The organism is Desulfovibrio inopinatus DSM 10711, assembly GCF_000429305.1.
Taxonomy (GTDB): domain Bacteria; phylum Desulfobacterota; class Desulfovibrionia; order Desulfovibrionales; family Desulfovibrionaceae; genus Alteridesulfovibrio; species Alteridesulfovibrio inopinatus.
In genome coordinates this window covers 57,672-115,342 of sequence record NZ_AUBP01000017.1, presented here as the reverse complement: position 1 = coordinate 115,342, position 57,671 = coordinate 57,672, and the positions used below count along the sequence as shown (strand labels likewise).

The following is a 57,671-nucleotide window of genomic DNA, read 5'->3' as shown; positions in this document are numbered from 1 at the left end:
CTTCTGGCATTCCCTCATGAACCGAACGCTGACCTTGCTATCCAACATGTTTACCGATCTCGATCTGACCGACATGGAAACATGTTACAAGGTTTTTCGAACCGACATCATCCAGTCCATCACCATCGAAGAAAATCGCTTCGGATTCGAGCCGGAGATTGTGGCCAAAGTAGCGCAGCAACGGCTTCGTATATACGAAATGGCTATTTCCTATTCCGGCCGCACCTATGCCGAAGGGAAAAAAATTAATTGGAAAGATGGACTGCGCGCCTTGTATTGCATTTTCCATTACAGCGCACACTGCGCCCCCGTGATACTGCAATTTTTAATCTACTTATTCATCGGTGGGATATCGGCCATCTTCAACATCTTATTTTTTCTTGGTCTCGTCGGTTCCATCGGTGTGGGAACATCAGCGGGGATTGCCTATATTCTCGCCGCAGTCGTAAATTACTGGCTCTGTGTCAAACTGCTCTTCCGCAAAGGCGTGCGATGGAGCACCTGGGGCGAATTCGGCATGTATGCGTTGGTTGTTGCAGGAAGTGGTTTCGTCGATGTGGCAAGCACGACGACACTCGCCTCCATGGGAGTGAGTGTTGCTGTTGCCAAAGCCATTGCATGTGTCATTGCGTTGGTCGCCAATTTCCTCGGCCGAAAATATCTCGTGTTCTTCGAGCCACCCCCACCTCCATGGACCCCGTCATAAGGCGTGATATTGGCTCTCGCCTGACGGTGCAGAGCCTCAACGCATCCCTGCCATAACCTCAGCTCTCCTGATCTCGCTTATGACTATGTCACTTCTCGTTGTTCTCGAAGTCTTATCTGCCGTTCTAGGGACAACCATGTTCATTCGCCACATGGGAATTTCGTCCTCTGATGCATTCTCACGCGCAGTTATCCTTGTTCTTGGAGGGCTGAGCGGACTGATTTCACTCCTCCTCATGGCCGGCCAACCGCAACTCTTGTGGTTGGCCGACGCCGGGTGCATCGGTTTGTTTGTTTCTGCTCTCGCATGTCGTGGCGATCAAGCCGTAGGCGTATGGCATGATATACGTGAAGTTTATACTCTTCATCCGTGGTATATTCTCTGGCCGTGTGTTCTGTTACTGACACTGCTCTTTCTTGAAGCCATACTCCTTGCCCCGTCGAATAATGACGGCTTGGCGTATAATATCACTCGTGCCTGGCTTATGCTTGATGAAGGACGATTGTATTTGCACTCCGGCAACGGCATTCGACAACAAGTCTTCCCTCCGGCATTCGATGTCCTGTTTACTTTGCTTCTGCGATCGGGCGGCGATTACGGCACCGGCGTGTTCTCGTTCTTGAGCTATCTTGCCATATTGTGTGGCACCTACAACCTGGCAAACCGACTTTTTCACTCACCACGAATCGGTTTAGCCACAGCTCTTGCCGGCGCATCGTTCACGGAAGTTCTTCTGCAGGCGACAACCGTAAAAAATGATATTCCCACGGCTGCCGCGGCCATAACGCTCCTTGCCGCACTCTACAACATCATCAATGTACGAAACGCGACACCACAACGCACGCAAGGATTTCGCTTCCATGTCATCTATGTCGTGTTCGCTGTCATTTTCGGTGTTGTTGTCAAAACATATTTTTTAGGTATGGCTGCCGCGCTTTTCGCCTGCATCGGCGTGGGCCTCCTGCTCTCGAAGCGTTTATTCTCAATAGGAGGAATGATTTTTCATAGCCTTCGCCGTCCTGGACTCAGCGGTATTATCGGGCTTATTCTGTGTCTTGGCTTGCTTATTCCTTCCATTTTCATGATGACCCAGAATAGTCGTCTTCATGGTGGTCTTTTCGGGCCGACTTCGTTTACAAATTGGCATAAAAATGCTGATGGCGTCACCGGAGCGGCCATCAATGCCGGTCGCTACACCCTTCAACTCCTTGATGCTCCAAATCGTCTCACGCGATACACCGCAGCCTGGTATGACAACCAACTTGGAGAAGCGAAATCACTCGGCACAAACATGAATTTCGCCGATCTGGTGAAGACACCCTTGTTTCCTCAAGAAGATCTCAGCGCATTTTCCATGCTCGGTTTTTTACTCGTCGTTGCATCGCTTCTCGTCACCCTTATCAAAGGAAGGGGCTTCGTTCGTCAAACCGCAGTTGCAGCAATCCTCAGTTTCGGTGCCATCTGTTATGCTCTAGCGTGGATGCCTTGGAATCTCCGTTTTTTTTCCGCAACATTCATTTTGACACTTCCAGCGTGCGGTTTTTTCATCTCCCGAATGAAACGCCCTTGGAGCGTCACGGTGCTTATGCTGTATTTCGTTGGTCATATGTGGTTCGTCGGGCTGACTAACGCCGAAAAACTCATCCTCAATATTCTCGATTTCCCTCATTCCGTGGGTTGGGCCGAAGCCAACGACCTTCTACGCCGCACCTGGGACCACCCCTATCATTATGCTCGATACGGCCTCTCCCTGGAAGACAGAGAAACATTACTTCATCTCACCGCCCCAGGCGATCGGGTATTGATCCTCTATCATGAGACGTCCCTTGTCCTTCCGTTACTCCTCGCCTTGCATGATAGAGATATTACACTCACCCGACCAGGCCGCCCACTCATAACGGACTCGGGAACACTCGACACCGCCGATTGCGACACATTCTTTCAACTCAGCAATAGCGCCAACATAACGGTGGAAGATATTCGCCTCCATTCCAAGTGCACTATGGATAGACGATATTATGCCAGATCATCCCATCCGGATGGGATGCTCATTTTTACTCAATCCAACCTGAATCATCCTTCCCCGAGAACGGCCGATCTTTTCAATCAAACTCCCGAATTCGTTCTTGCGTCAACAGGAGTGGAATCCATTCCGCACGACCACCATCTTTGGATGTATGGGAACACGTCAACACTTACCATCGCTCCACCACACCATTTCCCAGCATGGCTTGAATATGAGCTGATGACGATGATTAAGCAACAACATGTACAAATTTTCCTTGATGACAAGCTCATGCTCAATTCAACGAAGTTGTATCCATTAGAGCCACTTCAAGGCCGAATTGCGTTGCCGGAGACAACGCAGCCACTCGTTGTGCGCTTTGTTTTTGATAAAACCAACACCGGGGCAAACACCTTTGCGCCGGAGGATCCACGGCCGCTTACGGCATTGCTTGAACAATTTCATATTGTACATTGAGTGTCTGCCGACGATACCATCCAACGTGCAGAAGGCAAAACGGGCCTCAACGACTCGCGTTGAGGCCCGTTTCATCATATTGAAAATCGATGGCCTTCTTTGTACCGGAATATAGACCGCTATACGAAGTCCGATTCATACGGCGTAATGTACTTTTCTTTTATCTCATCCAATTGGTCGACTTTGATCGAAACAAATTTGACGCCAACACCTGGTAAAACATTGTCACGTCCCCACTCTTGGCGCCACCGAATATTACATAAAATCGGCAACTTATTTTCGATTTCCATAATTTTAATGTGAATAAAATCGACATCATCGAAATTATCCATAGAATAGATAAAACATCCGCCGATTGACACGTCGAGAATATTGACGTGCTTGACCTGCGCCATAACCGGATCGTTTTCGGCGGAGAGTAACGCATTGAACTTAACAGGCACACGCACCATGGACCGGTAGCCCGTGGTATGACATTCACGATCCAACGTATCAAGGCTATCGATAAAAACAACATGCCCAGTCCCACGCTCAACCTTCGAACGGACAATAGGGACGCTGTCTGCATACGAAAAAAGCATATCTCGGCTCATTCGATCAGCTTGCATGACACGTTGCACATCAAGAATAAGCCCATTGCACAAAACTCCGCTCCCCAACGCTTCGAGCAATTCCGGTAAATCACCCGCAAAATGAGGCTCCAGCCCTACTTCTGCAAGCCGCTCAGTGTAGACGTCTGGACTTTGTGTCAAAACCAAAACTGTCGATGATTCCTGCTGGGTGACGAGATCCATCCGGTAAAACTCCTTTGCGCCGCGTAATAACAATAGCATGCGACGACATTACAACTCATGTGAGGAAGAAAGCGGAGCTTTCTCCACCAGAGCCGGTAACCACGTGAATGTTCAAATATTCAAAAAGATCACGTCATCAATTTGGCTTCAACGAATACTGCAGTCCTGCAAATTTCGTCAAGACGAGGTGTTCTTTTTCCTCCCCAAAACCGATTCGCGAAAATGTTCAAAAGTCAGTGGTTGATCGAGTATCGCGTTGACTTTGGCCAATGTCGGGTCGGCAACGCCTTGTTTCCACAATCCAAAAAGCAGAAGCGGATCACCAAGGAGAGCGTTTTTCACTGCCGGCTTCGCATTACTGACCAAACGCATGAATTTACGAAATATGGGATTCTTCTTTTCTTGAAAGACGATTCGCAAAAGTCCCGGTTTTTGAATAAGCAGGGCTTTCATATTAACATCCTGCAAGATGAGGTCGCCCAAAATAGACGCAAAATCTGTATCGAACATAATTTTCTTCACAAATGCGGGCCGCTCTTCCTGATAGCGCATGGTCAAATTTGCCAACGTCGGGGCCAGTGACACACACCGTAATATTTCATGGCGGAGACCGGGATTGATGCGTAACACCGTATGAATCGTTTTAATCAGTTTCAAATTCTTTTTAATCTGCAATTCGAGTCGTAAACGAATATATTGTTTGGTCTTGGAAATTTCATAGCTTCGGTTATTATATTCTTTAACAAGCCCTTCATTGCGTAAACTGTAGGCAAGTGCATTGAGACGATGTTCAAGCTTCTCGGCCATGCGCTTTGCAATCAGAGCTCGAAAAAAGTCAGAAAATGAATCAGCTGAAAATTGTGTCGCCAACACAATGTCATGAAAATCAGTACCGCATTTAAAAATTGTATTTGCGCTTTTTCGCCATTGGGTCGTCACATAAATTTCAAATCCATTGATAACCCCTCTCGTGAACCAGATCAGTTGGTCACGATAAATTGCAAATTGAATTTCATGATGACTTATCTGCGCTTTCAAGGCCTTTCGTTTCGACCCCCAAATGGCGCGCTTCAATTTCTTTTTAGCAAATCCGATACTATCGAGTTCTTTTTCGGCGTTGCGACATAATTCCATGACCGAAGGATCATTTCGTGGGGTGTCCTGTGTTCCTGCAACGGAGATAAACTCTTTCAGGAAAGGATACGCGCCCTTCTTTGCCGTAGCGTTTTCAATAATCGAGCTATTTCTTCGCACAAACGACACCAGCGAATTATCCAGACCTCGCCGACGTGCCAGAGGATTCTCTTCCTCCTCTTGTTCCGCGACCGGATCAACATACGTGGAATCTGCATTAAATAATTTAAAGAGGTCCACAAACTCGAGTTTGAACTTATAATTGAACGGAACCGACGGCAGTTCATTCACAGAGACGGAATCATCAACTTTGACAAACGTCTGAAAATTCTCAACCTCGTCAAGGCAGGAAAAAAAAAGGGGACGAATAACATCGTCCTCGACGTATTTTCTCAGTACTGTATTGATATGCTTATTAAGGAATTGGCTGAGGCTCGGCCACAGATACTCACCAGGAGTATCCTGCGTTACGAGCGCCTTGGACATAGCAAGTTTGTCGACACGTGCGAGAATATCAGATCCGAATACATCGAAGACCGTTTTGCGCAACGCTTGCAATATAAGTGTTTGTACGCATTTTATACCGCGCAAATACGTCAACAGCTTCGGTTGCGCCCCTGGTGCAAAATCCGGAACTTCTTCGCCATTGTCGATCAACTGCTGAATAGTACATGCATAAATAGAAGCCTGCTCATCAGCCAAAGCGACATCAAGAATACCATCATTGAACACATCGCTCTTGGAAATTCCAATGCGGTTACGCATGCGTTCATAAAAGGTGCGCATGCCCCGTGCCGCTAAATCCGGGGTGAACTCGACATTGGTCGAGGATCTCTGCATATGAAATACCGTTGTTGCAAGCTGCGATGAAAGAAAAAAGCCGGCACAGGAAGGGAAGCCGTAAGTCCCTAGAATACTTTTTTCATACTTTTCACTTCAATTCAAGATGCCCTGAAGAAGCAATCTTATGTCATATGAACCACAGGTCTGCTCATTTCATCCATGCCAGCAGCACACAAAGATAGTATTGCGACACCACGATCGTTATGGCGACAACAGCAGCATCCACCGACCCGGCAAGACAGTCCGCATCGGTGGATGCAAACACATGCTATGCAAGATTGGCATTCACAAAATCCCAATTCACAAGATGGTCAAGAAAGGCCGAGATGTAGTCACCTCGTCGATTCTGATAATCAAGGTAATAAGCATGTTCCCATACGTCCATCGTCAACAATGGCTTGGCACCAGCGACCATAGGGTTCATGGCGTTGGGTGTTTTCACCACACGTAATTCTTCCCCTTCCAAAACAAGCCAGGCCCAGCCACTTCCGAATTGAGTAGCACCGGCTTCGGCAAACGCCTTTTTGAACGAATCGTAGTTTCCAAACGAAGCTTTGATCATTTTGGCAACATCGCCCGTTGCCGGACCACCACCACCCGGCTTCATTCCCTGCCAATAGAAGACATGATTCCAGGCTTGCGCTGCGTTGTTAAACAAATTTTGCGCGGCAGCATCCTTGGCAGCGTCTTTGAAAACCTCTTCAAGCGAACTGCCGGCTTTAGGCGAATTCGCCAACATCGCATTGGTTTTCTTAAAGTATGCCATCGTGTGCTTCCCGTAATGAAAGCTGACAGTCCTCGCTGAAATGTAGGGTTCTAAAGCATTTTCCGCATACGGAAGAGCCGGCGCCGTAAAGGCATCGGCCGCCAGAACCGAGCGCGGCAACCCAGCAGCAAACGCCGTTAACGCCACCCCGGCTGTTGCCGCCATGCCCATAAATTGTCGCCGACTTACTCCCAATGATTCTTCACTATGATTCATTATCAACTCCTTGCTTGTCCAATGTATAAAATCTTTCATTTATCATTCGTTATAAATCACTAGAGGTCTGTCAAGCCTAATTCGGTTTCCTCTTTTTCTCGTCTCCCTCAAAAACTCAACAACTAGAGACGTCCAATCACCTCTTGACAACCAATCAACACGAACTTTATTCATACATAATGAACTCAAACAGAATAATCGACGAAATAGACAACGAAATACTGAATATTCTTCAGGAGGATGCCAGGACCAGCAACGCCGAAATCGCGCGTCGAATCGGCATGGCCCCCTCTGCGACCTTGGAACGGATACGCAAACTTGAAAAGCGCGAGCTTATTCAAGGGTATACAACTCGGCTAAATGCCAAAAACCTCGGGTTGACGCTGACCGCCTTTACATTGATTCATGTCAATGAACCCGTCGGGCAAGTCGACACTGGCAAAGAACTGGCAAAATTCCCCGAAGTGATGGAGGTACACTATACAGCCGGAGCCGCAACATATCTCATCAAAGTCCGTGTGGCTGACACACAGGCATTGGCAGATTTGCTTCAATCAATTGGCCGTATTGAAAATGTGCGCGACACCAATTCAACGATTGTTTTACGGACTATCAAAGAAACCTCGGATCTGTCCCTAAGCAGTGTACCGGGATTCATCGATCCGTCCTAATACCCCAAATTGGACAACGAGGCACACTCACAGCCCCCAGAGACGGACAAGGAAGGAGACATTGAATGAACAACAGCACGCTTGAAACCGCTATCAAGACACGTGGCCGGCAATTTTTCGACAGCATACGGGGGGAAGCTCCGTCTGTGTTCAACAAGGGATTCTGGACTGGCAAAGTCATGGACTGGGCCATGCAAAACGAAGATTTCAAAGTGCAACTCTTTCGCTTCGTCGATGTGCTCCCCTATCTCAATACAAGTGAATCCCTGAGTCGTCATATTGAAGAATACTTTTCAGGCAACGACTCAGGGGATATTCCCGCGGTCCTCAAATGGGGTGCTGAAAAATCCGGTCTGCTCGGCTCGTTAGCCACGAAAGTCATGGGAAAAGCAATCCGTTCCAACCTCGAAGGCATGGCACGCTCTTTCATCATCGGCCAAAACACCAAGGAAGCAATCAAATCACTGGCCAAAATCCGTAAACAAGGCTTTGCCTTTACAGTCGACTTACTTGGAGAAGCGACGGTCGGTGAAAATGAAGCCGACGCGTTCCGCGACAGCTACCTTGAACTCCTTGATGCGCTCGTTGCGGAACAGAAGAAATGGCCCCCCCTCGACAGCTCTGGCAATCTCGATTGGAACACGGCTCCTAAACTCAATGTTTCGGTCAAACCGTCAGCTCTCTTTTCTCAGGCCAAACCCGTTGATGTCGAAGGCTCCGTAGAGGGGATTCTTGCCCGGTTGCGCCCCATTTACGCAAAAATCATCGCTATGGGTGGAGCCATGTGCATCGACATGGAAGCCCTCAAGTACAAAGAAATAACCATCGAATTATTCAAACGATTACGCCTTGACCCGGAATTTCGCGACTATCCCTACCTCTCCATCGTCCTTCAGGCTTATCTGCGCGACACGGAAAACGATCTGAACGATCTCATCACCTGGGCCCGAGACCATGATGTCACCTTTGGATTACGACTCGTTAAAGGTGCTTACTGGGATTTCGAAACGGTCCAAGCCTTACAAAATGGCTGGCCCATTCCCGTATGGACACGCAAGCCCGAATCCGACATCGCCTACGAGCGGTTGGCACGCATCATTTTCGAAAACAACGATCTCATCTACTTTCAGTGTGCCTCCCATAACGTGCGGACCATCAGTACAGTCATGGAAATCGCCAACGAGCTGCATGTCTCCGACAGCCGATATGAATTCCAAGTTCTTTTCGGCATGGCCGAGCCAGTCCGAAAAGGCTTGCTCAACGTTGCCGGTCGAGTCCGACTCTATTGCCCATACGGAGATTTGCTCCCCGGTATGGCATACCTTGTTCGCCGACTGCTCGAAAATACGGCCAATGAATCCTTTCTGCGGCTATCGTTCGCCGACAATACCGAGACCGATCGCCTCCTGGAAAATCCTCAGATCACTCTTGATCGTGAACTTGCTGCTGAAAAACAGACATCCCCAGCACGTGCGGGAGTCACTCCGTTCAAAAATCACAACCTCATTGACTTCACCATTCCGGAAGTACGATCCGCTTTTACCCAAGCCATTGCTGAACGCCGTGTCTCCATGGGGGGGACGGTGCCGTTATTCATCGACGGTAAGGATGTCACTACGCACGATACGCTCACATCCACCAATCCGGCCCATCTTGCCGAATGTATCGGCAACGTTTGTCAGGCCGGGACTGCTGAAATTGATCGCGCTCTCGAAGCAGCGCAACGCGCCTTTCCGGCATGGCGTGATCTCTCGGCTGAAGACAGAGCAAATTATATATTCAAGACCGCCGACCTCGCTCGAAAACGCATCTACAACCTAAGCGCGACACAAATCTTGGAAGTCGGTAAACAGTGGGATCAAGCCTATCACGACGTTGGAGAAGCCATTGATTTTCTGGAATACTACGGACGGGAAATGATCCGACTCGGACAACCGGTGCGTCTCGGTAACGCTCCGGGAGAGAACAACCAGCTTTTCTACGAGGCAAAAGGTCCGGCTGCCATCATTGCACCGTGGAACTTTCCGCTAGCCATTGCATGTGGCATGGCATCGGCAGCCATAGTGACCGGCAATCCTGTTCTTTTCAAACCTGCCGGCACTGCCTCAGTCGTCGGGCGTGACTTGGCCGACCTGTTCCGTGACGCCGGCCTACCTCCTGGTGTGTTCAACTTTGTACCGGGCCGCGGCTCGGTCATTGGCGATTACCTTGTCGAGCATCCCGATATTCATATTATCGCCTTCACGGGATCGGTGGAAGTCGGCACACGAATTCTCGAACGGGCCAACATCCCCAAACCCGACCAAACCCACGTTAAAAGCGTCATTACGGAAATGGGCGGAAAAAATGCCATTATCCTTGACGATGATGCTGACCTTGATGAAGCGGTACTTCATATTCTGTACTCGGCATTTGCTTATCAGGGGCAAAAATGTTCGGCCTGTTCCCGTGTCATTGCCGTGGAGTCCATTCATGATCGTTTCCTTGAACGCCTCGTCGATGCCACCACATCCATGAAAATCGGTCCTGCCGAAGACCCTGCTTATGCTATGGGGCCGGTCGCCGATGCCAAGCAACAGGAACTCATCAAGAAATATATTGAAATCGCTCGACAGGAAGGTCGTATTATTGTGGAACGTACGGTCCCGGAAAATGGGTGCTATGTTCCGTTGACCGTTGTGGCAGACATCAAGCCGGAACATCGCATAGCTCAGGAAGAGATCTTCGGGCCGGTGTTGGCCATCATGAAAGCACGCGACTTCGACGATGCGTTGGCCATTGCCAATGGAACACGTTTTGCGCTGACTGGCGGTATATTCTCACGCAGCCCAAAACACATTGAAAAGGCCAAGCGAGAATTCCACGTGGGGAACCTGTATATCAATCGCAATAATACCGGCGCCATGGTTGAACGTCAGGCGTTCGGCGGATTCAAAATGTCGGGCACCGGGCCGAAAACCGGTGGTCCCAACTATCTTCATGCTTTTTTGCATGAACGCGTTGTCACGGAAAACACCGTACGGCGCGGATTTGCGCCGATTGCAGAAGACGACGAATGGATTGAATAACGTCGCCAAATCATCTTTTTGTAAGGAATATTGCCGACAGATAAAATCGCAACGCAAAACGTCACGAAATTCACGTGACGTTTTGCGTCTTTTCCACGGCATGTCCAAGCATACCAGCTGTCCACGCTGCAGCTCGAGCGTGTAACTCTGCCCCCTGTTCCACAGGCAGACCATTCTTAACAAGAAATGCCTTAGCCTGGTCAAAATCATCATTTTCCAATGCAACGACATGATCGATCCATTCCCGCGCCTTGCACTGCTCACCACACAGTGCGGCTTGTATATCTTCATCTAAAGCAAGGGTCTGCACAATGCTTTCCATAGGTTGATTGAGCAATGCATCAAGCAATGAAAATAAACCAAGTAAAAACGCAGTATCTTCGTTTTGTGCAGAACCTTTCATGGCAAGAGCCAATGTTTCAAGGTAACGCCCACGAAGAACTGAACGAAAAGCAAGATCTGACGAACGAGGCCCAACACTGATTTCCGAGAGCAACACCACCATAAGCCAGTGGCGCAACAAATCCATCCCCAAAAGGGGCAAGGCCTGACCGATGGTCGCAACCTTCTTGTACAAACCAAATGCCGCAGAATTGATCAATCGTAAAAGACGAAGCGACAAGGCAGGATCACGACTGATAATTTCAGCCATGGTCTTGAATTCAAAATCACGTTTGTTGAGTTCATACATCACCCGAAGTCGGGTTGTCTGTGTCGTCGTCAGTTTGCGGCCTTCGATGATTTGCGGACGGGAAAAAAAATACCCCTGAAAATAATCATATCCCAATGCATAGACGAGATCATAAGCGGTTTGATCTTCCACCTTTTCCGCCAACAACCGGCACCCATACATCTTGAGACGTTGAGACAGCCGAATGAGATCACGTGTTGCCATCCCAAGGATTTCAACTTTGATGATATCGGCTAACTCCAGAAAGGGTTCAAATCCTGCTGTCCCGATATAATCGTCCAATGCAAGCGTATAGCCTGCGGATTTCAGCTCAGACAACGCGGAGAGAACATCGGGAGTCGGGTCGACATTCTCAAGAATTTCAACAACACACACAGAATGCGGAAGCGCCAAAGGATCTTTTCGAATCAAAAGCCCTTTGGGGAAATTAATAAACGCAAGAGCACCGGATTCCATACCATTGATCGCCATGGTGAATCCATCCGCAATAACCTGCGCTGTCGCCTGGTCGGGATCTTTAATGTGAGCCGTGTTTGACTGAGCATGTCGAAACAACAATTCATAGGCAAATATGCCGCCACAGCGATCATAGATGGGCTGTTTGGCGACATAAATGGGTTCATAGTCACGTCTTTCACTTTGCAATTCGTTTTTCATGGACTTCCTGAGCAGAACACACTCTAAGATTTGTGTCCGAAAGCATTACAGCCGGAGCCAACTTTTAAGATCGAGAACAAAATCATCAATAATCTGAGCCATTTTATCCGGAAGAAACATAAACGCAATACCAACAGAAAGCCGTTCTCCGCTCAAATTCACCTCACGGCATTGCCCTGCGACAGTGAGTTCTTCGTCATGCCCTGGAAGAGTGAAAATCAGAAACACTTCGTTATCTTTGTTCAGCGTTGGCAATTCCACTCCAGGTTCTGACCGCACAATAATACGGCAACCTCCTCGAGAGAGATTGACGATAACGCCTTTGTAATCATTTCCCTGGAAAAATATTTCCACACGCACCACGCTCTCAATGCGATCATAGCGACGCATGTTGAGCGCATCGAATTGCTCTGGATAGCGAAGAATCAATAAACGCACTGGCGCCTTCAGATTTTTGATAACAGTCGTTCTAAAGGCGCAAAGGTGATGATTACGGCACATGGACCGTACCAAAACAGGTGCGTTATCTTCCAGAGCAAATTTATCAGAAAGTGACTTCGGGTAATGAAACAAAATGTAGTGGCATTGCTTCGCTCCGACAACTTCCACATGCAACTTCCCGCTTCCACCGCTCAAATCTTCAATAATCGCCCGCGCGCCAGGAGAAAACGTCAATGAGGATGCCTCATAACGATCAACCTCTCGCGCGGGTTCAATATTATCCTGTGGATGCGTATCAGAAGTCATAACTCTGCCTGTGTTGATGTCTCAAATGGCATTTCCCATTCTTTTTAATAGACACGAAACTCAAAGAATTTCAAGCAGAAAAACAATTACTCCCGCACACCGAAGTCATAGCATCTTACGCAAGAGACAAAATATGGTCTATTATCGCAATGGAATCTAAATACGGTGCCGACTGTGCCACTACAAGAGGCGCTTGAACAACATTGACTCCAAGGCGTTCAATATGACTTGTTTTGAATGGCTCCGAGTAGTGTGACAGATCTTCATCAAGAAGAACAAAATTCAATAGTTTATCGGCAGGGATATCCGGATCACCTGCGCTCTCGCGAAGCGTTCCGAGTATTTTCTCCACACAGTCCGGTACGCTCAACCCCAAGCTTTCCGGGTCATTGCCTGTATTCGGGATATAGACCTTAGGACAGTCATTTTTGGCGATGGAAGATCCCACTCCTATAGGCATAAGGTTGGCTAAGATACTCGAATACAGGCTTCCCATGGGGTAACAAATAATATCGGCCTTTGCGATAATGTCCTTGATTTTACGCCGAATTTCCACGGAGACAGGCTCGATATTGGTCTGGCTCTTCGATATCCACATCCGTTTAACCGGCGAGCTAATGACCCCAAGCTCCTTTCCGGTAAGCAGATGTTGGCCGGCCAAAACGGTACCATCTTCAAGCTCCGACATGAGCGTCAAATCCTTATTCACAATGGGCCGAACGACACCACGAGCCTCAACAAGTCGAGAAAAAAGAAACAGCACCGGATCAATTTGTCGATTGTAGTTGAGATACCCTCCCGTAAGAATGAGGTTACCGATGCTCGCCCCTGCTAAATTAAAATGGGCAGGCATGGCCTCTCGAAAAAAACGAAGATGTGTTCGAATAATCTTCCTCATAGGGTCGGGAATGACATTAACCAGTGAGTCACGCCCTTGCTGCATTTTGTGCAAGCGTTCCGCGTTTTCTTCCTGGCTTGCATCCTTGGGCAAACGAAAGGCAAACAAATCGTAGATTTCCGGATTGCCTTGAATGGTTCGGTCAGCAAGAGCCATAATGCGATTGCGAAGATCCCCTACGGCCGGCATATGGAAAGCTTTCCGAAGCACTGCGGAACTGCCCCCCGAGTCAAATGGAGTGATAAGATGATAAGATTTATGCGTATAATGAATGATTTCACGACTTAAATCCTTGAGCGCGGTTCCTCCAGTGAAAAACAGAACGTGGAGTCCAAGTTCAGGCGCTTTTCTATAACGGGCCAAAGCATATTTGTTAGGAAGAGTCACGGTGCGCGTAATGGCGATTTTCTGCATGCCAAGCTCCAAGAGTATTTTTTTGCGCAGTGTATGTAAAACCGGTTCAGTTTGCACAACATTTTGGTGACAACCACCTGGGAGCCCACAACAAAAACATTCCCAAAACGAATGTGATCACTGAGCACACGGCGTCTCACAGCACATCATGGGATTAAACGCCTCATCTGACAGCGTCAAACATTCCGACCAACTCCACTGGAATCGGAGAAAAAATGTCCAAAACATAGGCTTAACCGACCATTTTTCACAATGTTTGGCCGAAAAGCAGGCGTTTCTCCTACGGAATGCATTATTGGTTTTTCGATTTGCGCCGCTCCAATTGAACAGGGATGATACTTTGGAAGACTGTTATCCAATAGTTCTTGGCGCTGACGACCTCAATAGCGATGATATTCCCGACTTTCTGTATCTGATCCAATGCATAAACACCGACACAGACAACTCGTCCAAACGACTCCCGCCCCGGCTCCCGCTTCCAATTCTTTGACTTCGAAGATGACTGGCCGCGTCCAGAGTTGCACACAAGACCAACTCAAATGGTTCTGCATGATACAGACGAAAAATGGCCGAATATGCACCATCACCAGCCCTGCAGGTGCTGGTGCCGATGATCTGCATAGCGTCGCCGGACGTGTTTCAAACAGTGAACGTAGAGGGCTGGAAAGACAAAGATGTGATTGCTGACGCAGAACTTGACGTGAACGGAAACATCATTTTTGTAAACGGTATCGGGCTGACCAACTCAAGCGGCCGGCCCTGCTCAATCTTCCAAATGAATTGGCAAGCCCCGCATATTGTTCTTCACTTCAAAAGATATTTCATCAAAATGCGGGGCTCGCATGGCAGGCCGACTTGGGCGATAAAATCCCCATGGTTCCGAAGGACCGAACATACCTTCATCCAAAGTTCCATTTCCATTCACATCTTGAAAACTTTGGAGTGCGTAAATTCCTGGTGGAATCTCTTTGAATTCCACATCAATCACTGACGGCCCCGACTTTGTCGGAACACATATGTGAGCATAGCGTGGCGGAAGGCCGTTGCGGTATTCTTCCTGTGTCACAAGGGCCACTCGGATATCGCCTGTTTCCGGGTAAGTCACTGTCGCATGAAGCGTACAGCCATTCGCATGAACCATCCCCGGAAACAGCCCGAAAACAACCAGCAATATGCCCAATACGGACCTCATCGTTGCTTTTCCTTCTGATCGTAGTTCGCAAGCACTTTACGGCTTGCCTTTGTCATTTCGCTAATGATCCTTTTGTCAAACTCTTTCCGAAATTGAGGAATTTTCTTCGCTGTCATCATCATCAAATTAAGACCGCGATCTCTCCAGTCATCATGCGGGAAATCATACATGTGATGCTGCTTGTAATATCGATGATCGGCTTCAAAGACATACCGCAATCGTCCCCACACCACATCCCGAAGAACTTTCCATCCCCCCACACCCAAAAAGGTTCTCGCCAGAACCGGGGGATTTTCATGATACCAGGCGAGTTTAACCGCGATGTTTTGAATATGTTGATCGACTTGGGCCGGATTTTCATCCGAAATCATATCCACCAATATGGCATGTTGATTTTCAAAATACGCTTCAAACATCTCTCGCAATTCCGGCATGTGCTCCAATGGTCCGGAAATAAGCATGGCCATCAGCTTCCCTTCAAGCGATGGGGTATGTCCAAGGAAAAACGTTCGATCCAAAAACTGTTTCCATAATGACGAGAGCCAACGGTCCATAATCGTCCCAGCAAAAACAAGAACATCGGCCTCCTCCATCAGGCGCCGATAAAAAGCGGGAAATCCGTCCTTTGCTTCCAGAACACAGTGGTTTTCAGCCCCACACTGTATACAACCGAGACATCCAGTCTTGGGGCCTTCTTCTCGGATATTCACCACGGAAACATCAGCTTCGACCGTTTGAACAAAACGCTGCACCATACGATCAAGATTGGTCGAGCTTCCATCGGTCAGCACAACGATTTTCGCCTGCGCAATACGAACCGGGGTGCAAGAAGGACCGGGAGTGTATTCGGAGGTAACACAATCAAGGGGAAGAAATCGTCTGGGTGAGACCATGGTTTGCGTCAAGCACAGATTCAAATAGCGGCAAAACTCATCAACACGAGCGAGGCCTGTCGGCTTAACCATGTCCTCCATTTCCGCGGACAAACCAGCCAGAAATTGCATCCCCATATCTTCACTGACAGCCCGCAGATATGCATGGGCGATGTGATCATAAAAATGCACTGACGTTGTCAGAATTGCAGCAAATTTCCCTTCAAGCGCTGCCGGTCGGCGCTCCTGAAGCAATTCGATGAATCGTTTGAGCTGAGAAGGAACAAGCAGGTAGTACACCGGGGTACACCAGACAATACAATCAGCCCGAGTAACAACCTTCATTGCCAAATCGAATTGATGAGGGTCTTTTTCCCATGCACGAATTTTCTGCCCCACATGCAGCGCGCTGTATTCGTGATCGGGAAGAATTTGCATCAACCGACGTGCGTATTGAAAACTCAGGCCACGTTCGCCTTTGGGGCTACCGTTTATGATGAGGATATTCATAGGCCATCCGGAGAGAACCTCCAGGGTGAAAGTGAACGTTATGTCTCGCTACCAATCACATTCAAACTGGTCAAGATTGTATTTTCTTTGGTATAGTGTTGCTTCATCTCCTTTCCATTGGGTTTCGTCTCCATATCGCCTTATGACGCATGATATTTCCGTTGAAGTCAGCCATTCGATACAACAATTATAATCCTATATCAAAATACAAAATTTTATTTTTCAAGCTTGATTTTCGCAATTCATCCTCATAGAAATACATCAATTCATATCAATCCATGCCTTTGATGGGACGCACAATCGCGTCCCTCCCCTTTCCGAATTGGATTGTACTACGATCATATATGAATAGTTGAAACTAACTCATTTTCACTCCGCGCTTTCCATTGACCCTGAACTGATCCGGGAGGACACATGGCCAATACCGCGACGACTCCATGCCAAGGAAAAACAGATACGCCTTGTTATGATCAAACAGTGTATCCTACCGATACAGTCGAAAACGGACGTCGACTTCTGTTTGCTACATACAAAGGAGACAATCGCACCTGGAACGGCACGGTGTATTCCACGCGAACCATTGCAGGCTGCCTGCGCGCGGCGCAACCCGGCGATATCATCCAATTGTTGCCTGGAACCTATTGGACACCAGTTTTGGAAGTGGATGGACCGGATGTGGTCGAGCCATTCGATGTGGAAGGCTTATGCGGAGAACCGGAAAAGCCCATTACCATTCGAGGATTAGGAAGCAGAACACAGCTTGTCGGCGCAGCTATGTCTATTCCTCCGGAAATGGAATTGCCGAATGATGACACGTACGCATTCTTTCGTCTGGTCGACTGCGCTTGGATCGAATTTGAAGATTTTCATGTCCGCGGCTGTTGGCCGTCATTTCTCTATCTGAAAAACAGTCGGTACATTACGGTACGCAATCTTGAAGCGCAGGACAGCCAATATTTCATCTTCGGACGCGGGTACGACACACACCATATCCTCATTGAAGATACCACCTGGAATCAAGATCCCACCGGTTCTTTATGGACCGATATCGAATGGGCCGATGACAAAGTCGGTTGCTATTATTTTTACAATGGCGGCATTCTCGGTTCAGACAGAATTTCAGGAAGTGTCGTTCTGCGCGGCAACCGCATTCTCAATTCATTCAACGCGTTTCGTCTCAAAGGTTCAAAGTCAAAGGAAGAAGAAGACATTTTCAGTCAAAACCTCAACCTTGAAGTCTACAATAATATTTTCGAAAATACCCGTGACAACCCGGTTGAGCCGGAAAAATGCGCTGTGAACTGGCACATTCGGCACAATATCATCAAAAACGCCCATGCCTGGTTCTCGTTCGATAATGTCGCCGGTGGATATTGGTACATCTATGGCAACCGGGGATATTACACCAGCGAGCCCGGCCAACCACGCGACCCGAACCGCGGGGGAAAAGTCTTTAAATTCAAATATAACAACAAAATGCCGTATCCGAGTCGCCCCAATTACGTGTTTAACAACAGTTTCATGCTGCGATCGTTTCTCATCAAAGCCGGCGCCACCAAACTCTTCAATCATGCCGGCAACATTGTGCTGTTTTGCATTCCCAACGGTGATCCCATTTGCAATCCTGACGCTACTTTCATTGCGGCGGATTTTCTCAAATACGGATGGGACGATACCGTGCAGTTTGACTTTGACCTGACGAACAAACCGTTTCCGGAACGATTTACCACGGAAAATCAGGAAGCCAATGGTGAAGTCGATCCCGACTTCCATTTCGTCGATGCCAATCAAGGGAATTTCATGCCGGCAAGCAATCCGGGAACGGGACGCCATATTGTCTTCAATCCTGCCCCCAATAATGGCGATAAACAATGGACGTGGCCCGGATGGAGCGTCTGGAAATGCCCGCAAAATCAAGGCGAAGATGGTCCTGCCCGTGGAGCGATACAACCGCATGGCGGCCTTATTCAAGGCCCACCGTTTGCGTTCTATCCCCCGCAAAAAGTTCTGACCGCAAGCTATGTTGAAATGCCGCGTATCGTTGTCGTGGACCGAAGCCAAAAAGAGCAGATTACTCTTGCATTTTCCTGGCCCTTGGCGACTAAGGCGGAAGACGATCCCATTCTCATCACAGTCTATCCGCCCGAATATCCCGGGACAACCATGACAGTAACGGCAACCCAAAATGGACAATTTCTCGATATTCCCATTCCCAAAGACAACCCGATCGGAGTCAGCCCCATTGATGCCTGCCTTGTCCTGCCACAAGGGCTTGTTGGGACGAATAACCAACCGCTGACCATGTGGTCTTGTCCGGACGCATCGATTTCTCTGGCCCCCGTCGTTATTGACGTTTAGCCGGCGCCTGCCTACCCGCTACGGGCCGAACCGCATATGCGGTTCGGCCCGTTTCATTTGACCTGCGTCGAAAAAGCGCACACGATCCCCTTATGTATTTCATTCCGTGAGGGAGAATGAGAGGAGTCCCCTATGCGTTCGAAACGTATCGCCATCAATCTTGTCTTCTGGTCCATGCTGTCCGTTTTTGCCATCGGCGCGTGTCCCGCCTTTGCTGCCGAACCGGCAGCATTGCTCGGGCAAGCTCAGGCGCAAGCGCTTGTGGGAAAAACGGACAAAGCCTATGCGCTCACCGAAGACGCTGCGCATCTTTTGTGGAACAGGATGGGATTATCCATAACAACGACATTGGTCGCCGAACCGGCACATGGATTCGGCATGTATACCCCGCGTTCCAACCCGGTATTTACCAAGAAACAAAAAGCCATTGTCTACGTGGTTCCCCGTGGATACCAGGTGCAACATCAATCCGGAAAATATGTTTTTGGTCTCGCGCTCGATGCGGCCATTCTCGACAAATCCGGGAAGCCGGTTTGGGAGAAGAAAGATATTACGTCGCGGACAGTCGCTAGTCGGGCTTTCAACCGTGAATTTTACCTCTGTCCAAGCTTGGATGTTTCCAAACTCCCGGCCGGAGGTTATACGCTACAATTCACCATCCGAGATCTCCTTACAAAGTCGTCGGTGACATCCACACTCCCTATTATCCGCAAAGATTCCTAAAAAAAGCCGCCGATCTTGCAAACCGGCGGCTTTTTACATCACTTTCTTTTCACATTATCCAAACAGGCCGAGTAGTCCTGAAGAATTCCCTGCGTTCAATGCGCTGGCCTGTGAAGCACTCGAAGCGCCGAGTCCATAATAATCTCCGGAGAGCCCGGAATAGTACTTCTGTAAGCCGCTCAAACCGGATGCTGCCGTACTGGTCAGCCCGAGTGCAGCATTCATGGGATTGGTCGATGATGTTGTCGCGGCCATCGGCGAATAGCTGGGAACAGAAACACCCGATCCTCCTCGCATCATCCCCAAACCCGCGGTCAATCGTTGCCAATTCTCATTGGTGGCTCGTTCACGCTCCGCTTGCATGGCACCCGTCCGCGCTGCCGCTTCACTTGCTGCTTGATCACGGTCAATTCCAGCGGAAAGGTTGGCAAACCGAGCCGGATCAAGTCCCAATCCTTTCAGTTTTTGATCCTGCGTTTTCTTGGTTTGCGCAAAAGTCTGTCGAACCTGCCCGGAGGCCGCATCAGCAGCGCGTTTTTCATCCGGTTCTTCCTGTCGAAGCGCCTCCTCGGCAACGGCGTGTTCCAATTGATCGGCCCGCCCCAGACTCGACATAGCCATCTGAACCTGCTGTTCCTTCAGCGGAGCATACAACGCCATTTCACCAAGCGTATTCTCCACCAATGCTTTTTTCAGTGGTTGATACAGCTCAAGATCGCTCTGCGCTGCGTCAATCTGAGCATCTTCCAACGGAACATACTTGTCTTCATAACGTTGCCACGCCTTTTGAGCCATATCAAACGCCGTATCCGCCAATTCTTCTTGTTTGGCGGCCTGATCTGCACTGAGAAGATTGTACATATTAGATAAATTCATAAATCCGAAGGCATTGTTCAACAGTGCATCACTGTCCCCATCCGATCCTCCAAAGAGGTTCGACAAGATGCTATTTATACCTGATGCACCGCCAAGAGCACTCGTCAATATCTCCCAAAACATCGCCAACCTCCTGTTATCCTTGTTCCGCTTCTTCCTGCGTCAACAGCCCCCAACGCACCAAGTCCCGAATCCTTACATAGCGGTCCAATCCGTCTCCGCGCATGCCGCCAGCAACTTCAACCGCTTCCTTGAGAGGGCGCAAAACCACCGCAACCCGCTCATCAACACCAAACGGTACTTCTGGCACGACCGGCCCACGTGTTGCCATATGGGGTCTCCTTGTTGTGTTACAACGTGTGCGGGGAGAAACCCGTTGTACTCAAAAGGGTTTTCCTCCCCGCGTATTCTCCCCTGATCACAAAGGGAGAGGCACCTCTACCCTAAGCTATCCCACAATCGAGCAACGCGTTTGAGCCACCCCAAAAGAAACGGACGAAATTTTTTCGATGTAGCCAATTTTGCGTATCGATTGAGACGACGTATGAGGTATTCCAAACACAAATTTTGCGTATAGGTTGCCCCTTGCTGACAAAACGCATTCACGACAGCCTGTGTCTTTGGACCAAGGACACCATCAACCACCAATGTAGGGCCCATAGTTGTTTCGTTGAGTGTCTTTTGCAGCAACACAGTGGCGCGACGCTTCCCCATATTGACGGCCGTATCAAAAATGACCGCGCCCAATTCTGGAGGAAACTGGGAGAGATGCAAGGGATTCCAAAATGATTGTCTATAAATCTCAGCAGCTTGGTCAATCGTCAGGTTCTTGATATCCACATCAGGAAAACTCCGTTTGCTAATGCCATATTTTGTTTCTCCTCCCGGATCACGAGGATCGTTAACATATCCCCCCTCTACCGACAGGATAAATGAAAGAACCGTATCGAACCCATCGGAGTGTTGAAATTGAGTCATTTATGCATCGCCTCCCATAGCGTTTTGAGTCCCAAACTGATCACGGCAGCAATGGCCGTGCTGGTCATCCACCACAATCGACCAAGATGTTGATCAAGCCGGGACTCCAGCAAGGCAATACGCGCTTCACGTCGCTCACACCGGACAAATCCCGGCCCATCCGCGGCCGAGTGCAGTGCTTGTTCCATGGACTCAAGCTTGGCCCGAGACTCCACAAGAATTTGAAGCATTTCTCGATCACGTTCATCGGCGCGTTCCAATGCGGACCACAGTGCGCTCATTCCGCGCTCATCCATTGTTCGCTCCTCAGACATTGCAATCAAATCACGTCGTCAGCTCCACAACGGTAGATGCCAGTTCCACGCTCCGGATACGCACATTGCCTGCCAGCTCGACAGCCCATTCACGGCCAGCATATCCACCAGGAAGACGAAAAACACAGGAGTGTTCAAGAGTACGAACATACCGAGACTGCCCATCGACAAAGAGCGTAAACGTCAAACTCTCGTCGGAACTTTCAACTTCCGTTTCGTAATCAATACGAGCAGCGCCAAATGTCACCCGAGCAGAAAAAAGAAAGGTCTTGGATCGCCACGTATACTGCAGACGCTCTGACGATCCTTCAAAGAGATGGATGGTTGTCGTTGCACCATCTTCACTCGGCCGGGCGTAATACAATCGATCAGAAACCGCGTCCGTAAACACAGCACTCGCCGTGTCGTCATATGCCGTCAGGACGGGATCGGCATTGCGCATATCGAGAATCAGTCCAGAGGGAAGGGTTGAATTCACCAAATGAAATCCGACAAAATCATCTGCAGCCACACGAAACCGGTTCAAAGGACGCGCATTGATCCGTCCCAGACTGTGGAAGGTGTCCCCGGTCTGTCGCTGCGCCGCACGGATGGACTTTGGCGTTCGTTCAAAGAATACAATATAGCGCCCATCATGCACTGCCGCACGCATGCTCTGAGGAGTCAAAGCTTGCCAATCGTCACGCGTAAACAAGGATTCCGTGACCAGACTCCCCCCGGATGGACCGGCAAGATACAATCCATCGGGCGTGGGAAAGACAACTCCGACACCGGCCCCGACCAAACCATTTTTCGAAACGCAGGCTTGTCTCTCCGGCAAGTGCGAAACCGACATGGATGCCGGATGACTCCCCGTAATGAGATATGGCCGATCCTTCGTCGCCGCAACGAGCGTCGAACCAATCACACCAAGTCCGACAACGGGTGCATCAAGCGTAATGGTATATTCCGGAGGCCAGGCATGGGGATATAACGGTTCGCTCAACCAGACGTGATACCCATCAAATCCGGCATAAGTTTTATTTCCCAGCACCGTCAGACCACGCAATCCTTCAGGCGGAGGATAAAACGTGTCGGTGGATAATTCTGTACCGAGAACGCGGCCATCCATGGTGTCGCCCCATGAAGCCACACCCACTGCAATCTCCCCGGCAAGAAGCCATACGGACGTCCCGGATGATGCGGCCACCGCTCGATACACCCGACGTGCTGTGATATTACGATCAGCAGGAACCTCCGAAAATCCCGATACGGTCACGAGGCTCCCTGAACGCACATCAAGAACATCCGAAGCCGGTGACGGTGGTCCTTCTTCTCCTCGTGCCGTGACATGCGTCACGACATACGAAATGGCAAATGTATCACCATCCCCACCGGAGACTTTGACCCGCGGTGCGCGCTCCGGAGCCGGTACACCAAGCTTGAAGGAACGTTCTGTCCAGTCCCCATCAAGAGCATACATGCTGGCATCTGTTATTCGTGGGGCATCCAACCCGGTAAAATATAACGTGTGTGACATGTCATCGGCTCGGGTTCCCGTCACCACATCGACATCTCGGTCCCACCAAAGCCATCGCACACCACCTGCCAAATACATTGTCTTCGCTCGACCAGGCAGAGTGGCGACCTCTCCAGGTTCACGCCACGCCATAAGGTCGCCACTCTCTAACCGACAGTTCACCGCCTGGCTCGCCTGCTCGTTCTGCAAAAGCCGCGACGCCGTTCGCGGGACCTCGCCTCGAAAGGAGTGAATTGCCAGTTTCGTCATGTATGCCTCCGACGGATCAATAACCCACTACGACTGCACGATATTACGGTATACGATCAAGCGTTACCTCATGTCTCGATCACGCCGAATCCCTTCCATATTCCGGGATTCCCGGCTTCGGTACAAATCCAACCGGCATAACCTTCTGCTGCAGGTGCTGAATTCCACACAACAGTTCCATGTCCCCAATACCCCATTGTCGGGACTGCATCGGACGACATCGTGATCGGAGGAGTGCGAAAGGTTTGACCATACACGACATTGGAAAGCCCCCGGAGACGGTTGGCTTGGCCATCATCATCGGAAAGCGTCACCGAACCATGTCCGATGAGGCACACACGATCGGGATTGATATCGGCATAGAAGGTGAATTTACGATCTTCATAGAGATGCACATTCACCGGAGAAGACGAGAGAGACGCAATTTGCTTAACGATCTCAAGGAGATTATCATTACACATATTGGGATTTCCAATGCCTTTGACGTGAATATCGTCAAACTGACAGGCATTGGCAGAATTCCAATAGGGATCATACACCGGCATTTCCATGCAGCCATTGATGGTGGCGTTACCCGTGAATTCATTTTCCGTGTCCGCGGCACCGAGAAACTCGATAATATACTTGGGCCACGCCGGGTTCGGTTGATCGTCGGGGCCGCCTTTCAAAAAGGTATTGCCCTGGATATGATTGTGTGAAGACGTTTCCTGAATAACGATGTGGCTTCGTTTCCCGGCTTCGGAACCATCGCGGCCGTTACGCCAGAAGAGATTCGCGGCAATATGGTTGTCACTCGAATAGTGCAACATAATCGCCGTTTCTTCATGCGCATCAAACAGGTTTCCCGTAATGACGTTGGATCGACCTTGGTAATTGAGAATCGCTTTTTTATTCCACTCGAATCGATTCGCAGAAAAGGTATTGAACCCCGATCCTGATGTCGCTTCAAAACATGTACCATTTGATGTGAACGTATTGCCGACAAAAACAAAATCGACCAAAACGCCCCGAAACATGGTACCGCATGATGCAAATTTGCAGTTGAAGAACCCGTTTGCACCAAATGCCTGCGAAGCCGTGGCATCGTAAAGAATGTGGTTGAAATTTTCGAATTTACAGTCTTCAAATGAGCAGAAATTGGGTCTGCCCTCCATGAATACATCAGTCTCGCGTTGCACCTGCCCATTACGAAAGACAAGCTTCTTGAAAGAAATATGGTGCGCGTGATTGAACAGTGTCCCGGTTTGCCCGTCGAGATATTGAATGATTGAGGCCGATCCGGCATACGACGGCCGATATTGCTCGTGGTCTTTTTCCCAATCGATAAAACTTGAATTATGCATCTCGCCTTCAAGCTGTTGGAAATCACGCAAATCGAGAGGGGCTGAAATGCCATATATGCCAATGGGGAAAAAAACTTTGGGAAACTTCAATGCGTTTTGGAGCGCCCTCGTATCGTCGGTATCGCCGTCACCCACGGCCCCGAACCATTGCGGCAAAACCGCGCCACCTGCCATATTCCCGGTAATCGTCCCACTTCCACTAAAAATGGGCCGCCGCGGCCCCACAATCCCTCCGTCAATCGTCACCGTCACCCCATTGCCTGGAGCGAGGAGAGCTCCGCAGCCAACATACAATCGCACACCGGACGGGACCGTCATATCGGTCGTCACCGTAAAGGTTTGTCCCCCAGGCAAGACCACATCGGCCTCTCCATCGCCAATCAAACCCAGTGTCCAGGCTAGTGATCCCTCGGTGTCGGCATCACCATGATCAGCAATATCTGCATCAGACGAAACATAATAGACCGCTTTAATGCGATTCGCGACGTCACCATCCAAAGCTCCTGACTGAAGAAATGCCGACAGATTCTCCGCAGTCAGGCGCAATTCCACAACATCGCCGGCAGCAAAACTTCGAGGAAGCGTGTCCTCTCTCCCACGCTCGACCGTCAGGGCATCACCAACCCGATCGGTCACCTTGATGATTTCGATAGCTCCATCCGACCCCACCAACGTTGCATGAAAAAATTCATTTTTTCCTATCTCCAACACAGGAAACATTTCGCCTTCACCGGCCAAAACCGTCACCACCGTATCATCGGCCGAAATATCTAAGGCCAATTCCGAACCAGCATTGTTTGCAAAAACCGCCGGCATACGCACTCCTTTTGAAATCTTGTCTCCCTCTGGCCCGCTCTTTCCGTTATCGGCTAGACAAACGCGCAAGGTTTGGCGCGAAGAGAAACACGGCTATAATCCTTCAGATGTTTCCCTTTGGCGCGCATCACACCAGCCCGGTATTGTCGACTATGGTATGTCGACAAGTCGGGATTAAACCATGTCGTTCCGGGGATTTCGAAGAGTCGAGCTAACGCTCCTCGCGTGATACTCTCGCTCCAATCGAGATAGACGGAGTCGGGCAATCCAGGACTCAACCGATTCGGTTTCAACGCGACCTGAACGCGCAGTGCATCGGGAATATTTTGGACGGGTTGAGGGATAAGCCGAACGGCACCGGATCGGGTCAATACAAAGCGTGTCGGCCGCAACGTCCGAATTTTTCTCCACCCCGGCTCGGTGTCATCAAGCATTTCTAACGTCGTGGCACGTAAAGGATTGTTTTCCAGAAGAACACGCAACACCATGGCTATATCCGATCCAAACGGCGGAACAGGGGTGTATGTATTTTGCCATGCTCGAATCGAAATCGGACCAAGATCGTCTTGCCACATGAGGCTTGTCTCCAAAAAATCCCGTGCAGACGCCTGAATCGCTCTTATAATCATCGGTTCGGGACAGTCCGGTACATGGGGCATGACGTCTGGAAGAAAATAATCATAAGGTACGGTCATGATGCCTCCGAAGGCAGTTTGGGCGATACGGCCGCATCAACCTGGGATTTGATATTTAAAGACGCATAAAACCGCTCAAGATGAACGGCGGCTTTGGCTTCGGCCACCGTTGACTCCTGCTCCGAGGCGTAGGCCCGATACAACACGAATTCGAGCAAAGGCACGGCATAAATATCGGCGAGTGCCAGCGTTGCCGTTGTAGCAGAGCACTCTGGAGGAGTGCGGCTGTATGCCACTTCCACATACACGCTTCCTTCGAAAGGAATGGCCGGGTACACAAAGAAATGTCTTGGCGTTCGATCGTCAAACGCAAAATGGCGCACCGACATTGGACCGGGGACGACATGCCAATACCGGTCAAAACTATCGAGCATACCGCGTTTCACGCTACTGATGGGTGTCCCCGGTATTTGACCGGATTCGCCCATGTTCCGAATCACGTCGAGCAGACGCAAACCAATTTCGGGAATTGTCTGACGTGATCCCGGAACAAGGGCGATGGTTTCGATCACCGAAGCACTGTCCGGACGCATCAACGCTATCTGCCGTTGCCCGTCACTGACAAACTCCAGCCAGTCGGCATCCGTCCAACGAACGCGCTCGGTATCCGACACCATGCGTCCGGCCCGGACAAGAATATCTTCGGCAATCATACGTCCCCCTACCCGATCACATTAATGGAAAAACGTTTGACCACATTCCCTCCACTTCGTCCGTCCATGGCCGGGCCTTCGGACGATTCCAGAACCTGATATACTTCAGCAGGAACTTCGACTTCATGGTCTCGTTTGATCAGATAGGCCCGGCCGTTGACCGACACGAAAACGTCATCCATTCCTCCAGGCCCATCCTGCGTGTTCACAATGAGACGCACTCGATCTTTGGAAACAATTTTCTCTTTCATGCTTATTATTCCTCGTCTTTCGTTGAACAATTCTCGAATGTGTGTTTGAGGACGGACAAGGCTTCCACAAGAGCCTGCGCCAACACCTCAATCTTCTGACGCGTTGTTCGATCAATCAGCACCATGCCCGGAGGAAACGCTTCTTCTCCTCCCAGCTCGATGCTCTCCTTCCCTTCTGTCTTCATCATGCATTCTCCTGTTTGCATTCGCGCGTATGCAATGTTTGAAAGAAGGCCTAAGGCAAGGGAAGCGGGAGGAACGTTCTTCAATACACGCTCTCCCGTCCCCTCATGCCGAAACTATCACTCGATAACGTTACGCCGTTGCAGCCACCTCGGCGCGACACATCCAGGCATCGTTCAGAATGACGGCGGTTTGCATGGCTTTCCATCCGACATGGCCACGCTGGGCCAACGGATCGGAATCCGACGGTTTCGGATTAACAACGAGCGGAGTGATTGCAGCGGTATCCTTGAGAGCAACAACGCCATAAGCATCGCGACCAAGGAACAACACAGGATAGACATCGGCCTTGGTTCCACTGGTGGAGAGCATGCTTCCGGCATCTCCGCCAGCATCCGCCAACGGCTCGAAAACCGTGGACGCAATGTATCGCACGTCCTCGACTTTGCCGATTTCAGCATCGTACGGCGTCAATTGCCCATACGATTCCACCGGAACAAAACCACTCATGTTGCGGATATCGTTCTCGATATCCGGATGGCACAAGCCAATATACGCGGGAGCAACGGCCTGAGTACCGTATTGCGGTGTGGAACGCAGAACACGTGTAATTTTACGTGCATTCTGTCGTTTGAGTGCGCGGGTAATTTTACGCTGCAAGCTCAAACTGAGGGACGTGTTGACATCGGTGCGAACCGATCCATTCGCATAGTAGACGTTGGTGCCGGTTTTCAGCACATTGTAGCGCACGGATTCGATCATTTCCGCGGCTTGTTCACCGAGAACATCCACGGCTTCGCGCAAGACAGGATCTTCATGCGTGTCAATGATGAGATCGGTAATGCTGACACGATCCCCATATTGAACCAGCGTCGCCGACACATCCGTAGCGGTCAATTGCTTGGCCGTCGGGGTCACGCCTTCGGTCAACGGATTGGGGGTCGCGTCGAGCGAATTGTACCGCCGAAAGGTCATGACCTTGGTTTTGTTGGTCGGCAACACACGCGCCTGACCGAACTTTTCGATAAGCAAATACGGCTGAGCACGGCTGAGCAAATCCACGGCGGCAAAAGCGGCAGTGCGATCGGAAATGTCGCCATAAGTGGTCACAGACATGAAGGCTCCTTGAACGGTTAGACGTTTTTTGGACGCAAAAATCCTGCACTTCCCGAAGGAAGTTCAAAAAAAACACCTTTTTTCAGAGAATTACGACAATGCCTTCGCGGCCTCGGCAAAAGCCGAAGCAAAATCCTGGGCACCGGAAGAGGAAGTCGGAGGGCCGGCACTGCGGCCGCGCACGGCCGTGGCATCGAGAACACGACGCGTCAAATCACCAATACCGGTCGAAGCCTGGCGTGCATCCGCATTGCGGCCGCCATTTTTGTGCTCTTTAAACCGTTTGAGCATGTCCACAACCTGTTGCGCTGTGCCTTGCGTCGCGACCTGGCGCAAGGATTGCGCCATATAATCAGGATGACTGTCGATCCACGTTTTGAGATCATCGGAATCGGCAATTTCTGACCAATCAGGGTGCTCTTTGGCAATCGAGTCAAGGTGTTGCCGCATGGCCTGCGCCATCAGTGTCGGACCAAACAACGTTTGCAGCTCCGTGCGGATAAGTGAACGCATGTCATCGCCGGATTGTGACGTCACATCGGGTTTACTCACATCGCCAGATTCTTTTTCCGCGTACTGTTGCAACGCTTTTTCTGCGGTGGTTCGCCGCGCTTTTTCTGCTTCATACAAGGCTTTCCAATCGTCCTTTTTTTCCTCCGCTTTCGATTTTGAGGCTTCCTGCGCCTTTTCACCTGTCTTCTTGTCCTCATTGGCCGATGCAGATGAAGACTCCGTCGCGTCGTCAATGGTGTCGCGTTTTTCCTTGGCCGCCTCATCGAAGGCGTCATGGTATGACGTGTTCTTGGTCATGGCATCTCCTTCTCGTGTTTATGGTCATGCATTCTGTGCCTGTCCCCAAGCTAATTTCGAATAATCACCTCATGCGCCGTCTCAACAGGCCCAGGTTTACACGTGTACCGGGCTTGCACGGGAGTGATCTCGAATTGCTGAAAAATCTCACGAACCTCAGGGGTGTCATTGAGCGAAAGCACAAATCGCCCCTGAATGCGGCTCAATTGTGTGGCCAATGTCGTGAAATCCGATTTTGCAAAAATATCTTTCCCGTAACGATCCTCACAGTTGTAGTATGGAGGATCGATATAAAAGAGGGTTTCGGGACGATCAAAACGTTCGATACATTTTTCATACGGTAAATGCTCAATCGTCACCGAAGACAAACGGATATGTGCCTGGGACAAGGTTTCTTCAAGACGAAGCAAATTGAACGCCGGTTTACACCGTGCGCCTGTGCGAAATGATTGTCCGTAAACACGGCCGGCAAACGTTTGCCGTTGCACAACAAAGAATCGAGCCGCCCGCTGAATGTCGGTTAGTCCGCCCGTGGCAAGTTGCGTTTTCCATTCCGTCCACCAAAGTCGAGAAGCCAACACGAACTTCAGTTCTTTATAAAATTCCTCAAGATGATACTTCACCACGCGCCAAAACGTGATGAGATCATTGTTTATGTCATTGACAATCTCGAAACGGCTCGGTTGTTTGGTAAACAACACCCACGCCGCACCACCGAACACTTCACAGTACGTCGTATGCTCAGGAAAGGCATCGACAAGACGACCTGCAAGATGTGATTTACCACCGACATATGGAATAGGACTTTTCATACAAACTCCTCATAAAAAACAAATATGGGATATCACTGCGTCAATCGTTGCAGATCGTCCACTTCAAACGCACGAGAAAAAAAGGCACAATGGTTAACCTCACCATTGAGTACGTGATTTCCTGCAGAATGCGCACCGATGCGAAGTGTCTCAAGAGAAACTGGAACATTGCCACCGAACATTGCTATTGGTTCATTTCCATTGACACATGCTATAAATCCATGCTCATTCCATGAGAATGCAATTTTTAATTGTACAGGTTCCGTAAAATTTCCTGTAATAATATTTGCCGATGTTACTCCATCGGAGATAGCGATTGCTGTTACATTTCCGCCATCCTCCAATTGTATAAATATTCTATTATCCGTTGAACTCCCTATGAATTCAACAAGACAATGCGTGTTGATCCCAACAAATCGAATTGAGACATCCAAGAATATCGTTCCTTGTCCGTAATGAAATGGGATATCATCAAGAGCAACATGACAGACGTCAGCTCGTCGCGTTATAAAAGTCGAGGTCGTCGGAATATAACTTGAGACGGTATCACCAGCTTCAAGTTGAGCGCCCCAAATGTAGATACCGCTCACACCGTCGCCGGAATAGGAGTTCACGCCTTTGTTTGCCAGTGCGATATCGAAGACGGCCGACGTGACGGAAGAAGCTGCTGTTGATATCAACCAACACCGAAACCACCCATCCCCGCAATCCTCGATACCGGCTTTGATCGCTACGTTTGACTTTAAAACAATTTTTCCATTCTCAATATCAAAGATAACGTATCCGGAGACAACCCAGTTTGCGTACCCATCTGTTTCCAACAAGAGTTGCCGGTCGTCCCCAGATGATTTGACAAACACCGATCGCGTGTAGGTTTCATTGGGGGTTAGCGTTATACTCCCCTGTGAATAGAGGTGCGTTGAGTTTTCCTCTGTTCCCTCACAGAATTTCGATGCCGTTACCGTCCCATCCGGAGCATGTGTTGCATTGGCAATACGATTGCTCCGTGTTGCATACCACACGCTTGAAAGATCTGAATAATAAATGATATTTGTTCGTTCTTCCTCAATGATGAGGCCTGATCTTCTTCCTGTGACGGGATCATAGGCAAACCGCGGAGAATTGGCGGCGGCGACTCGCACTATCCCGGCCGCATCGAAAAAGGTTGCGATGGAATTTCGGGAAAACGTAACGCCATCCGGCAACGTATTAGCATCTGGGCGAAAATGGAGCGATGGAAAGGTGTCCACCGGTGAAATCCCAGTTTTATGCCACAAGTCCGCTTTACTATAAGCGCCGACATCGTTGGCGCTCAACGCATCAGGCCCGTCGTATTTATGATTGTCAGCGTGCGCACTCGGGGCAAACGTCGTCGGCACACCGGTCAACGTTGTCCATGGTAAATCGCTCACGTCACTCCCGATATGGCCATGTCCCACTAGCGAAACCGCAGCCTCACTTCCAGCGATGCCGGCTTTCCAAACATCATCATCTTCATCAAACACCAATCGCGCATTGAGTTCGTCACCGCGTTCGACTTCGATGCCGGCTACGGTCGACGGTGGCGTTCCGGCCACATCACTGTTCAACGTCAGGATATTATCGGCAACGGCGACGGTTTCCGAATCAATGGTGGTTGTGGTACCTTTGACGATGAGGTTACGCACGGTGAGATCGGCCCAATCGGCGTCAGCGTTGCCACGTATGGACAAGGCATCGGCGCTCTCCCGCTTGAGTAGTGGACCATCAAAACCGTCTCCGATCCGAAATGCGATTTGATTTGTCCCGTCATCCGTTCCCTGCTCATGCCGTTGAGAGACGGCTTCAACCAAATCGGCGTCGGTTTGTGTATAGTCATCAAGCAACGTCTTATTCGCATGTCCGTGCATCGAACTGTGGTCGTACGACGCCTCATGCCCGTCCACGAGCGTTTGAGCAGTCCCGGCGGACTCCGCTCCGATCATAAGAGGCGACAGCGAATCACTGCCGTCAATCGCGTGCCGCTCAGCGTGCTCTTCGACAATGCCGACAGGACCTTGAATGCCACGGTATGCTTCGGCCTCACCATCAATCACGACGGCATCGCGAGAAAGCACACCAATTCGAATGGTCTCCACATCTTCAAGAACACTCATCGTGTCACCTCCGGCCGAATCTCCACACCGCCTTCCACGAGACGAACGACTTCTCCGAGTGGTGTAACCAATTCCACATCCCACACTCCGGTCGGTGCAATGAGCTTGCTTGAATTTTCCGCCGTTAACGTGAGGTCAATGACGCCGTCTGTCACAACGCAATCGAATTCAGCCATGGGGTACGGTTCTGGATACGATCTTCGAATCTGCGCCCGTGCCGTAACTCCATTCAAGTCAAGGCGGTCTCCAAATGCATCAAGCGGTTCAATAGCCAGCTCGAAAGTCGCACCTTGATCAATGGTTAAATCATGTCTCGTTGCCATAGGAATGAGTCCTCCGACGGCTGCCAGTTAGATTAAATGCAATCACGTTCTCTTTCCCGTATGCGTTTACCATCCCGTCAGACATAGGCTCCGTCTTCTCGTCGTGTTGCCGGAGGATCAGATTCAATAAGCCGTATCAACTCACGGAGCTTCACAGCTGCGCCTTGCAGTTTCGTCACCTCACCAATCGGTGCAGTGACAAGTTCGTCTTTCACGTAAGCCAAATGCACCCGAAGGAGGCCTCGAACCGCTAAACCACAATTCGTATCCCTATCTGTCCGGCATCGCGCCAGCATCTCACCAGCTTCCCAATTGCGTCGTTCAGACATAACGTCACCTTGTATCCATGGTTCAAAATTTCGTGTTCATGATGTCTTCGACGATTCACGACACCCTTCACCATGTATTGCTTCTCCCCTTCACTCTTTGGTTCCGGAAGCCTCTCTTTCTCCCTGCATCTCTTCCTCGCTCTTCACGATGCCGTGTCCAAGGTTGCGAGACGCAGCCATGCGGCGCAGGAGTTCACCCCGATGGATATAAGGAGCGTCCAATTCATTGGTGGTGAATTTGGCGAACGCATCGAGCTGCTCGACAAAAATTTCCTTGGCTACCAAACTCGTCCAGCCAAGCGGTTTGACGGAAAAATCACCTTTGATATCGGCGCGAGGATTGAGTGCCATGTTCCAATGATAAAGCGCTGTCAAAAAGGGCTTCGTAATACCTTCGTCGAAAAGCCGGACCTGATCTTTCAGTGTTACCCCCGCCGCCCCCATGAGCATGGATAAACCGCGCATGGTCTGCGATGCCGGAGAACTGAAATCATCGGGGTTGAGTTTGGGGACGGCCGTTGTTTCGTGAATATAGGTGGAAAACATCTCGGCCATGGTGAGAAACTCCTGCGTGTAACTCGGCATGGTCGAAACGCGCACGGCCGGATATTGACTATCGAGGCCCGCACCGCTGCGTAACCAGACACGAAACGGATGAATATCGGTCGGGTCTTCATTTTCCGGTAACAGATCCTGATTCACTTCGATTTGTGGGCCGGCACAGATCGCAGCATTGTCGAGCATGGCCCGGATGGAAGCATTGAAGAGCAACTGCGGATCACGCATGATACGCGCAGCACCTTCCCCGAAAATTCCGGTTTCGTCTTTTTCATAATAGTAGAAATAGAACGGCCAATCATGTCCCGACAATGGATCCACAACGAGTTTGACGACATTTTGCCCGAGGACATACGCATTGATGCGATAGTCGCACTCTGGATTGAATTCCGCCTCCAAGAAATATGGTTCAAGCAATTCTCCCGAAGCATACCCCCAAAATTCCAGCATTTCATAACGACCGGAGTCTCGGTCACTCACTCCGATCCGCGATGCATCGGAGAGGTCGCGCAACAACGTTTCATGATTTTTGTCATCGGCATCGCCATGTGGATAGGCCCGCAGATGCTCAGTGATGGACTCTCCAAAGAAATCTTCACGCCCGGCCATATCGGAGAGATCGGCTTTGGTGAAACGATGCCGTTGAAAAACATACCGGCAATTCGTCATGCACGACGCACTCATGTCGGGATACAAATCCCACAACGGTACGAATTCAACGTAGGGCCGAAGCCGTTTTCGCGGTTCGAGATGCCACCTGCCATTGTGCTGACTCCAACCAACCGTCGCGGATGCGGCTACGAGCGGGCCTTTGAGCACTCCGGTTCCGTACAAATTCCCCGAGTGTATTACGTCGCGAATAATATCGGCGTAGCCAGCCTCGTCGAGTTGATCTTCGATTTCTCGACTCATCCGCTCACATGCTTGCCGAGCCGTTTCAAGGATTGCCCCTCTGACCTGGTGTTCATCAGCTCCTGTCGGTGCGGATTGTGCGACGGCCGACGCGGAAGCAAATGCCAGTTCCGGTGTTGGGGTCGGTGCCAAAGCCCAATTTTTTTCTCCGGAACCGGGGAACAACAAGTCAGATAACCGGGCATCGATTGATCGGACTTTAGCCCGGGTCAGCCGAATATAGGCTCGACTCCGACGGGGATGAAGTCGTGACTCGACTTCGGGATCGTATACCCCTTTATACTGCCGTAAATCCTGCAACCAGCGATCTTCAATTTCACGGCGTTCTGCTTCGGCTTGCGTAAACAGCGACAAAATATATTGCGGTAGTCCCGTCATATCTTTCCCTTTCATGTTCACGTTCGTCTGAGTACGTCGTTCTTCATGGAAACGTCTTGAACGACTCTCAAATGGATTTCACAACGCTTTTTACGCCGCTAAAAAAACAATTCTCTCCGTCAATATCCGGCCACACTCTCTGCCGGAGCATGACGACGGCGTTGCGTAACGGGCCGACGTCGTAACGAGTTGTGCTCGGCCAAAAGCGCCGCGTATTGGAGCGCATCATGTGGGTGACTAAATCGATTTTTTGCCGGTCGCTCCGGTTCTCCCGACAGTTTTTGTCCGTAATGATACCCGGAGAGAAACCCTTTCCGCAGTGTTTTGCAGGCCGGTGACAGGACAAACCCCGGAGCCCCATCGAGGCTGCGAAGCAAGAAACCGGCAACGGCCTCGCGTCGGGCAAGAAAACTATTGGTCGGTGCCGGTCGAGTGGGAATACCGGCTTTATGCAGTTCTTCGAGACACGTTCGACCATCGGTTTGCGACCGAGCCGCTCCAGCCGGATCACCGACCGAGAGAAAGGACGTTGACAAGCCACGCTCGGCAAGAAATGGTTTCACGATCTCATTGGCAAACTGACGAATACCCATGCTTTCGCTTTCCAATTCGTACAGCACCGTAAACCGTCCGCTCGGTGTTGTTTGAGTGATGACGCATGCCGGAGTAAGGCCGAAGTCCCAACCGAGAATACAGGGAATCTCGGGCATAGGTTCAAGACTATCGGTCGCAAGATGGATCGTATCGTCATATTCCGGATACACCGGATGCCCGAATCGGGTGGTTCCGTATCGCCCGAGAATGTAGACATCGATCCAATCGGCCGGTTTCCCATCGACTTGACGTAACCAATACTCATAGCCAAGAGGTTGATGCTCAGCATTTTCGGCTTCAGGGTTCGGGACATATCTCCCGTTTTGGCGCAACAACGCTCCGGGCTGCCGATAAAAGGAAAACCCCTTGGGCTTTTCAACTTCAGCAAGCACGTACCACCAATGCTCGTCGTCGGGTGGGTTTGTGTCCATGATGACGCCAGACCAAGACGGTCCTCCATGCCGTTTGGCCGGGTATCGGCCGACACGACCGGTGAGAGCATCGATAATCGATTTATCAATCTCACGGGCTTCATTGACCCACGCTCCCGTCAATTCAAGGGACAACAATTTTTTCGCATCGTCAGGATGATCGAGTGCCAAGAAAAGCAACTCCATATCGATCCGTGTCCCATCACCAAGCGGAAGGCGCATTCGTCCAGAAATGGGAGCTCCCCCTTTTATGGGGCAAATGGACTCGGGTACCCAGTCGGAAAATGTTTTTATCGTCGTGGATTTCAACTCAGGGTAAGAATTCCGAATAATGGCGAATCGCGTCCGTCTCACCTTGTCGGGGCCGGGCACCTGACGTAACCCACGCACCAGTAATTCAAGACACATGGCCGAAGACTTCCCGGAGCCGATCGGCCCCATGACGCCACGAACAAAGGCATCGCTTTTATGAAAATGACGGAGCACCGGCGAAGCGGAGTAATTAATCGTGACGGCGTTCATGACGGGAATCCCCCAAATCGATGTCAAACGTAACGGTCATAGCCTGCGACTCCGCGGATTTCTCACTCAACAGTCCAAGATGCTTGGCGAGCAACTCCCAGGCTTTAATGCGGGAGCTTTGTTGTTCACCTGTCGTGGCTTCGAGCAACAAACCCTGAACAATGGCATTACGATCGAGCTGTGACGGAGCTTCCTGCGATGGTGAGGCAGCAGAAGTCGAAACCGCTTGATCGACCGATGATAGCGACTCCACCCGTTTCAACAGTTTTTTTGCTGTCGACGCGGCCGAACGTGGACTGTAGCCGGCACGCAACGCAGCCTGAACAGGATTTTTGTCCTTCTCGTACTCTTCGAAAAATCGACGCATCTTTTCAGTCATTGTATGCATTGCCATGGTTATTGTTGAGTTCGTGTCGTTCAATATGGTCTTACAATACGCACTTTTTATTTTTTCATAAGTGGTACCTTGTACCACCAATCACTCTTCGTACCGAAGAAGAACAAAACGTATTGTTTTTCTTGACGTACGAAATTCACGTGCCATTTTTGAAATGGAATCACCACGTGTGTATGCTTCCAGAATACGCCGGTCACGATCTTGACGGACAAATACACTGCGTGTGGGAATGAATATTTTTTCTCCCCCATAATACTCAGATAAACGCTCCGCAGCATCCTTTCCAAGAAGATGAGATAAGGCATGATCGCTTCGAATCTGATGAGGAATATAGAGTTCTCTTCCTCCAAGAACGAAAGATAACGTCAGCATTGCCTGACGTCCGACAGCATTGGCCATATATTGAATGTTATCCGGGAGAATATCCCAATCGAATGTATCGGGGTTGCAATCAAGAGCGTGGTGATTCATAAAAACACTATCGGTCATACGCGAGGTCTCCTTCTGTGTTTACCTGAAGACTACCACGGCTTTTGACCTGTCTCCCTGGCTGCCCCCGCGTACCCGATCCGGGTCGTGCTTTTCCCCCTTGACAGCGAGAGAAACAAATAAAAAAATATTTTAATATTCAACAATTACAGGAAACATAACTGATACTATCCCCGTGAAGAGCCGAATTTTCCCGTATTAAGCCCCCTTAAACACGGTAATAGAGCTCCTTCTCCAGTCATACCGAAAATAGAACGGTATCCAGGTAACTGTTGACTTGTGCTGATTTTTTGGTCAAATCCTATCGCTGACAATGGAGTAAATATGTTAAAAGTGAGCCCGTCTACGCACTACGTATCCCGAATGGCAGTCTTGGCTGTTTGCTGTTGCCTTGTACTGTTTTCCCTTATCTCGTGCGGTGGGTCACCGGATCCAAAACAAGACGAGCCCCAGTGGACATACGCTCCCGGCTTTATCAAATTACGATACCGAGCCGACCCCATGCTCAACATGTATGATGAAACCGGTCATGCGCTGTTGTTGTGCATTTATCAACTGAGCGATCCCAATTCGTTCAATTCGTTGGCCAAGACCCAGCAAGGCTTGCGAAAACTTCTCGAATGCAAAGAATTTGACGGTACGGTGGCGTCGTACCAACGATTGTTTGTCCAGCCCAAGGAAGATCAAACCATGTCCTTGGATCGTGCAGAAAAAGCGACATTCATGGGTATTGCCGCCGGATATAATCAGCTTGACCCCAAACAGTCGACCAAGCTCTATCAATATCCGGTGACCGAGAAGAAGGAAGGTTTTTTTACCACCACGACCATACGCAAGCCGGGTAAGGTCTTCATCAATCTGTTCCTCGGCCCCACCGGCATCCAGCAGGTCGGCGGCGATTGATGCGGTTCGCCCTCTGTGGGCGACCATCCCGTTTCCCTGCGGATTCCCTCCCGGTTTTGTGCCCTTTGTAACCGAAGTGACCAAAGGCGGATAAGGATTTATGGATACGCTGAAACGGGTTTATTGGCACCAGGGGCTTTTTCTTCAGCCCCAGCATTTCCAAATCACTGACGCCTCATGGGCGATGCACTTGAAATCCCTCCAAAAGGTGGGATTTCAATATTTTTGGGGAATTTGCGACCTCGATATCAATGAAGCCGATCTTGAGAACAAACGCTTTGAAATCCGCAGTGGTGAGTTCATTTTCAAAGATGGCTCCATTGTCAGTATTCCCGACAATGCCGTCACGCAGGCTCGGAGCTTTGAAAACGATTGGCTTGATACAGAGCGGCCCATGAAAGTGTACGTGGGTATGCACAAGTGGAATCCTTCCGGCAAAAACGTCACAGAGATTGAAGCACCCGACGATGCCTTTAAAGCTTCGACAAAGTACGTCACCGATATTGAGCCGCAGGAACTGCCCGACTTGCATGCCGACGGTCCGCCGTCCAAAGTTCAACGTCTCTCGTACGCACTCAAAATTTTTTGGGAAACCGAAAAAGACCAGATGAACGACTACGAAGTTTTGCCTGTCGCCATCTTACAACGACAAGGCGAGCGTATCGTTCTCTCCCCGACCTTTATTCCCCCGTGCCTCAATGTCAGCGCATCCAAAGCCTTGTCCCAGCTCATGCATGAAGTCCGTGACCTTGCTTCCGCTCGGTGCCGCGTCCTTGAACAGTATAAAAGCCCGCACGATCTCCAGGGGTCTGACGTCAACATTCGCTACATGGTTTACCTCATGGCGTTACGCACGCTGAACCGCCATGTCCCGCTTCTTCATCGTATGACTTCGGTCGATACAATTCACCCGTGGACTATGTTCTGCGAACTCACGCAACTCGTCGGGGAGCTTTCCACGTTTTCCGCGTCTATCAATGCATTTGGTGAAGGTCGCGACGGGAAGCAAATCGTCCCGGAATATGACCATGAGAACCTGTACGCATGCTTCAAGCCGGCGCGCCGATTAATCGGCGACCTGCTGGAAGGCCTTGTCCTCGGACCTGAATATCTCTTACGCCTCATTCGAGAAGGCGATTCCTTCAACGCCGAAGTACCCGAAGGAGTGTTCAGACCGGGCCAGTCGTACTGGCTTGTGCTGAAAACTCAGCAAGGCATGGAGTCTATCATCGATTCCATTCATCACATCGTCAAATTGAGCGCCACCAAATACATCTCGACACTCATAGCTCGAGCCGTTCCAGGTATCCCCCTCTCCTACTCAGCCGATGCCCCCTCCGGGCTGGCTCGCGGGGAGAACGCCTATTTCTTCCGCATCGACTCGGCAAGCCCACAGTGGCTCGATGTGGAAAAAACACATATGCTCTCTCTCTATTGGGATACAGCACCTGAGGACCTGACGGCCGAACTCGTCGTCATGCGAGGCTAGACCATGCGTATTATCGATTTGTTTGCCAATCCCCTGGCCTATGCACTGTACCTCATCGAAGGCAAAACACCGCCTCTTCCGTTTGAGAAAGTCCGGGAAGATCTTCTTGGCTATTTCGAACAGAGCGAGGAACTGGCCAAACAGAATGGCGTCGCCGAAAATGATTATATCAACGCAAAATTCGCGGTGTGCGCCTGGGTCGATGAGGCTCTGCTCACCTCCAATTGGCCGGACCGTGAACAATGGAAAAACATTCAACTCCAGCGTGGGTATTTCAATACCAACAACGCCGGGGTGGAATTTTTCCAACGCCTTGAAAAACTTGGAAGTGAAGACAAATCGGTTCGCGAAGTCTATGCCATTTGCCTCGCACTTGGATTTCGCGGTAAATACTTTCTCCCCGACAATGAATCTGAACGCGACGGCATCACCAAAGAATTGTTGTCACGTGTCAAAAGCGGGCGATTTGCCGAGTATACCCCCGAAACCGACCACCTTTTTCCATCGGCCTACCGACCCGACCCCGGAGCCCCCGGACGACGATGGAATGTCTGGCGTTTCGATTGGTATACAGTACTCATCCCGGTGGCCGCTCTCATTATTGTAGGCCAGATTTACTGGCTCTACCACAACGACCTCAATATAACCCTGCTCAATTTCTTCGGGTCGCTTAACTAGGCGAGTACGAGACATGATGAAATTCTTCTGGACCCTCTTCAAGATTCTATTGTTCCTGGTACTGTTTGCTCTCGCTGGCTTGGCCGTCTATATCCTTGTCAAAGTCCAGGGGTGGCCCATGTGGGTCGGTGCGGCTATTTTATTCGGCCCCATCGGTCTTGTCTTGCTCATCATCTTTATTCGCAAGTGGTTTTTCCGACGTCGGGAAAAACGCTTCGTCAAGCGCGTCATTGACCAAGAGCAAGCCAAAGTGGCCGAAGTGGCCGCTGAAGAAGAACGTGCTGCAGCCGATTTGCAAAGTCGCTTTGCCAAAGCCATAGAATATCTTCGCTCGGCAAAACTGACGCGCTATGGCAACCCGGTCTATGCCCTGCCATGGCATCTTGTGATCGGCGAACAGGGCGCTGGCAAATCCGAGGCGATCAAGAGCGCTCGACTCTCTGTGCCCATGACCGACGTCACGCCTGTGGGAGACGTCACGCCGACACGCAATGTCGACTTTTGGTTTCTTGATTCCATAGTACTTATCGACACGGCCGGACGCTATGTGGAAGCAGAAAACAACGCGCTGGCTAAAGCCGAATGGCGTGAATTTCTGACGCTGTTATCTCGACATCGCCGTCGTGATCCCACATCGGGACTAACCATCTGCATCCCGGCTGATATGCTGCTCACACAGAATGAAGACCAACTCACCGTGACGGCACGAAGTGTCCGGCGGCGAGTTGATGAGTTGATGCGTACACAAGGAGCACGATTTCCTGTGTATGTACTTATCACGAAGCTCGACAAAGTGCCGGGAATGCTCGATTTTTGCCAATCATTGGAGAAAGACGAACTCGAAGAGGCGTTTGGCTACAAAAATCTCGACGCGCACGATGATACACCTCATGACACCGCTCTTCTTGCTGTCAACGAACTCGTCGAACAACTCAAAAATCTGCGCTTGGATTTGCTGCGCCGTACGCCTGATCCAGATCCCGGTGTTGTTCTTTTTCCTGATGCGTTTGCCCAGATGGCTCAAGGTCTCACATGGTATGCCAAAGCGCTGTTCCAGAAGAACTCATTCCAGGAAACACCATTTTTCCGTGGCGTCTACTTTGCCAGTGCCAGACAAGAAGGCGAACCCTTGAGCTTAGCCACCGGGCCCATGGCTGCGTTCCGTACATCTACGGAACCGGGCTTCACCATGAACAAAGGGTTCTTCCTCAAGAAATTCTTTGAACGCGTTCTTCCCGAAGACCGACGCCTCAACTCTCCCTTGCGTGAATTTCTCACTTGGCGGTATCTCACACGCAACCTTGCGATGACATCGGTTCTGGCTCTCGCCTTCTTCCTCGCAGGGCTGTTGACGTTTTCTTACGTCAAAAACAATCAGGCTCTTGAAGAATTTACAGAAGATTTCACCACCGTTCCGGCATTGAGTGGTGATCTTACCCAGGATCTCATGCTGCTTGCTCGATTCCGACAGGAACTGCTTGCCATGAAGAACCTCAACCAGGATTGGATTATCCCTCGTATGGGCTTCAATCAAAGTCTCGACGCCCAAAAGCGACTGGAAAAGATTTATTGTACCCTCTTCGGGAAAGGCGCGTTGCTCCTGCTGGACGACATGCTCCGGAACCAAATCACCTCGATTGATAAAGAGACTCCTGTTGCGACGATCACCGCACTGGCCGCGTTTCTCGCTGGCCGGATTAATCTCCTCGATACCCGCTTAGCAAATGGTTCGGCAAAGGTAGGAAATGAAATTTTTCAGCCGGATAAACGGGCGTTGATTAATACGGATTCCGCCGTTTCCGTCCAGGCGGCTGACACCTTTGACACCCTCTATCTCCAGTACCTCAACTGGTCACAAGACACAGAAGGATTGAAGAAAGAAAAATCCGATCTCGTCAACATGCTCCAAACTCTGCTGCGCGCCAACAAGATCGAACAAAATTGGCTGGTAGACTGGGCCAATAATCTCCCGAGCATGACTCCGATCACCATGGAAACCTTCTGGGGGCCAACTCTCAAAGAACACGAAGAGGGTCCTATGATTCAACCGGCCTTTACTCTCGACGGTCGACAACGCATCATGGCGTTTGCGGACCATATCGAATCGGCACTGAGCAAAGAACCCGATGGAAGTGGATGGGCAGAACGTTTCTCCAAATGGTATGAGAATGAATACATCACGGCCTGGGAACTTTTTGCGATGAATTTTTCCTCCGGCCTGCAATGGGAACGCGACAAGCAAGAATGGCAGGGGCTCGCGCAAACCATGTCCACGCCGCAAAACCCCTATTTTCTCGTCCTTGATGCACTGGCCAAAGAGCTCTCGCCCTATAAATCCACTATGAACCGACCGTCCTGGCTCGAACCTGTTTTTCTCTTCGAGCGTGTGCGCCAAAAAGCCAATGCCCCGGATACGACGATTGAAAAAGGTTTAGCCCAACGCGTCACATCCATTGATGATTTTTTCAAACAAATCAGCAATATAGGCCGTGACGACACAGCACAAACGCAAAACGCCGGCACGACAGATGGCGTCCAGGGAAGCGTCGATGCCAACTCTCCTTCCGGGCTGAGCCGCGTCAACGACATCCTCGACTCCGTCAAAAGTTATCAAAGCTATACAAGCTCCTTACAGGAAATCTATATTGGCACGTTGGCCAGTACCTCGGCGCTGGCTTTGGCGGGCTCCATGTATAACCCTCCGGCCAAGCCGGCGGAAAGCAAATCTCCTTTTGTCGCTGCGCAAAAAGCGCAAGTCGACCTTGATCAAAAACTGGCTGGACAAAAAGATCTGTCCGGTATTTTCGGCGACCTGCTTTCCGGGCCTGTCCGTTTCTTCTGGGCGTATCTTGTCCTTGAAGCTGCCGACATCCTGCAAGCACGCTGGGATGGAGATGTTATTGCGCAGTCCGCGCATGTTCCGGAATCAAAACTCCCGAACTTCATGTTCGATAAAGAGAAAGGCCTTGTCTGGAAATTCCTCAAGGATGCCGCAAGCCCCTTTATTGAAACCATGCAATACGGCTACGCTCCCAAAGAGGTTCACGGGGTGAGCTTTCCGTTCACAACGGATTTCATCAATTTCCTCAATGGTGGATCCAAACAAACGCAGGCCGTGCAATCCGAATATACCGTCAGTATTGATGCACTCCCCACCGGCACAAACATGGGGGCGCAGGAAGAACCGTATGCAACGCTCCTGACGCTCGATTGCTTCGAAAAAGTGCAAAAACTCGAAAACTACAATTATCCGACAAGTACCCAATTCACGTGGCAACCAGGGAAATGCAATGATACGGTTTTGACGATTAACTTTTCCAATGTGACGCTGACCAAAACCTATTCCGGCTCTCTGGGCTTTCCAAAATTCTTGTCCGATTTCCGCTACAACGCCAAAACCTATAGCGCTTCGGACTTCCCCCAGAGCGCCGATGACCTTGCCGTTCTCGGCATTCAAGACATCAACGTCAATTTCAAAATTACAGGCGGTGTCCCCCTTATAGGTCTTCTCAAGGAGGACTCCTTTAAAATCCCGCAGGTCATTACCCATTCCTGGTAGAATGTCATTGAACGATAAGACACAAAGCGCCGAGGGAAGAGATATCCCTCGGCGCTTTGTCCTTTTATTGCTGTTTCGCTGCTCTTGGTCTCATTGATAAACTCTTACCCTCATGGAACTATGGCAATTCCTGATTTCCAAAGCACGATGCTTCCACTTCTTCAATTCTTGTCCGATGGAAACGAGCACTCCAATCGCGACATTCTCGACGCGCTCGAAAACCAATTCGACATGACGGAAGAAGAACAACACCGCCTTCTTCCCAGTGGAAAACAACGCATCTTCGTCAATAGACTGGCCTGGGCAAAATCGCACCTCAAACAAGCGGGACTCATTGCTTCGCGAAAACGCGGGTATTTTATTATCACCGACAGAGGGATGCATATCATATCGGAAGAAAAACCCGATGCAATCGGTATAAATTTTTTAATGCAATATCCTGACTATGTAGCTTTCCGACAAGGCAAAAAAAATGGCGAGAATGCACCAACGCAAGAGTCTGACCAATCTATTTCATGTGAACAGGAAAACACACCCGAAGAAGATATTGAACGTGGTCTTAGCGCCATAACGGAAGGACTCAAACAGGAGATCATGGCCAGCATTTTGGGCTGTTCATACCGTTTCTTTGAACAGCTTGTTATCGATCTCCTTTTGGCCATGGGATATGGTGGCTCCCGAAAAGAAGCCGGCATGTTGACGCGCAAAGGCAGTGACGAAGGTATTGACGGTATTATCAATGAAGACAAACTTGGGCTGGATACCATTTATGTCCAGGCAAAAAAGTGGACACATACCGTCAGCCGACCGGAAATTCAGAAATTTTCCGGAGCATTGCAGGGAAAACGTGCAAAAAAAGGAATCTACATCACCACGTCGCAATTCAGCAAAGAGGCGTATGCATTTACCCAAAACATCGAAAGTAAAATTATTCTGATTGATGGCGACCGGTTAGCGGAACTCATGATAGAGCACCACGTCGGTGTCACCATCGTGCAGACGTTCCATATCCAAAAGATCGACACGGATTATTTTATCGAAGCATAACCTTGCCCAGAACTTCCATCACGGCGTTTCCGGAACAATTCGTTTGAATTCCTTGTCGCGTAAATGCGTGAGAATGGCATTTCCATCGCCATCCACGCGCAACTCTCCGTACTTTGCACCAGCATATCGCTCTCCCGTTCCTTCCTCAAAAAAGAACGAATGCGGGGCAACTCGAGGCGTTCCTGTATTGGTAAACTTGAGATAGCGCTCATCATCAGACAACGATGTTCCATTATCAATACGGACAAATGAAGCGACATCATGATCATCAAGGCGTACAACCAATCGGCCTTTCGGAGGAAGCGACAGCTTTTTCACATCGTCCTCCAGCTGATACGCCAGCGCCATGTAATCCCCCTGCAACAATGACCGGGGATCGACTGGACGTAAGGGCAGTAAAACACAAGACCCTTCACGAAGGGTGTTCTCCTTCGTCACGACGATACCAGCCGCCAACGCCAGTATAATCAGGGCCGAACCGAGGATGAGCACACGTTGTTTCATGAGGCACTCCCTCCCTGTACCGCGCGTTCTCCGCTCCATCGCAAAATGGCCCAGCGTACTGCCAGTAGCAATGCCCCGCTGGCAAACAGAATATATGCCTTCTCAGACAGGCTGAATTCAAGATTGTAATAATACATCACGATAAACACCGGCAAAGAAATCAACCCCAGCGCAGTCAAGACTCGTTCCCCTCTCTCGTGCCCCAGAAAAAGTAAATACAGGGCCGCTATAATGCTGGGATGTATCAATACACCGAGCACAATGGCCGTCACGATGCCGATCCCCCATGAGATTTTTGCTGGCCGCATCCATGCTTTGAGGGCAAGAGCCAGGACCAGCAACGAAGTCCAAACAGCCTGTTGCGGCCATTCTAAGTGACCAGTCCCAAAAAGCATGACAACAAGTACGCCAAGTCCGGAAAGTGCTGCCGTCAATTCCAGGGGGGCACGAATATCACGACGATTCGGAATAAATGGAGAAGACAGTAAATAGAGTCCGCAAATGGCCGATATAATCACCGGCCCCCAGGTATTTTCAAAATCCCAAAAACACCATAATCCAAACAGACTCAGCGCGCATAAGCTAGTCAAGAACCGTATTGTACGCTCGGAAAAGAACAAAAAATAGACAAGAGTTACTCCAACTTGTATCCCCGCCAAAACAAGTATGGACGCCTTTTCATAATCCAGATGAAGCATGTCCCAACAGGCACCTTGAAAAAGCCCATTGGCAACCAAAGCGAAGGCGATCACAAATTGTTCATGTGTCACGGTATCCCGGCGTTTTCCACGAGCAAAAAAAATGGCCGCGGCAAAACAGGCCGCGGCACAAAACATCATGGACACCGTCGTATCATTCAGGACGCCGATTGTAACAAGAAACCCTAACAAAAAGAACGATGCGATCCAGGCCGATATGCCTTGAAACAATCGAACAAGCAGCCCATCAGGAATATGGCCTGCTCGCTCCGCAAAATACACTGCTGCCTGCGCTTTGACGGAAGCATCAATATGCCCCTGGATTTCGAGCGAATCCAGGACGTCAGCAAGAACGGGTTCTTCATGCATGATTGTGCTCCTCCATACGACGATGCCATTTCCGAATTATGGCGACAGCCTTACCTGTCGCGAACACCAAAATGAGACCGAAGAGAAATATTTCGTATCCGAACAATGGCATCTCAAGCATGACGCGGCCGATGCCAGTCAGAACAATGGCCTCCAGAGCAAAAACAACCAGGGAAAAAGATCGGATGTCAGCGAGCTGCACATACAGCCGCCAGGCAAACGGTAATCCCACCACACACGCTACAATCGGCCCGATATAATCCTGAAATGCCCCCGACGCACTTGGCCACAGCGCAATACCAAAACATACCGGGGTCACAGCCAAACTCAGGCAGGCAAGTAAGAGTAATCGCTTGTACCACAAGGCTTGCCTGATACGAAAAGATCCCCAATAAAACCCGAGTTGAAGCACAAATAACCCACACCAGAACAATGGCCAGTTTGCTCCTGACGGTTGGGCAACTTGCTCAAAATATAAAATATATGCCGTATCAAGAACGGTCAGATGAAACGCCAGCATCGGTGCGGAGGGCAAAGCAACAACAAAACCGGACATCAGAACAGCCCATAGCGCAAACAACTCCCAGGCATCGGCCCCGGTTTGATAAACTTGCCCAATCACCAGAAACACAACACCGACAAACGTGGACGCCGCCAAGAGCAGCCCCTGGCGTAAGAGACTCCCTTCTTTGGCCCATGCCGCTCCTCCGGCAGTGAGAGCCAAGCCGAGGGCAGCCAAGACGATTTTCTTTAAACCAGTCATGCTCTGCCAATTCGCTGCGACCAGGCACGCCAAGCCGGCCAGCAGAAGCACCAAGCCCAGGGCGAAAAGCAAGCGGTCAGCCCAAAGAAGCCATTGTCGTTGAGACAGAACATGACGCCGTGCAGTGCGCGTAGCGCTCCTGTTCAATATCCCGGCGCGTTCCAAATCATCGATGACGGCCAGGGTGGCCGGCCGTGCAAGCGAATCCAAACGATCTTCATGTGTTTCCGTCATGCCGATTCCTGAAAAAATTGTGATCAACACGAGACATCAATCTTCTTCTCTGGGATGAGAATGAAGCGTACACACGCCGTAATCGGCACCTGCACATTATGCCATGCAAAATTGCTAATTTTGATGTGCGAGAACAATAAGAACGACAAGCTCTTCATCTTGTCCTACGGTAATAGTCAAGCCGGAGTCGCCCTTGGAATAATGTAATGAATTCCCGTCTGGAACAGTCGTTTCCAACACGCTTGTCCAACCGGATTTTTTTGCGGCATCTTTGTAAAATGTGACAACGTCATCCATAGCACCTTGCGGTTGTATCACGACCTGTAGAATTCCTTGCATCTGCATGACGTGCATAACTGACGCGCCTGGATACAACGGTACTTCTTTTGCTATTTCTTCAGGATACTGTGGAGCACAGAAGGCAAAAGATGCAAAGCACAAGACAGTCAATAAAGAACAGAAAATATGAATACAACGCATGATGACTCCTTGCTTGCTCAAGTTTGAGGAGGAATACGAATTCTGAAAGAGCTACCTCTCTTTGCGCAAGAAGTCTATATAACACCACTCCATGTCATTGCGTTACAGCAAAATAATATCGTCTTACCAACGCGCGATGCACGCGTTCTCCGACAAACATGTCTTTTGTTACCCGGACACCGCATGGACACGGGTTCCATTGACAAGATTTTTCGGTGGTGCAGAAATGACATTATCACCAGAAGATAACCCTGAGGTGATCTCAGCTTCTTTATCGTTGAGAATACCGACGGTGACTGTTTTGCATACAGCTTTTCCCTGCTCAACTGTAAAAACCTGCCACTGACCATTCTCGGAGCGAAACAAAGCCAATCGAGGAACGACCAGGACATTATCATGCTTTTGTGTGAAGATACGAACGCGAACGCGATACCCAACACCGAGATGCTGTTCGGAGGGAGAGAGTGTCTTTTTGACATCATCGGGCAATGAAATAATAACGGGAACACGTTGCTGCTCCACTCCCAAAGACGAAAGTTTCGTAAACGCCAACGGCTTGACTTCTTTCACCGTACCGTGCAGCGTCGCGTCGGACAATGCTTCACCATACATCTCCACACGGTCGCCAGGGTGAATACGTGCAGCTTCCTGAGAAAGAATATCGGCCGTCACTTCCAGCTCTTCAAGTCGGCCAATCAACAACAAATCAACGCCTCCCGCTAAAGCGACCTTATTGTCCACGGCTCGCTTGAGAATGATGCCATCCACCGGACTTTTCAAGGAAGCCTTCTCCACATTGCGTTGAGCCTGTGCCAAACGCGCTTGCGCGGCATCCCGCGATTTGAATAACGCATCGGTTCGCCCATTTTTCACTGTCATGTATTCCGTGACATACTCCGGACCAAGCCGAAACGCTTCGAGAATGGCATCAATAGCTTTGGCCGTCAGATTCCCTGTCGATAAATCAACGACAGCTTGGGCTTTTTCTTTTCGCGCTTCCTGATATTTTTCGTCGGCAACAGCCTGTTGTTTCCGCAACGTTCCAATGGCATTCAACCACCACGCCGAATAATCGACCTGTGCCTGCTTGGCCTTAACCATTTCATGGGCTGCTTCCGATGTTTTCACCATGGATTCAATAAGACTCCCGGCTTCAATCAAAGCGGTTTTCTCAAGCGACATATTCTGATTGACTGCAATTTCAGCGTTGAGACGCTCAGCATCGGCTTCGGCAAGGGAAAGCTCGGTCTTGATATCGTCCATCTCCAAAGACGCGACCACTTGGCCGGAATGAACGCGATCCCCAGCTTGCACATCAATAGGCATGACCGTTGCGGGGAACGGCATGGTGACCCGATAGGTACGGGGCAACGTCGTTCGGGCACGCTCCTCGACATACGCGGCGATATTCTTGGGAGAGACCAGGGCTGTCTTCACGAGGAGCCCGGGTTGATTAGCAAAAGCATACCAGCCAGCGGCAACAAGGGCGACAATGACCAGTGTCCAGATCATGTATTTCTTCATAATACCCTCACTCTGACAAGTTCGTTGAAAAAGGCGCATTCCATCCAATCAGGAATACCGCCGTCAACATGCAGAGCCCCTCCATATGGTGTGGGGTTCATCTGTACCCCTAGGCAACAGTCTCTCTCGTGGAAAAACAGGTGTCTACACAAAAAACAACAAAACAAAATTTATCAACGAAGTCCAGACAACAAAGAATGGCCGGGAGCAGGAGAGAGGCAGGATCGTTTTTTTGCTTTCACACTATAAACTGCTCAAGACGAGGAGTGAATCTTGAAGGATACAGGCACAGTGATTCACACTTCATACTGCTGTATTTGATTTTTCCCCTTCTTCTTGCTCGCGTACAGTGCTTGATCAGCATACTTCACCAAGTCATCAGGCTGCATCATGCTGTCAGGACGGATTGTCGAGACACCGATACTGATAGTCACGACGTTGGCGACGCAAGACGCTTTATGAGCAATTGCCTTGGCTTGAATACTGTTTTGGATTTCGTTCGCAACATTGCGCGCTCCCGCTGAATCTGTATCCGGAAGCAACAAGACGAACTCTTCTCCTCCATACCGAGCAGCGATATCAGACGCTCTCCTACTACACTTTTGAAAAATAGAGGCGATCTCTTTCAGACAATCATCCCCGCTTTGATGTCCATATGTATCATTGTACAGCTTAAAGAAATCAATATCAGCCATAATCAAAGAAATTGGCCGAGATGCTCTCTGTGCTCGCCTGAATTCTTCGGTAAGCTTTTCATCAAAGCACCTTCTATTGAACAAATTGGTTAGTCCATCCAATCGTGCAAGCCTTTCAATCTTACGACCTACTTTCAATAAGTCGAGTTCAATACGATGAGAGTTTATTATAATAAGTGACGATATTATCCCGACGATACCAATAATCGTCATAAGAATCGCCACGCTGCTCCATACTTCGACATTATTTAAGAAAGATACCGGAGGTTTATGCTTCATGGTAACAACAAGGCGAAGGAAAGATGAAGACATCGTAAACACAAGAAATACGACCAAAATGAGATCATACTCTTTGAGTATTGATTTCGAATACGACATGACAATTCTCAAGGACTCACCAAACAGGATAATCAGAACGACACAAAGGCAAATGACTCTATAATACAAGCTTGGAGATCCAAATGTCCACCATACATAGAACAATAGAAATGCACATAACACGAAAGAATAAAATGGCATCAACCTCCATCGAACTCCGAAAAAAGTTGAAAATCCGTACGCCAACATAAATGGCATCAAAACAATAAGAAAGTTTCCAATAATTATTGTGAGAAAAGTCGGAATGAAACCACGCATCGAAACCAAGACAGCCCCAATGCTGGCACTGACAATGCCCAGTGTCCATGAATGGAATCCTGGATACGTTTTCCGTGCAACGGAATAATATACCATCACAACGGCAAGAACGAGACATGTCATCGCACCGACTTGTAGCGTCGTACGGATATCCAATGGTTCAAACATCGTAATTATAGAACTATTTCTTTTATAGCAGGTAATTGTTTTAAATACATACCTTTTATTTCGCTCACAATAAACAGTTTCTTGTATTGTGCCACGCACCCTAATCAGCTTCCCTTTATTGATCAACATTGCCTTCGTGTGCAAGTCTTCAAGAGTACATCATGTTCTCTTTGTTCTCGTCACGACAACAAACGCTTCAACACGAGATTTAATGCAAGGTCAAGACTGATATCGGGGTGCAGAGATCTTCAGAAATGATGATGGAGCGATGCTTCATCGCTCCATCATACACGTGATTCTAAAAAATTCCGGATTTATTTTTGGGGAGTATACGGTACCCACCAATATGCTTCAGCAGGTGCTATCCGCTGCAACGGCGTTGCAATAACAACATATCTGCAAGTGTCAGACGAAGCATGGCCTTTAAGACAGGAACAACGCGTGGGATAGCGCTAATGTCATGGCGACCACCAATGGAAATTTCTGTTGCCTCATGTGCAGAATTTATAGTCTTTTGAGACTTGGCGATGGAGGGAATCGGCTTGATGGCGGCGCGCACAACAATATCCTGTCCTGAAGATATTCCACCGAGAATACCTCCAGCATTGTTACTGAGAAAGCCGTCTGGCGTGATAGGATCATTGTTCTGGCTGCCAAGTAACCGCGCAGCCTCCACGCCGGATCCGATCTCCACCGCTTTGACCGCGCCCACGCTCATGAACGCATAGGCTAAGCGTGCATCGAGTTTATCGAACACCGGCTCGCCGAGACCGGCCGGTACGTTCTGTGCGCGCACTTCGACGACCCCACCGACGGTGTCACCCTGCTTTTTAACATCACGTATCCGTTCTTCCCACTGTGGAATGATGTTGTCATCACAGGCAAAAAACGGACGCGAATCGGACGAGGAAAAATCCACTGTCGTGGCCGCGATGCCACCAAGCTCGATGGTTGCTGCGGTTACACGGATACCAGCGGTTTGCAACAATTGTTCGGCAATGGCTCCACCGGCAACACGACACGCGGTTTCACGGCCTGAAGCGCGGCCACCGCCACGATAATCACGTACACCATACTTTGCTTGATACGAGATGTCGGCATGCCCAGGACGGAACACATCTTTGACCTGAGAATAATCACGAGAACGTTGATCCGTATTGCGAATCAAAAAGCCAATTGGGGTTCCCGTTGTCTTTCCTTCAAACACGCCCGAGAGAATTTCGACGAGATCAGCTTCTTTCCGAGCGGTCGACGCAATATTCCCACCGGGTTTGCGTTTATCGAGTTCAATCTGAATGATCGATTCATCCAGTGGAAGGCCCGGAGGACACCCGTCGACAGTCCCCCCAATCCCTGGGCCGTGCGATTCGCCAAATGTCGTCAGTCGAAACAGTGTCCCGAACGTGTTGCCATTCATATACATACCGCCTTATCAGTGAATGTTCTTGATTGCGTAGGTAGCCTGCAAACTCATTTGTGACAACCTGAGAAATGTGCTCACAGAGCATACCTTCTTTGACACAACCTACGCATTCCCCTATAGCAATTCAATACTGCGAAAGAATTCACAATACGCAGAGGAGAAGGGATGCTTTCACCACCCAGTCGTCGAGTCCTTCTTGTTGACGACGACAATGCAATTCGCAAATCCATCAATGATTATCTCTGTGACCAAGGGCATGAGATTATGGAAGTAAGCGATGGCGATAAGGCTCTTATCGAACTCGCTCGCTCCACGATCGATATCGTGCTGCTTGACCTGCGTATGCCAGGAACCAACGGGTTCGATATTCTGGCTCACATGGAACAGAATCTGCCAGAGATTCCCGTCATCGTCATTTCAGGGACCGGAGCAATCGGAGACGTCATCGAAGCACTTCATCTTGGCGCCTGGGATATTGTTGTCAAACCCATTATCGAGTTCGATGAACTCGAACAGGCCATCCAACGCGCAAGCGACCGTGCCGAACGCCTCCGAACACGCCACCTCTATCAACAATCATTGGAAAACCACATACGGGAACGCACACAACAACTTGATACTGCCAAAGCCAAACTTGAAGAACAAAGTTCATTACAAGAAGTTGTCTTCGAAAGTCTTCTTTCTCCCCTGTTCTATAAAGATGCAAACAAATGTTACCGCGCTTGCAATAGCGCATTCTGTGCTATGGCCGGTTTCATTCAAAAAGATATTTTAGAAAAAACCGTTCATGAGATTTTTTCCCCCGAGCAGGCGCGTTTTTTTGATGCTATGGATGCAGATGTGTTGCAGAAAAATACGGCGATCTCGCAAGAAACGAACATTGTTCACCCGGATGGGAGTCTTCATCATTATCTTATCAGGAAGAACCCGATGCGCCGCCGTAACGGCGATATAACAGGGATCGTCGGAATATTTTATGACATTACCGATCGCAAGCGAAGTGAAGAACACCTTCGCGCAACGCTTGCCGAAAAGGATGCACTCCTTAAAGAAATTCACCATCGAGTCAAAAACAATCTCCAACTTGTTTCCAGCTTGCTTGCGCTCCAAAACGAATACGCTGAAACATCGGCGAAACCGTTGTTTCTCAGTTGCTACAACCGCATTCGCTCCATGGCCCTTTTACACGAAGAGCTCTACAGTTACGAAATGCTCGATCGCATTCATTTTTCGACGTATCTGGAAAAGCTCAGCCTCAAGCTCTTTGGAGCGTACAGTGACGGACGAAATATTGTACGCAGCCTTGAAACAGACGATGTGACACTGGCAATCAACACTGCTATCCCGTGCGGACTCCTTGTCACTGAACTGGTGACCAACGCGCTACGTCATGCATTTCCCGAAAATTCGACAGGAACCGTCACCATTGCTATTCACAAAGATGAAAATACGATTCACCTTCGTATACAAGATGACGGGATAGGAATGCCTGAAGATATAACGGTGGAGAATGCAACGTCTTTAGGACTTATTCTCGTGTCCGGACTTATTGGACAATTACACGCGACGCTTTCTATTCAGCGTGAAAACGGCACGACCTTCGATATCACGTTTGCTGAAAAGAAGATCTATAGAAACAACCTCATTTGAGACAGGTTGTCTGGATATCGGTCACGACACAGTCAGCTTCAAGCTCCAGATGTTCGAATCCCCGGCAACCGGCATATTCCGCCGCGAGACGATTATACGGATAGGCACGGCATTTGAGTGGTTTATGTGCATGGATACGACATCCCATCAAGCCTTCTCGCGTTTTGCCGTAAAAGGGACAACGGGGAAAGTAGCGTTGTGTTTTGGGGTTCACAAATGCTCGATAAAGAGAGTAATCTGGTCGATCTAATTTTTGCACGAGTCGAAAAACGCGTTTATTTCCCAAAGCAATCCATTCAGCAAGTTCTTCGGGGCTCACACGTCCTTGATACGCGTCGATGACCTTCGTACAGCAGCGACCGCAATTTTTACACACAAACCCTTCAATCGACGTGATACAGGTCGTTATGATGGAAGTCGTCAACGCTTCCAAATTGGTCTCACCAAGCCAGGCGGCGAGACGTTCAAACAAAGCACGTGTTTCAGCCCGTCGATCCATCTCTGGGTACACATACAACGGGGAAGGATAGTCGACGGACCACCCGTTCGGAGCCGTTGCACGACATGTGATACGTCCACTGGTGCGATCAACAATATCCCCGACCTGAAACCCCATTTTCAACATAAACTTTTCTAAAACAGACAATGACATTTCCATTGCGCGACCTCCTTTGAAAAGCCGCGCCCCTAAAGCAATCCATGAGCCAAAAGTTTATGGCGCATGATTCCATCATTTCTCTGTAATGCTCCACCCAAAGCGGAACTTTTATTTCCTATTTACTATGTAAAACAAGATTTTTGAGTTCCGAAAAATAGGCATGACCTAATGCTCCATACATGCCATTGCACCACCTTGACGAAAGCACTTTTTCCGCCAAGGTGGATCACAATGACTGCATAGAACGTTTAAGAAGGGAACGAATCAGACCGTTTGCGACTGCGATGTTATCGCTTATTTATCCGTGGCGTGGGCTGTTGTCTCGGCAGCCGGAAGTTGGGCAAAGGCTTCATTCTTCGGCAAGATGGTCATGATGGAGTCAAGAGCGTCAATCTCGATAAGCAGTGTCTTTGCTTTAACATTGAGGACATGTCCCCCTCCTTCGCGATCAGCCGTAAGATAGTGAAAATGAAATCCAGGAACCCCGAAGTTGCTTGTGTAGCTTGGCCCAAAAAAACCGACCATGACACCGGCCTGATTCTCAAAAGAAAATGTCTTCTGATGGGCGACAACATCGCCCAGAGGAGGGTACGGCCTCTTTTGAGCAGGGACGCTCCGACATAAAACGCTCTCAAATTCACCTGTTATTTTTATCGCATACGGATAATTCACCGACGACAATCCCGCCTGAATGGCTGCAACCAAGGTGTTGATGTCAGTGACACCCTCCACCGTCAGTGACATTTCGGGATCAAAAAGAGTCAGTTGTGCAAACGGCGATGTCTGTTCGGACATGACCGTCTCCACGGATCCACCGTCCTTGGCCTGATAAAATCGGCCATTGAACACGATCATCTCCCCGTCTAAAGCATCGAATGTACCAAGGCCAAAGTCGCCGTGCTTACTTAATTCTTCAATTGTCATCGCCCCATCATAGACTCCGGCCATAAGAGCAGGCAACGTGGAGAGCTGGAACAAACTGTTGCCCGTATCGGCAGCAACAGGACTCGCAGGAGCCAGCACGGTGAACAACGCGAGACATACAGAAAGCAGAAAGGACATTGAAACCTCCTTGATACGCTGCAATTTGAGAAATTCGTAGACAATCCCACCGGTCATCGGACCGCCTTTGAAAAACCAACTGAAGCCAGCCAATCCAAAATAACATCGGCCGCTTTGTCCGCAGCCGGTTCAAGCATGATATCGTGTCCAGTCTCGGGGACACAGTAAAACGGTGCATTGTAAAAGCCGGCCAGCGCTTCCGCCGACGGGACCGACGTCCGGTCACATTCTGCCGTCATAACAAAGAGCGGACACGTGATGCGGCGTCGATCGATGCAGACGCCTTCATACCCATAATGATTCATGACACCGGGTGACTCCGGTACAAGTCGACGGGCATATTCGCGTTGTTTATCGGGGGAAAGAGCATAAAAAAAGCTCTGACTGGCAGCTTCTCTTCCAGGAAGTACGACTTTATCCTGCCGAAGCCGTCGTCGCATATTTCCAAGTTGACAGGGCCCAACAGAAGCGACAAGCACCAGAGCCCGAGCGTGTCCGTTCTCGGCCACCATCTGACAGACAATCCCCCCCATACTGTGCCCGACGAGAATCACCGGACTCCCGATATACGACACCACAGTCTCTACATCCTCACAATACGCATTGATACGCATTGCCAAGTAGTCCCGCTCATTCACTCGATACGAACCTTCGTGATTGCGGAGCGACATGCTGTAGGCATCATAGCCTCCCCGCGCAAAGATATCGAGCCACGTGGAAAACGCCCAATATCCATGGCTTCCACCATGAACAAACAGGACGGCAGGCCGCGTAGTACGGCCATGAAGACGTGTGCGACGAACAAACAAACCGGAAATAATCCGGTCTTCGGACAATAACGAATCTCTTCTCAATGGTTGTTCAAACATGGCCGGGGCACTATTTCATGTTGCAGGCAAGGGGTCTAGCGCTTTGCACACCATTCAAAATCTCATAAAGAAAAAAATATTGACATTTTTTTCAAAAAAGAAAAAATATACAAATTAGTTTTTCACTAAAAGAAAAATCATGAATAAAATTCAACTTGATCATCACGATGCCGATCTTCTTCGTCTTCTTGCCGAAGATGGCCAGACAACACCGGCAAAACTCTCGGAGCATCTGAGTGTGACGGCACCAACCGTACGCTCACGAATTAAAAACCTGATGCAAAAAGGTGTGCTCCGTATCGCAGGGCTGCTCGACCCGGCTGCCGTCCGGGGTGTGACCATTGCGCTGGTCGGGTTGACGCTCTCCAAGCATGGCTTTCTCGGTGAAAAACTCGATCAGATCACACAATTGCCCAATGTAAATTGGGCTGTAGTTGTGACAGGCCGATATGATATCATTGTCGAGGTTGTCTTGTCCGACGACACAGCCGATCTCTATCGGTTCCTTGATGAAGCGCTTCCCCGAATAGGGGACATCGCTTCAAGTGAATCGTTTGTCGTCATGCGTTCGCGCAGAAAATGGGTTCTGCTCCCCGAAGCTTTTGCAGTGAGCCAACAGAAGACACCTTAAGTCTCCATGGGGATTATGTTGTATTTTCAAAGATGACGAACAATTCCATGTTACACCGGCATATCCGCCACCGAACGTTTGCCACAGCGCTCCTCGGTGGGGAAAAGAAGTATAACCCTGAAAGCGGAGGTTCTCCTCAATGATCATCGGTGTTCCCAAAGAGATAAAGAATCACGAATATCGCGTTGGTCTTGTTCCCGCTGGCG

The 57,671-nt window shown here is 49.7% G+C and carries 52 protein-coding genes (2 of these 52 cut by a window edge); 14 read left to right on the top strand and 38 right to left on the bottom strand.

Annotated features, from left to right (window positions below; translation table 11 throughout):
• On the top strand, positions 1-706 hold the 3' portion of the coding sequence (locus G451_RS32725; protein WP_051261428.1) for a bifunctional glycosyltransferase family 2/GtrA family protein. 425 nt of this gene lie to the left of the window's left edge; 706 of the gene's 1,131 nt are visible here — the last part of the coding sequence; the start codon falls outside the window, past its left edge; its stop codon occupies positions 704-706.
• A gap of 79 nt (positions 707-785) precedes the next feature.
• Positions 786-3,188 (top strand): hypothetical protein, encoded by a 2,403-nt coding sequence (locus tag G451_RS0112085; RefSeq protein ID WP_027184471.1) that lies wholly within the window; start codon positions 786-788, stop codon positions 3,186-3,188.
• Positions 3,189-3,307: 119 nt separating this feature from the next.
• Here the strand turns inward: G451_RS0112085 and G451_RS0112080 are convergent, their stop codons facing one another.
• The 3 genes from G451_RS0112080 to G451_RS0112070 all read right to left on the bottom strand — a co-directional run bounded on the left by G451_RS0112080 (position 3,308) and on the right by G451_RS0112070 (position 6,941).
• Positions 3,308-3,982: a PilZ domain-containing protein gene (locus G451_RS0112080; RefSeq protein ID WP_027184470.1), complete on the bottom strand. Its 675-nt coding sequence runs from the start codon at positions 3,980-3,982 to the stop codon at positions 3,308-3,310.
• Between the two features lie 177 nt (positions 3,983-4,159).
• Positions 4,160-5,956, bottom strand: coding sequence for a hypothetical protein (locus G451_RS0112075; RefSeq protein WP_027184469.1), 1,797 nt, complete (start codon positions 5,954-5,956; stop codon positions 4,160-4,162).
• A gap of 271 nt (positions 5,957-6,227) precedes the next feature.
• Positions 6,228-6,941, bottom strand: a complete 714-nt coding sequence (locus G451_RS0112070; protein ID WP_084448538.1) for a superoxide dismutase — start codon at positions 6,939-6,941, stop codon at positions 6,228-6,230.
• 194 nt (positions 6,942-7,135) lie between these two features.
• On the opposite strand from G451_RS0112070, the gene G451_RS0112065 reads away from it, so the two are divergent.
• Both G451_RS0112065 and G451_RS0112060 read left to right on the top strand, forming a co-directional pair.
• Positions 7,136-7,612: an Lrp/AsnC family transcriptional regulator gene (locus G451_RS0112065; protein ID WP_027184467.1), complete on the top strand. Its 477-nt coding sequence runs from the start codon at positions 7,136-7,138 to the stop codon at positions 7,610-7,612.
• 65 nt (positions 7,613-7,677) lie between these two features.
• Positions 7,678-10,680 (top strand): proline dehydrogenase family protein, encoded by a 3,003-nt coding sequence (locus tag G451_RS0112060; RefSeq protein WP_027184466.1) that lies wholly within the window; start codon positions 7,678-7,680, stop codon positions 10,678-10,680.
• A 70-nt stretch (positions 10,681-10,750) separates the two neighbouring features.
• Here the strand turns inward: G451_RS0112060 and G451_RS29070 are convergent, their stop codons facing one another.
• From G451_RS29070 to G451_RS0112030, 5 genes are all read right to left on the bottom strand, one after another.
• Positions 10,751-12,028, bottom strand: coding sequence for an EAL and HDOD domain-containing protein (locus G451_RS29070; RefSeq protein ID WP_051261427.1), 1,278 nt, complete (start codon positions 12,026-12,028; stop codon positions 10,751-10,753).
• A 45-nt stretch (positions 12,029-12,073) separates the two neighbouring features.
• Entirely contained in the window at positions 12,074-12,775 is a 702-nt protein-coding gene (locus G451_RS0112050; RefSeq protein ID WP_027184465.1) for a PilZ domain-containing protein, read from the bottom strand.
• Positions 12,776-12,890: 115 nt separating this feature from the next.
• A complete protein-coding gene (locus G451_RS0112045) occupies positions 12,891-14,087 on the bottom strand; it encodes a GAK system CofD-like protein (protein WP_027184464.1) in 1,197 nt (398 codons plus the stop codon).
• 763 nt (positions 14,088-14,850) lie between these two features.
• Positions 14,851-15,279 (bottom strand): DUF2141 domain-containing protein, encoded by a 429-nt coding sequence (locus tag G451_RS32720; protein WP_051261426.1) that lies wholly within the window; start codon positions 15,277-15,279, stop codon positions 14,851-14,853.
• Positions 15,276-16,661: a flavodoxin family protein gene (locus tag G451_RS0112030; RefSeq protein WP_027184462.1), complete on the bottom strand. Its 1,386-nt coding sequence runs from the start codon at positions 16,659-16,661 to the stop codon at positions 15,276-15,278. Before G451_RS0112030 ends, G451_RS32720 begins: the two co-directional genes overlap by 4 nt.
• A gap of 414 nt (positions 16,662-17,075) precedes the next feature.
• On the opposite strand from G451_RS0112030, the gene G451_RS32715 reads away from it, so the two are divergent.
• Together G451_RS32715 and G451_RS0112020 are read left to right on the top strand one after the other, a co-directional pair.
• Positions 17,076-19,019, top strand: coding sequence for a right-handed parallel beta-helix repeat-containing protein (locus G451_RS32715; RefSeq protein WP_027184461.1), 1,944 nt, complete (start codon positions 17,076-17,078; stop codon positions 19,017-19,019).
• A 132-nt stretch (positions 19,020-19,151) separates the two neighbouring features.
• Positions 19,152-19,742 carry a hypothetical protein gene (locus tag G451_RS0112020; protein ID WP_027184460.1) on the top strand — a complete coding sequence of 197 codons (591 nt, stop codon included), beginning with the start codon at positions 19,152-19,154 and terminating at the stop codon, positions 19,740-19,742.
• A 54-nt stretch (positions 19,743-19,796) separates the two neighbouring features.
• Here G451_RS0112020 and G451_RS0112015 read toward each other — a convergent pair whose 3' ends face one another.
• From G451_RS0112015 to G451_RS0111920, 20 genes are all read right to left on the bottom strand, one after another.
• Positions 19,797-20,741: a hypothetical protein gene (locus tag G451_RS0112015; protein WP_027184459.1), complete on the bottom strand. Its 945-nt coding sequence runs from the start codon at positions 20,739-20,741 to the stop codon at positions 19,797-19,799.
• A gap of 13 nt (positions 20,742-20,754) precedes the next feature.
• Positions 20,755-20,949 carry a hypothetical protein gene (locus G451_RS0112010; protein WP_027184458.1) on the bottom strand — a complete coding sequence of 65 codons (195 nt, stop codon included), beginning with the start codon at positions 20,947-20,949 and terminating at the stop codon, positions 20,755-20,757.
• A 107-nt stretch (positions 20,950-21,056) separates the two neighbouring features.
• On the bottom strand, positions 21,057-21,596 hold the full coding sequence (locus G451_RS29055) for a glycoside hydrolase family 108 protein (protein ID WP_051261425.1): 540 nt from the start codon (positions 21,594-21,596) through the stop codon (positions 21,057-21,059).
• A complete protein-coding gene (locus tag G451_RS0112000; RefSeq protein ID WP_027184457.1) occupies positions 21,593-21,892 on the bottom strand; it encodes a hypothetical protein in 300 nt (99 codons plus the stop codon). Before G451_RS0112000 ends, G451_RS29055 begins: the two co-directional genes overlap by 4 nt.
• Positions 21,893-21,920: 28 nt before the next feature.
• Positions 21,921-23,678, bottom strand: coding sequence for a hypothetical protein (locus G451_RS0111995; RefSeq protein ID WP_027184456.1), 1,758 nt, complete (start codon positions 23,676-23,678; stop codon positions 21,921-21,923).
• A 68-nt stretch (positions 23,679-23,746) separates the two neighbouring features.
• A complete protein-coding gene (locus tag G451_RS32710; protein WP_051261424.1) occupies positions 23,747-25,837 on the bottom strand; it encodes a right-handed parallel beta-helix repeat-containing protein in 2,091 nt (696 codons plus the stop codon).
• A 53-nt stretch (positions 25,838-25,890) separates the two neighbouring features.
• On the bottom strand, positions 25,891-26,532 hold the full coding sequence (locus tag G451_RS0111985; RefSeq protein WP_027184455.1) for a hypothetical protein: 642 nt from the start codon (positions 26,530-26,532) through the stop codon (positions 25,891-25,893).
• Entirely contained in the window at positions 26,529-27,185 is a 657-nt protein-coding gene (locus tag G451_RS0111980; RefSeq protein WP_027184454.1) for a phage adaptor protein, read from the bottom strand. The genes G451_RS0111985 and G451_RS0111980 overlap by 4 nt, the downstream gene beginning before the upstream one ends.
• Positions 27,186-27,193: 8 nt before the next feature.
• Complete coding sequence (locus tag G451_RS29045; protein WP_034641999.1) at positions 27,194-27,436, bottom strand: hypothetical protein; 243 nt, start codon at positions 27,434-27,436, stop codon at positions 27,194-27,196.
• Positions 27,437-27,441: 5 nt separating this feature from the next.
• On the bottom strand, positions 27,442-27,624 hold the full coding sequence (locus tag G451_RS0111970; RefSeq protein WP_027184453.1) for a hypothetical protein: 183 nt from the start codon (positions 27,622-27,624) through the stop codon (positions 27,442-27,444).
• Between the two features lie 127 nt (positions 27,625-27,751).
• Positions 27,752-28,735 carry a N4-gp56 family major capsid protein gene (locus G451_RS0111965; RefSeq protein WP_027184452.1) on the bottom strand — a complete coding sequence of 328 codons (984 nt, stop codon included), beginning with the start codon at positions 28,733-28,735 and terminating at the stop codon, positions 27,752-27,754.
• 90 nt (positions 28,736-28,825) lie between these two features.
• On the bottom strand, positions 28,826-29,545 hold the full coding sequence (locus tag G451_RS0111960; RefSeq protein ID WP_027184451.1) for a hypothetical protein: 720 nt from the start codon (positions 29,543-29,545) through the stop codon (positions 28,826-28,828).
• Between the two features lie 50 nt (positions 29,546-29,595).
• Positions 29,596-30,357 (bottom strand): DNA adenine methylase, encoded by a 762-nt coding sequence (locus G451_RS29040; RefSeq protein WP_034641996.1) that lies wholly within the window; start codon positions 30,355-30,357, stop codon positions 29,596-29,598.
• A gap of 32 nt (positions 30,358-30,389) precedes the next feature.
• Complete coding sequence (locus tag G451_RS0111950; RefSeq protein ID WP_027184450.1) at positions 30,390-32,492, bottom strand: phage head spike fiber domain-containing protein; 2,103 nt, start codon at positions 32,490-32,492, stop codon at positions 30,390-30,392.
• Positions 32,489-32,815 carry a hypothetical protein gene (locus tag G451_RS0111945; protein ID WP_027184449.1) on the bottom strand — a complete coding sequence of 109 codons (327 nt, stop codon included), beginning with the start codon at positions 32,813-32,815 and terminating at the stop codon, positions 32,489-32,491. Before G451_RS0111945 ends, G451_RS0111950 begins: the two co-directional genes overlap by 4 nt.
• Positions 32,816-32,892: 77 nt before the next feature.
• Positions 32,893-33,144: a hypothetical protein gene (locus G451_RS0111940; RefSeq protein WP_027184448.1), complete on the bottom strand. Its 252-nt coding sequence runs from the start codon at positions 33,142-33,144 to the stop codon at positions 32,893-32,895.
• A gap of 90 nt (positions 33,145-33,234) precedes the next feature.
• Entirely contained in the window at positions 33,235-35,007 is a 1,773-nt protein-coding gene (locus tag G451_RS29035; RefSeq protein ID WP_051261423.1) for a portal protein, read from the bottom strand.
• Positions 35,008-35,111: 104 nt separating this feature from the next.
• The gene (locus tag G451_RS29030; protein WP_034641995.1) at positions 35,112-36,539 is read right to left on the bottom strand and encodes a hypothetical protein; all 1,428 of its coding nucleotides are present in this window, start codon (positions 36,537-36,539) and stop codon (positions 35,112-35,114) included.
• Complete coding sequence (locus G451_RS0111925; RefSeq protein WP_084448537.1) at positions 36,520-36,933, bottom strand: terminase small subunit; 414 nt, start codon at positions 36,931-36,933, stop codon at positions 36,520-36,522. The genes G451_RS29030 and G451_RS0111925 overlap by 20 nt, the downstream gene beginning before the upstream one ends.
• Positions 36,934-37,017: 84 nt before the next feature.
• Complete coding sequence (locus G451_RS0111920) at positions 37,018-37,425, bottom strand: Mor transcription activator family protein (RefSeq protein ID WP_027184446.1); 408 nt, start codon at positions 37,423-37,425, stop codon at positions 37,018-37,020.
• A gap of 324 nt (positions 37,426-37,749) precedes the next feature.
• On the opposite strand from G451_RS0111920, the gene G451_RS0111915 reads away from it, so the two are divergent.
• The 5 genes from G451_RS0111915 to G451_RS0111895 all read left to right on the top strand — a co-directional run bounded on the left by G451_RS0111915 (position 37,750) and on the right by G451_RS0111895 (position 45,101).
• On the top strand, positions 37,750-38,328 hold the full coding sequence (locus G451_RS0111915; RefSeq protein WP_051261421.1) for a type VI secretion lipoprotein TssJ: 579 nt from the start codon (positions 37,750-37,752) through the stop codon (positions 38,326-38,328).
• 100 nt (positions 38,329-38,428) lie between these two features.
• Positions 38,429-39,817 (top strand): type VI secretion system baseplate subunit TssK, encoded by a 1,389-nt coding sequence (gene tssK / locus G451_RS0111910; RefSeq protein WP_027184444.1) that lies wholly within the window; start codon positions 38,429-38,431, stop codon positions 39,815-39,817.
• A gap of 3 nt (positions 39,818-39,820) precedes the next feature.
• Positions 39,821-40,495, top strand: coding sequence for a DotU family type IV/VI secretion system protein (locus tag G451_RS29025; RefSeq protein ID WP_051261420.1), 675 nt, complete (start codon positions 39,821-39,823; stop codon positions 40,493-40,495).
• A 13-nt stretch (positions 40,496-40,508) separates the two neighbouring features.
• Positions 40,509-44,054, top strand: a complete 3,546-nt coding sequence (locus G451_RS0111900) for a type VI secretion protein IcmF/TssM N-terminal domain-containing protein (protein WP_084448536.1) — start codon at positions 40,509-40,511, stop codon at positions 44,052-44,054.
• Positions 44,055-44,174: 120 nt separating this feature from the next.
• Positions 44,175-45,101, top strand: coding sequence for a restriction endonuclease (locus tag G451_RS0111895; RefSeq protein WP_027184442.1), 927 nt, complete (start codon positions 44,175-44,177; stop codon positions 45,099-45,101).
• 18 nt (positions 45,102-45,119) lie between these two features.
• Here G451_RS0111895 and G451_RS0111890 read toward each other — a convergent pair whose 3' ends face one another.
• From G451_RS0111890 to aroC, 7 genes are all read right to left on the bottom strand, one after another.
• Positions 45,120-45,605, bottom strand: a complete 486-nt coding sequence (locus G451_RS0111890; RefSeq protein ID WP_027184441.1) for a GDYXXLXY domain-containing protein — start codon at positions 45,603-45,605, stop codon at positions 45,120-45,122.
• Positions 45,602-46,672, bottom strand: coding sequence for a DUF4401 domain-containing protein (locus tag G451_RS0111885; protein WP_027184440.1), 1,071 nt, complete (start codon positions 46,670-46,672; stop codon positions 45,602-45,604). Before G451_RS0111885 ends, G451_RS0111890 begins: the two co-directional genes overlap by 4 nt.
• Entirely contained in the window at positions 46,665-47,669 is a 1,005-nt protein-coding gene (locus G451_RS32705; RefSeq protein ID WP_027184439.1) for a DUF2157 domain-containing protein, read from the bottom strand. The genes G451_RS0111885 and G451_RS32705 overlap by 8 nt, the downstream gene beginning before the upstream one ends.
• Positions 47,670-47,783: 114 nt before the next feature.
• The gene (locus G451_RS0111875) at positions 47,784-48,149 is read right to left on the bottom strand and encodes a hypothetical protein (RefSeq protein WP_027184438.1); all 366 of its coding nucleotides are present in this window, start codon (positions 48,147-48,149) and stop codon (positions 47,784-47,786) included.
• A gap of 168 nt (positions 48,150-48,317) precedes the next feature.
• On the bottom strand, positions 48,318-49,673 hold the full coding sequence (locus tag G451_RS0111870; protein WP_027184437.1) for an efflux RND transporter periplasmic adaptor subunit: 1,356 nt from the start codon (positions 49,671-49,673) through the stop codon (positions 48,318-48,320).
• Between the two features lie 296 nt (positions 49,674-49,969).
• On the bottom strand, positions 49,970-51,301 hold the full coding sequence (locus tag G451_RS32700; protein WP_084448533.1) for a diguanylate cyclase: 1,332 nt from the start codon (positions 51,299-51,301) through the stop codon (positions 49,970-49,972).
• Positions 51,302-51,533: 232 nt separating this feature from the next.
• Positions 51,534-52,589 (bottom strand): chorismate synthase, encoded by a 1,056-nt coding sequence (gene aroC, locus G451_RS0111860; RefSeq protein ID WP_027184436.1) that lies wholly within the window; start codon positions 52,587-52,589, stop codon positions 51,534-51,536.
• Between the two features lie 171 nt (positions 52,590-52,760).
• Between aroC and G451_RS0111855 the strand changes: the two genes are divergently transcribed.
• Complete coding sequence (locus tag G451_RS0111855; RefSeq protein WP_027184435.1) at positions 52,761-54,245, top strand: sensor histidine kinase; 1,485 nt, start codon at positions 52,761-52,763, stop codon at positions 54,243-54,245.
• Here the strand turns inward: G451_RS0111855 and G451_RS0111850 are convergent.
• The 3 genes from G451_RS0111850 to G451_RS0111840 all read right to left on the bottom strand — a co-directional run bounded on the left by G451_RS0111850 (position 54,238) and on the right by G451_RS0111840 (position 56,834).
• Positions 54,238-54,903, bottom strand: coding sequence for a YkgJ family cysteine cluster protein (locus G451_RS0111850; protein ID WP_051261418.1), 666 nt, complete (start codon positions 54,901-54,903; stop codon positions 54,238-54,240). The genes G451_RS0111855 and G451_RS0111850 overlap by 8 nt on opposite strands.
• Positions 54,904-55,197: 294 nt before the next feature.
• On the bottom strand, positions 55,198-55,965 hold the full coding sequence (budA, locus tag G451_RS29010; protein WP_169727871.1) for an acetolactate decarboxylase: 768 nt from the start codon (positions 55,963-55,965) through the stop codon (positions 55,198-55,200).
• 53 nt (positions 55,966-56,018) lie between these two features.
• On the bottom strand, positions 56,019-56,834 hold the full coding sequence (locus G451_RS0111840) for an alpha/beta hydrolase (RefSeq protein WP_027184433.1): 816 nt from the start codon (positions 56,832-56,834) through the stop codon (positions 56,019-56,021).
• Positions 56,835-56,973: 139 nt separating this feature from the next.
• On the opposite strand from G451_RS0111840, the gene G451_RS0111835 reads away from it, so the two are divergent.
• Together G451_RS0111835 and ald are read left to right on the top strand one after the other, a co-directional pair.
• On the top strand, positions 56,974-57,465 hold the full coding sequence (locus G451_RS0111835; protein ID WP_027184432.1) for an Lrp/AsnC family transcriptional regulator: 492 nt from the start codon (positions 56,974-56,976) through the stop codon (positions 57,463-57,465).
• Positions 57,466-57,604: 139 nt separating this feature from the next.
• Positions 57,605-57,671, top strand: partial view of an alanine dehydrogenase gene (ald, locus tag G451_RS0111830; protein WP_027184431.1) — the 5' portion only. It continues 1,046 nt past the right edge of the window; only the first 67 of its 1,113 coding nucleotides appear in the window; it begins with the start codon at positions 57,605-57,607; the stop codon falls past the right edge of the window.

Coding starts and splice junctions, on each gene's coding strand:
- G451_RS0112085 (WP_027184471.1), top strand. CDS start 786: ATGACTATGTCACTTCTCGTTGTTCTCGAAGTCTTATCTGCCGTTCTA.
- G451_RS0112080 (WP_027184470.1), bottom strand. CDS start 3,982: ATGGATCTCGTCACCCAGCAGGAATCATCGACAGTTTTGGTTTTGACA.
- G451_RS0112075 (WP_027184469.1), bottom strand. CDS start 5,956: ATGCAGAGATCCTCGACCAATGTCGAGTTCACCCCGGATTTAGCGGCA.
- G451_RS0112070 (WP_084448538.1), bottom strand. CDS start 6,941: ATGAATCATAGTGAAGAATCATTGGGAGTAAGTCGGCGACAATTTATG.
- G451_RS0112060 (WP_027184466.1), top strand. CDS start 7,678: ATGAACAACAGCACGCTTGAAACCGCTATCAAGACACGTGGCCGGCAA.
- G451_RS29070 (WP_051261427.1), bottom strand. CDS start 12,028: ATGAAAAACGAATTGCAAAGTGAAAGACGTGACTATGAACCCATTTAT.
- G451_RS0112050 (WP_027184465.1), bottom strand. CDS start 12,775: ATGACTTCTGATACGCATCCACAGGATAATATTGAACCCGCGCGAGAG.
- G451_RS0112045 (WP_027184464.1), bottom strand. CDS start 14,087: ATGCAGAAAATCGCCATTACGCGCACCGTGACTCTTCCTAACAAATAT.
- G451_RS32720 (WP_051261426.1), bottom strand. CDS start 15,279: ATGAGGTCCGTATTGGGCATATTGCTGGTTGTTTTCGGGCTGTTTCCG.
- G451_RS0112030 (WP_027184462.1), bottom strand. CDS start 16,661: ATGAATATCCTCATCATAAACGGTAGCCCCAAAGGCGAACGTGGCCTG.
- G451_RS32715 (WP_027184461.1), top strand. CDS start 17,076: ATGGCCAATACCGCGACGACTCCATGCCAAGGAAAAACAGATACGCCT.
- G451_RS0112020 (WP_027184460.1), top strand. CDS start 19,152: ATGCGTTCGAAACGTATCGCCATCAATCTTGTCTTCTGGTCCATGCTG.
- G451_RS0112015 (WP_027184459.1), bottom strand. CDS start 20,741: ATGTTTTGGGAGATATTGACGAGTGCTCTTGGCGGTGCATCAGGTATA.
- G451_RS0112010 (WP_027184458.1), bottom strand. CDS start 20,949: ATGGCAACACGTGGGCCGGTCGTGCCAGAAGTACCGTTTGGTGTTGAT.
- G451_RS29055 (WP_051261425.1), bottom strand. CDS start 21,596: ATGACTCAATTTCAACACTCCGATGGGTTCGATACGGTTCTTTCATTT.
- G451_RS0112000 (WP_027184457.1), bottom strand. CDS start 21,892: ATGGATGAGCGCGGAATGAGCGCACTGTGGTCCGCATTGGAACGCGCC.
- G451_RS0111995 (WP_027184456.1), bottom strand. CDS start 23,678: ATGACGAAACTGGCAATTCACTCCTTTCGAGGCGAGGTCCCGCGAACG.
- G451_RS32710 (WP_051261424.1), bottom strand. CDS start 25,837: ATGCCGGCGGTTTTTGCAAACAATGCTGGTTCGGAATTGGCCTTAGAT.
- G451_RS0111985 (WP_027184455.1), bottom strand. CDS start 26,532: ATGACCGTACCTTATGATTATTTTCTTCCAGACGTCATGCCCCATGTA.
- G451_RS0111980 (WP_027184454.1), bottom strand. CDS start 27,185: ATGATTGCCGAAGATATTCTTGTCCGGGCCGGACGCATGGTGTCGGAT.
- G451_RS29045 (WP_034641999.1), bottom strand. CDS start 27,436: ATGAAAGAGAAAATTGTTTCCAAAGATCGAGTGCGTCTCATTGTGAAC.
- G451_RS0111970 (WP_027184453.1), bottom strand. CDS start 27,624: ATGATGAAGACAGAAGGGAAGGAGAGCATCGAGCTGGGAGGAGAAGAA.
- G451_RS0111965 (WP_027184452.1), bottom strand. CDS start 28,735: ATGTCTGTGACCACTTATGGCGACATTTCCGATCGCACTGCCGCTTTT.
- G451_RS0111960 (WP_027184451.1), bottom strand. CDS start 29,545: ATGACCAAGAACACGTCATACCATGACGCCTTCGATGAGGCGGCCAAG.
- G451_RS29040 (WP_034641996.1), bottom strand. CDS start 30,357: ATGAAAAGTCCTATTCCATATGTCGGTGGTAAATCACATCTTGCAGGT.
- G451_RS0111950 (WP_027184450.1), bottom strand. CDS start 32,492: ATGAGTGTTCTTGAAGATGTGGAGACCATTCGAATTGGTGTGCTTTCT.
- G451_RS0111945 (WP_027184449.1), bottom strand. CDS start 32,815: ATGGCAACGAGACATGATTTAACCATTGATCAAGGTGCGACTTTCGAG.
- G451_RS0111940 (WP_027184448.1), bottom strand. CDS start 33,144: ATGTCTGAACGACGCAATTGGGAAGCTGGTGAGATGCTGGCGCGATGC.
- G451_RS29035 (WP_051261423.1), bottom strand. CDS start 35,007: ATGAAAGGGAAAGATATGACGGGACTACCGCAATATATTTTGTCGCTG.
- G451_RS29030 (WP_034641995.1), bottom strand. CDS start 36,539: ATGAACGCCGTCACGATTAATTACTCCGCTTCGCCGGTGCTCCGTCAT.
- G451_RS0111925 (WP_084448537.1), bottom strand. CDS start 36,933: ATGGCAATGCATACAATGACTGAAAAGATGCGTCGATTTTTCGAAGAG.
- G451_RS0111920 (WP_027184446.1), bottom strand. CDS start 37,425: ATGACCGATAGTGTTTTTATGAATCACCACGCTCTTGATTGCAACCCC.
- G451_RS0111915 (WP_051261421.1), top strand. CDS start 37,750: ATGTTAAAAGTGAGCCCGTCTACGCACTACGTATCCCGAATGGCAGTC.
- tssK (WP_027184444.1), top strand. CDS start 38,429: ATGGATACGCTGAAACGGGTTTATTGGCACCAGGGGCTTTTTCTTCAG.
- G451_RS29025 (WP_051261420.1), top strand. CDS start 39,821: ATGCGTATTATCGATTTGTTTGCCAATCCCCTGGCCTATGCACTGTAC.
- G451_RS0111900 (WP_084448536.1), top strand. CDS start 40,509: ATGATGAAATTCTTCTGGACCCTCTTCAAGATTCTATTGTTCCTGGTA.
- G451_RS0111895 (WP_027184442.1), top strand. CDS start 44,175: ATGGCAATTCCTGATTTCCAAAGCACGATGCTTCCACTTCTTCAATTC.
- G451_RS0111890 (WP_027184441.1), bottom strand. CDS start 45,605: ATGAAACAACGTGTGCTCATCCTCGGTTCGGCCCTGATTATACTGGCG.
- G451_RS0111885 (WP_027184440.1), bottom strand. CDS start 46,672: ATGCATGAAGAACCCGTTCTTGCTGACGTCCTGGATTCGCTCGAAATC.
- G451_RS32705 (WP_027184439.1), bottom strand. CDS start 47,669: ATGACGGAAACACATGAAGATCGTTTGGATTCGCTTGCACGGCCGGCC.
- G451_RS0111875 (WP_027184438.1), bottom strand. CDS start 48,149: ATGCGTTGTATTCATATTTTCTGTTCTTTATTGACTGTCTTGTGCTTT.
- G451_RS0111870 (WP_027184437.1), bottom strand. CDS start 49,673: ATGAAGAAATACATGATCTGGACACTGGTCATTGTCGCCCTTGTTGCC.
- G451_RS32700 (WP_084448533.1), bottom strand. CDS start 51,301: ATGTTGATCAATAAAGGGAAGCTGATTAGGGTGCGTGGCACAATACAA.
- aroC (WP_027184436.1), bottom strand. CDS start 52,589: ATGAATGGCAACACGTTCGGGACACTGTTTCGACTGACGACATTTGGC.
- G451_RS0111855 (WP_027184435.1), top strand. CDS start 52,761: ATGCTTTCACCACCCAGTCGTCGAGTCCTTCTTGTTGACGACGACAAT.
- G451_RS0111850 (WP_051261418.1), bottom strand. CDS start 54,903: ATGGAAATGTCATTGTCTGTTTTAGAAAAGTTTATGTTGAAAATGGGG.
- budA (WP_169727871.1), bottom strand. CDS start 55,965: ATGTCCTTTCTGCTTTCTGTATGTCTCGCGTTGTTCACCGTGCTGGCT.
- G451_RS0111840 (WP_027184433.1), bottom strand. CDS start 56,834: ATGTTTGAACAACCATTGAGAAGAGATTCGTTATTGTCCGAAGACCGG.
- G451_RS0111835 (WP_027184432.1), top strand. CDS start 56,974: ATGAATAAAATTCAACTTGATCATCACGATGCCGATCTTCTTCGTCTT.